62 protein-coding genes (1 of these 62 only partly in view) are annotated in these 56,160 nt (G+C 41.5%); 24 read left to right on the top strand and 38 right to left on the bottom strand.

Annotated features, from left to right (window positions below; translation table 11 throughout):
- The 4 genes from metH to MLE19_RS17710 all read left to right on the top strand — a co-directional run.
- On the top strand, positions 1-1,684 hold the end of the coding sequence (metH, locus tag MLE19_RS17725) for a methionine synthase (RefSeq protein ID WP_240719460.1). The gene continues 2,012 nt to the left of window position 1, outside the view; the window shows 1,684 of its 3,696 coding nt (coding positions 2,013-3,696); the start codon falls outside the window, past its left edge; it ends in the stop codon at positions 1,682-1,684.
- A gap of 3 nt (positions 1,685-1,687) precedes the next feature.
- Entirely contained in the window at positions 1,688-3,013 is a 1,326-nt protein-coding gene (locus MLE19_RS17720) for an MATE family efflux transporter (RefSeq protein ID WP_240719459.1), read from the top strand.
- A gap of 154 nt (positions 3,014-3,167) precedes the next feature.
- Positions 3,168-4,820 carry a nitrite/sulfite reductase gene (locus tag MLE19_RS17715; RefSeq protein WP_240719458.1) on the top strand — a complete coding sequence of 551 codons (1,653 nt, stop codon included), beginning with the start codon at positions 3,168-3,170 and terminating at the stop codon, positions 4,818-4,820.
- Positions 4,813-5,367 carry a DUF934 domain-containing protein gene (locus MLE19_RS17710; RefSeq protein WP_240719457.1) on the top strand — a complete coding sequence of 185 codons (555 nt, stop codon included), beginning with the start codon at positions 4,813-4,815 and terminating at the stop codon, positions 5,365-5,367. The genes MLE19_RS17715 and MLE19_RS17710 overlap by 8 nt, the downstream gene beginning before the upstream one ends.
- 71 nt (positions 5,368-5,438) lie before the next feature.
- On the opposite strand, the gene smrA is transcribed toward MLE19_RS17710, so the two are convergent.
- Positions 5,439-6,029 (bottom strand): DNA endonuclease SmrA, encoded by a 591-nt coding sequence (smrA, locus tag MLE19_RS17705; RefSeq protein ID WP_240719456.1) that lies wholly within the window; start codon positions 6,027-6,029, stop codon positions 5,439-5,441.
- Between the two features lie 190 nt (positions 6,030-6,219).
- On the opposite strand from smrA, the gene MLE19_RS17700 reads away from it, so the two are divergent.
- From MLE19_RS17700 to MLE19_RS17690, 3 genes are read left to right on the top strand one after another with little or no spacing between them, the layout of a single operon-like run.
- A complete protein-coding gene (locus tag MLE19_RS17700; RefSeq protein ID WP_240719455.1) occupies positions 6,220-6,699 on the top strand; it encodes a gamma-glutamylcyclotransferase family protein in 480 nt (159 codons plus the stop codon).
- A gap of 58 nt (positions 6,700-6,757) precedes the next feature.
- Positions 6,758-7,381 (top strand): NAD(P)H:quinone oxidoreductase, encoded by a 624-nt coding sequence (gene wrbA / locus MLE19_RS17695; RefSeq protein WP_240719454.1) that lies wholly within the window; start codon positions 6,758-6,760, stop codon positions 7,379-7,381.
- Positions 7,378-7,779, top strand: a complete 402-nt coding sequence (locus MLE19_RS17690) for a DUF2069 domain-containing protein (protein ID WP_240719453.1) — start codon at positions 7,378-7,380, stop codon at positions 7,777-7,779. The genes wrbA and MLE19_RS17690 overlap by 4 nt, the downstream gene beginning before the upstream one ends.
- Here MLE19_RS17690 and MLE19_RS17685 read toward each other — a convergent pair.
- A complete protein-coding gene (locus MLE19_RS17685) occupies positions 7,776-8,462 on the bottom strand; it encodes a cytochrome b/b6 domain-containing protein (protein WP_240719452.1) in 687 nt (228 codons plus the stop codon). The two genes, MLE19_RS17690 and MLE19_RS17685, sit on opposite strands and share 4 nt — an antisense overlap.
- A gap of 235 nt (positions 8,463-8,697) precedes the next feature.
- Between MLE19_RS17685 and pdxH the strand changes: the two genes are divergently transcribed.
- Positions 8,698-9,342 (top strand): pyridoxamine 5'-phosphate oxidase, encoded by a 645-nt coding sequence (gene pdxH / locus MLE19_RS17680; RefSeq protein ID WP_240719451.1) that lies wholly within the window; start codon positions 8,698-8,700, stop codon positions 9,340-9,342.
- A 54-nt stretch (positions 9,343-9,396) separates the two neighbouring features.
- On the opposite strand, the gene MLE19_RS17675 is transcribed toward pdxH, so the two are convergent.
- Positions 9,397-12,144, bottom strand: a complete 2,748-nt coding sequence (locus MLE19_RS17675) for a GNAT family N-acetyltransferase (RefSeq protein ID WP_240719450.1) — start codon at positions 12,142-12,144, stop codon at positions 9,397-9,399.
- A 104-nt stretch (positions 12,145-12,248) separates the two neighbouring features.
- Between MLE19_RS17675 and MLE19_RS17670 the strand changes: the two genes are divergently transcribed.
- Positions 12,249-13,190 (top strand): histone deacetylase family protein, encoded by a 942-nt coding sequence (locus MLE19_RS17670; RefSeq protein ID WP_240719449.1) that lies wholly within the window; start codon positions 12,249-12,251, stop codon positions 13,188-13,190.
- 99 nt (positions 13,191-13,289) lie between these two features.
- Positions 13,290-13,922, top strand: a complete 633-nt coding sequence (locus MLE19_RS17665; protein WP_240719448.1) for a helix-turn-helix domain-containing protein — start codon at positions 13,290-13,292, stop codon at positions 13,920-13,922.
- A 20-nt stretch (positions 13,923-13,942) separates the two neighbouring features.
- Here the strand turns inward: MLE19_RS17665 and MLE19_RS17660 are convergent, their stop codons facing one another.
- The 5 genes from MLE19_RS17660 to MLE19_RS17640 all read right to left on the bottom strand — a co-directional run bounded on the left by MLE19_RS17660 (position 13,943) and on the right by MLE19_RS17640 (position 16,126).
- A complete protein-coding gene (locus MLE19_RS17660; protein WP_240719447.1) occupies positions 13,943-14,293 on the bottom strand; it encodes a TusE/DsrC/DsvC family sulfur relay protein in 351 nt (116 codons plus the stop codon).
- 2 nt (positions 14,294-14,295) lie between these two features.
- The gene (gene tusB, locus MLE19_RS17655; RefSeq protein WP_240719446.1) at positions 14,296-14,586 is read right to left on the bottom strand and encodes a sulfurtransferase complex subunit TusB; all 291 of its coding nucleotides are present in this window, start codon (positions 14,584-14,586) and stop codon (positions 14,296-14,298) included.
- A 10-nt stretch (positions 14,587-14,596) separates the two neighbouring features.
- Positions 14,597-14,962, bottom strand: a complete 366-nt coding sequence (tusC, locus tag MLE19_RS17650; RefSeq protein ID WP_240719445.1) for a sulfurtransferase complex subunit TusC — start codon at positions 14,960-14,962, stop codon at positions 14,597-14,599.
- 11 nt (positions 14,963-14,973) lie between these two features.
- Positions 14,974-15,363, bottom strand: a complete 390-nt coding sequence (gene tusD, locus MLE19_RS17645; protein WP_240719515.1) for a sulfurtransferase complex subunit TusD — start codon at positions 15,361-15,363, stop codon at positions 14,974-14,976.
- A gap of 82 nt (positions 15,364-15,445) precedes the next feature.
- Positions 15,446-16,126: a Bax inhibitor-1/YccA family protein gene (locus MLE19_RS17640; RefSeq protein ID WP_035579348.1), complete on the bottom strand. Its 681-nt coding sequence runs from the start codon at positions 16,124-16,126 to the stop codon at positions 15,446-15,448.
- Positions 16,127-16,300: 174 nt separating this feature from the next.
- Between MLE19_RS17640 and MLE19_RS17635 the strand changes: the two genes are divergently transcribed.
- Positions 16,301-17,059 carry a dienelactone hydrolase family protein gene (locus MLE19_RS17635; RefSeq protein ID WP_240719444.1) on the top strand — a complete coding sequence of 253 codons (759 nt, stop codon included), beginning with the start codon at positions 16,301-16,303 and terminating at the stop codon, positions 17,057-17,059.
- A 73-nt stretch (positions 17,060-17,132) separates the two neighbouring features.
- Here MLE19_RS17635 and MLE19_RS17630 read toward each other — a convergent pair whose 3' ends face one another.
- Both MLE19_RS17630 and MLE19_RS17625 read right to left on the bottom strand, forming a co-directional pair.
- On the bottom strand, positions 17,133-17,315 hold the full coding sequence (locus tag MLE19_RS17630; protein WP_240719443.1) for a hypothetical protein: 183 nt from the start codon (positions 17,313-17,315) through the stop codon (positions 17,133-17,135).
- Positions 17,316-17,457: 142 nt separating this feature from the next.
- Positions 17,458-17,643 carry a hypothetical protein gene (locus tag MLE19_RS17625; RefSeq protein WP_240719442.1) on the bottom strand — a complete coding sequence of 62 codons (186 nt, stop codon included), beginning with the start codon at positions 17,641-17,643 and terminating at the stop codon, positions 17,458-17,460.
- Positions 17,644-17,739: 96 nt separating this feature from the next.
- On the opposite strand from MLE19_RS17625, the gene MLE19_RS17620 reads away from it, so the two are divergent.
- The 6 genes from MLE19_RS17620 to MLE19_RS17595 all read left to right on the top strand — a co-directional run bounded on the left by MLE19_RS17620 (position 17,740) and on the right by MLE19_RS17595 (position 20,971).
- Positions 17,740-18,222, top strand: coding sequence for a hypothetical protein (locus MLE19_RS17620; RefSeq protein WP_240719441.1), 483 nt, complete (start codon positions 17,740-17,742; stop codon positions 18,220-18,222).
- An 89-nt stretch (positions 18,223-18,311) separates the two neighbouring features.
- Positions 18,312-18,482, top strand: a complete 171-nt coding sequence (locus tag MLE19_RS17615; RefSeq protein ID WP_240719440.1) for a hypothetical protein — start codon at positions 18,312-18,314, stop codon at positions 18,480-18,482.
- A gap of 48 nt (positions 18,483-18,530) precedes the next feature.
- Entirely contained in the window at positions 18,531-18,857 is a 327-nt protein-coding gene (locus MLE19_RS17610; RefSeq protein ID WP_240719439.1) for a hypothetical protein, read from the top strand.
- On the top strand, positions 18,854-18,997 hold the full coding sequence (locus MLE19_RS17605; RefSeq protein ID WP_240719438.1) for a hypothetical protein: 144 nt from the start codon (positions 18,854-18,856) through the stop codon (positions 18,995-18,997). The genes MLE19_RS17610 and MLE19_RS17605 overlap by 4 nt, the downstream gene beginning before the upstream one ends.
- 150 nt (positions 18,998-19,147) lie before the next feature.
- A complete protein-coding gene (locus MLE19_RS17600; RefSeq protein ID WP_240719437.1) occupies positions 19,148-20,209 on the top strand; it encodes a potassium channel family protein in 1,062 nt (353 codons plus the stop codon).
- 18 nt (positions 20,210-20,227) lie between these two features.
- Positions 20,228-20,971, top strand: coding sequence for a Crp/Fnr family transcriptional regulator (locus tag MLE19_RS17595; RefSeq protein WP_240719436.1), 744 nt, complete (start codon positions 20,228-20,230; stop codon positions 20,969-20,971).
- Positions 20,972-21,025: 54 nt separating this feature from the next.
- Here the strand turns inward: MLE19_RS17595 and MLE19_RS17590 are convergent, their stop codons facing one another.
- Positions 21,026-22,162, bottom strand: a complete 1,137-nt coding sequence (locus MLE19_RS17590) for an endonuclease/exonuclease/phosphatase family protein (protein WP_240719435.1) — start codon at positions 22,160-22,162, stop codon at positions 21,026-21,028.
- A gap of 329 nt (positions 22,163-22,491) precedes the next feature.
- On the opposite strand from MLE19_RS17590, the gene MLE19_RS17585 reads away from it, so the two are divergent.
- From MLE19_RS17585 to MLE19_RS17570, 4 genes are all read left to right on the top strand, one after another.
- Positions 22,492-24,009: a tyrosine-type recombinase/integrase gene (locus MLE19_RS17585; RefSeq protein WP_240719434.1), complete on the top strand. Its 1,518-nt coding sequence runs from the start codon at positions 22,492-22,494 to the stop codon at positions 24,007-24,009.
- A 353-nt stretch (positions 24,010-24,362) separates the two neighbouring features.
- A complete protein-coding gene (locus MLE19_RS17580; RefSeq protein ID WP_240719433.1) occupies positions 24,363-26,819 on the top strand; it encodes a DotA/TraY family protein in 2,457 nt (818 codons plus the stop codon).
- A gap of 236 nt (positions 26,820-27,055) precedes the next feature.
- On the top strand, positions 27,056-27,658 hold the full coding sequence (locus MLE19_RS17575; protein ID WP_240719432.1) for a histone-like nucleoid-structuring protein, MvaT/MvaU family: 603 nt from the start codon (positions 27,056-27,058) through the stop codon (positions 27,656-27,658).
- Positions 27,659-27,947: 289 nt separating this feature from the next.
- A complete protein-coding gene (locus tag MLE19_RS17570; protein ID WP_240719431.1) occupies positions 27,948-28,334 on the top strand; it encodes a histone-like nucleoid-structuring protein, MvaT/MvaU family in 387 nt (128 codons plus the stop codon).
- A gap of 185 nt (positions 28,335-28,519) precedes the next feature.
- Here the strand turns inward: MLE19_RS17570 and MLE19_RS17565 are convergent, their stop codons facing one another.
- Together MLE19_RS17565 and MLE19_RS17560 are read right to left on the bottom strand one after the other, a co-directional pair.
- Complete coding sequence (locus MLE19_RS17565) at positions 28,520-30,037, bottom strand: hypothetical protein (protein WP_240719430.1); 1,518 nt, start codon at positions 30,035-30,037, stop codon at positions 28,520-28,522.
- Between the two features lie 1,036 nt (positions 30,038-31,073).
- Positions 31,074-31,973: a replication protein C, IncQ-type gene (locus MLE19_RS17560; RefSeq protein WP_240719429.1), complete on the bottom strand. Its 900-nt coding sequence runs from the start codon at positions 31,971-31,973 to the stop codon at positions 31,074-31,076.
- Between the two features lie 387 nt (positions 31,974-32,360).
- On the opposite strand from MLE19_RS17560, the gene MLE19_RS17555 reads away from it, so the two are divergent.
- Positions 32,361-32,585 (top strand): hypothetical protein, encoded by a 225-nt coding sequence (locus tag MLE19_RS17555; protein ID WP_240719428.1) that lies wholly within the window; start codon positions 32,361-32,363, stop codon positions 32,583-32,585.
- Positions 32,586-32,740: 155 nt separating this feature from the next.
- Here MLE19_RS17555 and MLE19_RS17550 read toward each other — a convergent pair whose 3' ends face one another.
- The 9 genes from MLE19_RS17550 to MLE19_RS17510 form a co-directional block, all read right to left on the bottom strand.
- Positions 32,741-33,679: a hypothetical protein gene (locus MLE19_RS17550; protein ID WP_240719427.1), complete on the bottom strand. Its 939-nt coding sequence runs from the start codon at positions 33,677-33,679 to the stop codon at positions 32,741-32,743.
- Positions 33,680-33,728: 49 nt separating this feature from the next.
- Positions 33,729-34,166, bottom strand: a complete 438-nt coding sequence (locus MLE19_RS17545) for a hypothetical protein (protein ID WP_240719426.1) — start codon at positions 34,164-34,166, stop codon at positions 33,729-33,731.
- Positions 34,166-34,999, bottom strand: a complete 834-nt coding sequence (locus MLE19_RS17540; RefSeq protein ID WP_240719425.1) for a hypothetical protein — start codon at positions 34,997-34,999, stop codon at positions 34,166-34,168. The genes MLE19_RS17545 and MLE19_RS17540 overlap by 1 nt, the downstream gene beginning before the upstream one ends.
- Positions 35,000-35,340: 341 nt before the next feature.
- Positions 35,341-35,964, bottom strand: a complete 624-nt coding sequence (locus MLE19_RS17535) for an ABC transporter ATP-binding protein (protein ID WP_240719424.1) — start codon at positions 35,962-35,964, stop codon at positions 35,341-35,343.
- 76 nt (positions 35,965-36,040) lie between these two features.
- On the bottom strand, positions 36,041-36,685 hold the full coding sequence (locus MLE19_RS17530; RefSeq protein WP_240719423.1) for a hypothetical protein: 645 nt from the start codon (positions 36,683-36,685) through the stop codon (positions 36,041-36,043).
- Positions 36,686-37,161: 476 nt separating this feature from the next.
- Positions 37,162-37,617 carry a hypothetical protein gene (locus MLE19_RS17525; RefSeq protein WP_240719422.1) on the bottom strand — a complete coding sequence of 152 codons (456 nt, stop codon included), beginning with the start codon at positions 37,615-37,617 and terminating at the stop codon, positions 37,162-37,164.
- A gap of 106 nt (positions 37,618-37,723) precedes the next feature.
- Positions 37,724-38,329, bottom strand: coding sequence for a hypothetical protein (locus tag MLE19_RS17520; RefSeq protein ID WP_240719421.1), 606 nt, complete (start codon positions 38,327-38,329; stop codon positions 37,724-37,726).
- Positions 38,330-38,407: 78 nt separating this feature from the next.
- A complete protein-coding gene (locus MLE19_RS17515) occupies positions 38,408-38,950 on the bottom strand; it encodes a hypothetical protein (RefSeq protein WP_240719420.1) in 543 nt (180 codons plus the stop codon).
- 223 nt (positions 38,951-39,173) lie between these two features.
- Positions 39,174-39,479 (bottom strand): hypothetical protein, encoded by a 306-nt coding sequence (locus MLE19_RS17510; RefSeq protein ID WP_240719419.1) that lies wholly within the window; start codon positions 39,477-39,479, stop codon positions 39,174-39,176.
- A gap of 177 nt (positions 39,480-39,656) precedes the next feature.
- Here MLE19_RS17510 and MLE19_RS17505 point away from each other — a divergent pair, with 177 nt between their 5' ends.
- The gene (locus MLE19_RS17505) at positions 39,657-40,064 is read left to right on the top strand and encodes a hypothetical protein (RefSeq protein ID WP_240719418.1); all 408 of its coding nucleotides are present in this window, start codon (positions 39,657-39,659) and stop codon (positions 40,062-40,064) included.
- A gap of 408 nt (positions 40,065-40,472) precedes the next feature.
- Here MLE19_RS17505 and MLE19_RS17500 read toward each other — a convergent pair whose 3' ends face one another.
- Positions 40,473-41,564 (bottom strand): hypothetical protein, encoded by a 1,092-nt coding sequence (locus MLE19_RS17500; protein WP_240719417.1) that lies wholly within the window; start codon positions 41,562-41,564, stop codon positions 40,473-40,475.
- A gap of 215 nt (positions 41,565-41,779) precedes the next feature.
- Between MLE19_RS17500 and MLE19_RS17495 the strand changes: the two genes are divergently transcribed.
- Positions 41,780-42,421 (top strand): hypothetical protein, encoded by a 642-nt coding sequence (locus MLE19_RS17495; protein ID WP_240719416.1) that lies wholly within the window; start codon positions 41,780-41,782, stop codon positions 42,419-42,421.
- A gap of 720 nt (positions 42,422-43,141) precedes the next feature.
- Here the strand turns inward: MLE19_RS17495 and MLE19_RS17490 are convergent.
- From MLE19_RS17490 to MLE19_RS17420, 15 genes are all read right to left on the bottom strand, one after another.
- A complete protein-coding gene (locus tag MLE19_RS17490) occupies positions 43,142-43,537 on the bottom strand; it encodes a hypothetical protein (protein WP_240719415.1) in 396 nt (131 codons plus the stop codon).
- A 64-nt stretch (positions 43,538-43,601) separates the two neighbouring features.
- Positions 43,602-44,363: a hypothetical protein gene (locus tag MLE19_RS17485; protein WP_240719414.1), complete on the bottom strand. Its 762-nt coding sequence runs from the start codon at positions 44,361-44,363 to the stop codon at positions 43,602-43,604.
- A gap of 71 nt (positions 44,364-44,434) precedes the next feature.
- Entirely contained in the window at positions 44,435-45,022 is a 588-nt protein-coding gene (locus MLE19_RS17480; protein ID WP_240719413.1) for a hypothetical protein, read from the bottom strand.
- Between the two features lie 127 nt (positions 45,023-45,149).
- Positions 45,150-46,106: a hypothetical protein gene (locus tag MLE19_RS17475; RefSeq protein ID WP_240719412.1), complete on the bottom strand. Its 957-nt coding sequence runs from the start codon at positions 46,104-46,106 to the stop codon at positions 45,150-45,152.
- A 31-nt stretch (positions 46,107-46,137) separates the two neighbouring features.
- Entirely contained in the window at positions 46,138-46,524 is a 387-nt protein-coding gene (locus tag MLE19_RS17470) for a hypothetical protein (RefSeq protein WP_240719411.1), read from the bottom strand.
- A 52-nt stretch (positions 46,525-46,576) separates the two neighbouring features.
- On the bottom strand, positions 46,577-46,852 hold the full coding sequence (locus MLE19_RS17465) for a hypothetical protein (RefSeq protein WP_240719410.1): 276 nt from the start codon (positions 46,850-46,852) through the stop codon (positions 46,577-46,579).
- A gap of 84 nt (positions 46,853-46,936) precedes the next feature.
- A complete protein-coding gene (locus MLE19_RS17460; RefSeq protein WP_240719409.1) occupies positions 46,937-47,305 on the bottom strand; it encodes a hypothetical protein in 369 nt (122 codons plus the stop codon).
- 84 nt (positions 47,306-47,389) lie between these two features.
- Positions 47,390-47,587, bottom strand: a complete 198-nt coding sequence (locus tag MLE19_RS17455) for a hypothetical protein (RefSeq protein ID WP_240719408.1) — start codon at positions 47,585-47,587, stop codon at positions 47,390-47,392.
- 52 nt (positions 47,588-47,639) lie between these two features.
- The gene (locus tag MLE19_RS17450) at positions 47,640-48,080 is read right to left on the bottom strand and encodes a hypothetical protein (protein ID WP_240719407.1); all 441 of its coding nucleotides are present in this window, start codon (positions 48,078-48,080) and stop codon (positions 47,640-47,642) included.
- Complete coding sequence (locus MLE19_RS17445; RefSeq protein ID WP_240719406.1) at positions 48,077-48,568, bottom strand: hypothetical protein; 492 nt, start codon at positions 48,566-48,568, stop codon at positions 48,077-48,079. Before MLE19_RS17445 ends, MLE19_RS17450 begins: the two co-directional genes overlap by 4 nt.
- A 710-nt stretch (positions 48,569-49,278) precedes the next feature.
- Positions 49,279-50,286 (bottom strand): DUF4238 domain-containing protein, encoded by a 1,008-nt coding sequence (locus tag MLE19_RS17440; RefSeq protein ID WP_240719405.1) that lies wholly within the window; start codon positions 50,284-50,286, stop codon positions 49,279-49,281.
- Positions 50,287-50,432: 146 nt separating this feature from the next.
- Complete coding sequence (locus MLE19_RS17435) at positions 50,433-50,771, bottom strand: hypothetical protein (RefSeq protein ID WP_240719404.1); 339 nt, start codon at positions 50,769-50,771, stop codon at positions 50,433-50,435.
- Between the two features lie 44 nt (positions 50,772-50,815).
- A complete protein-coding gene (locus MLE19_RS17430; RefSeq protein ID WP_240719403.1) occupies positions 50,816-50,983 on the bottom strand; it encodes a hypothetical protein in 168 nt (55 codons plus the stop codon).
- A gap of 446 nt (positions 50,984-51,429) precedes the next feature.
- The gene (locus tag MLE19_RS17425; protein ID WP_240719402.1) at positions 51,430-53,292 is read right to left on the bottom strand and encodes a relaxase/mobilization nuclease domain-containing protein; all 1,863 of its coding nucleotides are present in this window, start codon (positions 53,290-53,292) and stop codon (positions 51,430-51,432) included.
- A complete protein-coding gene (locus tag MLE19_RS17420) occupies positions 53,289-54,047 on the bottom strand; it encodes a plasmid mobilization relaxosome protein MobC (protein WP_240719401.1) in 759 nt (252 codons plus the stop codon). The genes MLE19_RS17425 and MLE19_RS17420 overlap by 4 nt, the downstream gene beginning before the upstream one ends.
- Positions 54,048-56,160: the final 2,113 nt, after the last annotated feature.

Here is a 56,160-nt window from a genome sequence, read left to right as displayed (position 1 = left end):
TACGGTCTATATCGAAGATGATACCGAACAGGCCCGCGCCGAGGCGGAACGCCCCATTGAGGTCATCGAAGGCCCCTTGATGGACGGCATGAACGTGGTCGGCGACTTATTTGGCGACGGCAAAATGTTTCTGCCTCAGGTGGTCAAATCGGCACGCGTAATGAAGCAGGCGGTGGCCTACTTAATTCCTTATATCGAAGCCGAAAAGAGCGAAGAGACCAAGGCCAAAGGCAAGATCGTTATGGCCACGGTGAAAGGCGATGTTCACGATATCGGCAAAAATATCGTTGGTGTCGTGCTGCAGTGTAATAACTACGAAGTGATCGATCTTGGAGTAATGGTGGCCGCCGATAAAATCTTGCAGGCCGCCAAAGATCACAACGCCGATATTATCGGCCTTTCAGGGCTGATTACCCCGTCGCTTGATGAAATGGTGCATGTTGCCAAAGAGATGCAGCGCCGAGGTATGGATCTACCGCTGCTGATTGGCGGTGCGACCACCTCGAAAGCGCACACTGCCGTCAAGATAGAGCCACAATATGAGCATCCAGTGATTTACGTCACTGATGCCTCCCGCGCGGTTGGGGTGGCGGGCAAATTGCTTACGCCTGCTTTAAAAACACCTTACGTCGCTGAGATTCGCGAAGAGTATGAAAAGGTACGCGAGCGTAACGCCAAGCGCCGCCCCAAAGCGGCGGATCTGGACTACACCCAGGCGCGCAAGCGGCGTTTCCGCACCGACTGGAACAACCACACCCCCGCTCAGCCGCATATGCTGGGGCTAAAAAGCTTCGATAACTACGACCTCGAAGAGCTGATTGAGCGCATCGACTGGACGCCGTTCTTTATGAGCTGGCAGCTAGCGGGTAAGTACCCCAAAATCCTTGACGACAAAGTCGTCGGAGAAGCGGCGCGCAACCTGTTTGAAGACGCCAAGGTCATGCTGCGTAAGCTGGTGGAAGAGAAGCGCGTTCAGGCCCGCGGTGTTATCGGCCTGTGGCCCGCCAATAGCGTTGATGACGACGTTATTGAGGTCTATGCCGACGAGTCACGTAGCGAAGTCGTTGAGCGTCTGCATCATATTCGCCAGCAGACTACCAAAGGCCGCGACGGTATCTGCTACAGCCTGGCCGACTTCATCGCCCCCAAAGAGAGTGGCAAAGCCGATTGGATTGGCGGTTTTGCGGTCACCACCGGCCACGGGGTTGATAAGCTCTCCAAAGCCTATGAGGCCGCGGGCGACGACTACAACGCTATTATGGTGCAGGCGCTGACGGATCGTCTTGCAGAAGCCTTTGCCGAACGTATGCACGAGCGGGTGCGCAAAGAATTCTGGGGCTATGTGCCCGATGAAACGCTGGATAACGATGCTTTGATAGCTGAGAAATATCAGGGCATTCGCCCTGCCCCTGGCTACCCTGCCTGCCCGGATCACACCGAAAAAGCCACGCTGTTCCGGCTGCTCGATGCGACTGAAAACACTGGCCTGGCGCTGACGGAAAACTTCGCCATGTGGCCAGCGGCGGCGGTCTCCGGGTGGTACTTTGCGCACCCGCAGTCGAAATACTTCTCTACCGGCAAGATCACTCGCGATCAAGTCGAAGCCATTGCCGCGCGTAAGCAGATGCCCCTTGAGGAAATGGAGCGCTGGCTCTCACCAGTGCTCTCTTACGACCCGAGCTAATACATGCTGTTCGCTGGTGGTCGTCATGGCAAGGTCATGCGCTTAGCCTTTCCCATCATGTTGGGCATGCTGTCACAAAGCATGCTCAACTTGATCGACGCTGCGCTGGTGGGGCATTTAGGTGAAGTGGCGCTGGCAGGTGTTGGCGTAGGTGGCTATGCCATGTTTATGCTCACCGCTATTGTGTTTGGCCTCTCTTCCAGCGTGCAGTCACAAACGGCTCAACGTATGGGTGCCTCTCACGCCAATGTTGCCTACCCGCTGCAGTCAGGCCTGTTTATTGGGCTCGCGTTTGCGCTACCGTTATCCCTTTTGGCGTGGTGGCAAGCACCGCTGCTAATTGGCTTAATCACCCAAATCGATGATGTTCAACGTATTGCGGTGGACTATTTCCGCTGGCGGGTCGTGTCGCTGTTGGCCATCGCTTTAACTCTATGCTTTCGCGGTTACTGGAACGGACGCCAGCAGACGCATCTGTATCTGCGTATAATTGTGGCCGTTCACCTACTTAATGTGGGTGCCAGCGCTGGTTTGATTTATGGCTTGGCTGGCCTGCCGGAAATGGGCCCTAGTGGCGCTGGCGCAGGTACCACTCTATCCCTTTTTGTAGGATTGTTCGTGTGGTGCTGGGTAAGCGCGAAACGTACATCTTCCCAGTTTTTTTTGACACATCTGCCCTGCTTAGCCACTCTGCGTACTACCTTAGCGCTTGCCGCACCTCACTCGCTGCAGCAGCTTTTATTTGCAGCGGGCTACGCGGTACTATTTGGGCTATTAAGCCAGCTCGGCACAGAGAGTGTCGCGGTTGGCCATGTGCTGATTAATTTATCACTTCTTTTGATATTGCCTGGAGTAGGCATCGGTGTGGCAGCCATGAGCCTTGTTGGCGAAGCACTGGGGCGCGATGCCCAGCACGAAGCGCACCGCTGGGGGCTGGACGCACTTCGCGTTGCTTGGCTGCTATTGCTTGTTTTAGCTCTGCCTATGCTATTAATACCCGAATACGTATTGAGCATCTTCTTCAGCAGCAAAGAGCTGTTGGCGCTGGGTACACTCCCCCTTCAGCTAACTGGCGTAATGATTGTGTTCGACGCTGCGGCATTAGTGCTTGCTCAAGCCCTAATGGGCGCGGGTGCTCAACGCACGGTAATGACGCTAACCCTGGGCATGCAGTGGCTACTTTTTTTACCGTTGGCCTGGTGGGTCGGGATCAGCTTAGAGCAGGGCTTATTAGGTATATGGCTGATGCAGCTGTGTTACCGATTGATAAATTCAGTAGGATTTTTATGGGTCTGGCAGCGAAGACGTTGGCTTGCCCACGCTTTTTAAAAGGCTGCGCTGGTTATCGCGCCTTCTAAATAGCTTTTAGAGATAAAAAGATAATTATATATTCTTTTGTAGAATATGATGCCCGCGTTAAGGTGACGATACATTAACGTCCGTCTCAACGTGACCATTTCGCTTTTTAGCAGGATCGTGCCACATGTACCGTTATGATATTCACGACCAAACCCTGGTTGATGAGCGTGTCGCTCAGTTCCGAGACCAAATGGAACGCTACCGCGCCGGGCGTTTGGGAGAAGAAGAGTTTCGCCCCCTAAGGTTGCAGAACGGCCTCTATATTCAACGCCATGCGCCCATGCTGCGCATTGCGATTCCTTACGGCATGCTGGCGGGTAATCAGCTACGTGCTTTGGCCGAGATCACTCGTCGCTACGACCGCGGTTACGGCCACTTCACCACGCGTCAGAATCTCCAGTTGAACTGGCCCGCCCTTGAAGACGTACCGGATATTTTGGCCGATCTCGCCAAGGTGCAGATGCACGCGATTCAAACCAGCGGTAACTGTATCCGCAACACTACCAGTGACCAGTTTGCCGGCATCGCCAACGATGAAGTGGAAGACCCACGCCCCTGGTGCGAGCTAATCCGTCAGTGGTCTACCCTTCACCCGGAATTCGCCTACTTGCCGCGCAAGTTTAAAATTGCGGTTAGCGGTGCAGCCCAAGACCGCGCGGCGATCCAGGTTCACGACATTGGCCTGCGCCTATGGCACAACGCCGACGGTGAGCTGCGTATCAAGGTTCTCGCCGGTGGCGGCCTTGGCCGTACACCGATGATTGCCGATGTGGTGCGCGAAGATCTGCCCTGGCAGCATCTACTCACCTATCTGGAAGCCTGCGTGCGGGTTTACAACCAGTTCGGTCGGCGTGACAACAAATTTAAAGCGCGGATTAAAATCCTCGTTAAGGCCTTGGGTATTGAAGAGTTTCGTCGCCGGGTTGACGAAGAGTGGGCACACCTCAAAGATGGCCCGCAGACACTCAATCAGGCGGCTGTTGATGCAGCCAAACTCCACTTCCCTGAGCCGGACCGTCGCCCGGTTGCCGAGAACGCCAACGAAGCGTTCGACCTACTGCGCGCTGAAAACCGCAGCTTTGCACGCTTTGTGACCAATAACGTCTCGGATCATAAGGTGAGTGGCTATAAGGCCGTAACGCTTTCTCTGAAACGCCGTGAGCACGCCCCTGGTGATGTTACTGCTGACCAGATGGAAGCCGTCGCTGATTTAGCTGACCGCTATAGCTTTGGTGAAGTGCGCGTGACCCACGAGCAGAACCTGGTGCTGTCTGATGTACCAGTAGACGAGCTGGAAGCGCTTTGGAAAGAGCTTGAGGCGCTGGGTATGGCGAACCCCACCGTGGGTACGCTTAACGACATAATTTGCTGCCCTGGCGGCGACTACTGCAGCTTGGCTAATGCGGTCTCTATTCCTATCGCTCAAGCGCTGCAGGAACGTTTTGAAGATCTAGACTTCCTGTATGACCTTGGCCCGCTGGATCTGAATATTTCCGGCTGCATGAATGCCTGTGGGCACCACCATGTGGGTCATATCGGCATCTTAGGCGTAGACAAGAAAGGCGAAGAGTTCTACCAAATCTCGATTGGTGGTAACTCAACCGACGATGCATCGCTGGGTAAGATTCTTGGGCCATCGTTTTTCCGCTCAGATGTACCTGATGTGGTCGAAAAAGTACTGGAAGTCTATGTGTCACAGCGCCATGAGGACGAACGCTTCTTGGATACTTACCGCCGTATTGGTCTAAAACCCTTTAAGGAGCGTGTCTATGCCTAAGCCCAATCAACCTGATGAGGCGCAAGCTGAAGCGGTCGAGCAGACGCCGGTTCATGTCGATCACCTGATTGCCAATGGTGAGCTGGCGGCGGAGAACGCTTGGTGTGTCTCCTACGATGCCGACGCCCTGCCCGAGCAACGCCCGGCGTTTGTCCCGCTGGCGCTATGGCAAGCCAATCAAGACGACGCTGAGCTGGCGCCGCTGTTAAAGAGCGACACGGAGCTTAATGCCGAATTAGGTCAGCAGCTAGCAAGTGCCAGCGCAATTGCGGTTGATTTTCCTGCGTTTACGGATGGCCGTGGCTACAGCATTGCCCGCTTATTACGCGAGCGCTACGGCTATAGCGGTGAAGTGCGTGCCGTGGGTGACGTATTAGTTGATCAGTTGGAGTATATGCGCCGCTGTGGTTTTAATGCCATGGCGCTACGTGATGACCAGCATCCAGAAGACGCCCTGCGTGCGCTCAGTTTTATCAGCGTGCGGTACCAGACCGATGTTGAGGAGCGCCAGGCGCTGTTTGAGCGCCGTTTAGCGGCTAGTGAGTAAACGAAGAACTTCATGCTCATAAACCACAAACGGGCAGCTTCGGCTGCCCGTTTGCTATTATACCCAACCAATTACCCCCGCCGCTTCTGCTGTCTTTCGCGGTTGTTGGCTTTAGCACGATCACTTTTGCGTAGCATCACCCAGGTAGCGCCTAGCCCGCCCTCTGAAGGCTGGGCAGATACGTACGCCTGCACTTCATCAAACTGGCTGAGCCACTTGGCAAGATATGAACGCAGCACGTTCGCAGGGCTATCGATCTCGCGTCCGCGGCCATGAACGATCAGCACGGAGCGCAAATCGTGTGCATAGGCTTCTTGAATAAAGGGGAACAGCATTCGTCGACACTCACTTAACGGTCGTCTTAATAAATGCAGCTGCGATTGAACGCTATAGCCACCATGCCTTAATTTATCGACAACGCCTTGTTGAATCCCTTCACGGCGATACTCCATAGGGTCGAACGGAGGTAATAGATCGACAAAGTCATCAGATAGAAAGTTGCGCGCGCCCCTCTCCTCTTCAGCCCATTCCCGCTGAGCTAATTGGGATTCAGAGGGGCTTTTCCGATGAGCGCCAGGATCGGCACGATTGCTGGGCGGCAGCGGTTTAACATCGCCTATAAGAGCACGGAAATCCATATCATCACGAAGTGGCTGATTCATTGCAGGCTCCTCCGGCTGGGTCTAATAACTTCCTGGCTAACTATCATAGCCTAGCAAACCCAGACACTTTGCTTAAGCAGATTAGATCTGTCGATAACATGAAGCTTGAAATATAGCGCTTGTCATCGCCAATTAGGCGCGCCAAGCTACCTAGCCACTGCCTAACCCTTCATCAAGAGGCACGCTTGTTTTGGTTAAAACGGTTTGGTTTAAACGCCTGGTTATTTTCAGCGGCGCAGGTCTACTCGGTGTAGCCGGTTGGCTCTGGTTAACGATGCTCAGCCCTTGGTTTTACGACCGTCCCGATGGTTTAGCGAAGATCGAACAAGGACCACACCAGGTTTTCGTTTACGGCACGCTACGCTTTGCGCCTGTACGCTTAGTGGTAATGGGGGGCATGGGTGACCCAACGCCAGCCATACTTGAAGGCTATCAGCGCAACGGACTCGATCTTTCACCTGAACCCGATAGTAATGTTGAAGGCCTGCTATTGCGCGTGGATGCTGACGAGCTTGCCCGCCTTGACCGCTATGAACGCTTAGGCATTCGCTACGAACGCGTCGAGGTTACTCTTGGCAATGGCACCTCCGCATGGGTCTATCTGCGCCTGCCTGAAAGACAAAACGCATTGCTAACTTACCCGGGATTACCATTAGCTCTGGTACCATAGGCAACGACGTAATGTCCTATTTCCGTGACAGTTTCCATGATCCTATTCAGGAATGATGATGAGTGAGATGACACCGTACGTTTTGGTTCTCTACTACTCGCGTTCAGGCGCGACCGCCACTATGGCGCAGCAGATTGCGGCCGGCGTAGAAAGCGTATCCGGCATACAGGCGCGTTTACGCACGGTGGCGCCCGTTTCAACCACCTGTGAAGCCGTTGATCCAGAAATTCCTGAACAGGGAGCGGTCTACGCAGATCTAGATGACTTGCGCCACTGCAGCGCTCTGGCACTGGGTAGCCCTACTCGGTTTGGCAACATGGCGGCGCCGCTTAAATACTTTATCGACTCCACGAGCAGTCTGTGGATGAACGGTGCGCTGATAGATAAACCGGCCTGTGCATTCACATCGACTTCAAGTTTGCACGGTGGCCAGGAGAGCACGTTGCTAACCATGCTGGTGCCACTGCTGCATCACGGCATGGTCTACGCAGGTGTGCCCTATAGTGAAACCACGTTGCTGGAAACCCATTCCGGCGGCACGCCCTACGGTGCAAGCCACTTAGCTGGTGCACGCAGCGACCGATCAGTTGATGAGCAAGAACGTGCGCTGTGCGTGGCCCAAGGTAAGCGGATAGCGCGGCTTGCCCTGGCACTGAATAAGATGCGTCAGGAGGCTTTATGAGACAGTGGCTAGAAGACGTAGAGGCCCGCCACGGGATTGATAAGCTCACTCTAAGAAGTCGCCAGCTGGTGCTAGCTAGCTTCGCTATTTTACTGGTGCTGGTTATTTACCGCGGCTTTCTAGTACAAGGCGATGAGTTTAACTGGCGGCCAGTAGTGGCCTTTGTCCTGCCTCTGGTGCTGTTTTTGCCCTCCATTATTGGTCAGCGAGCACGCGGTCATGCATGGCTCGCGTTTGTCAGCCTACTCTATTTTACCCAGGGAATAATGTTGGCCACCCTGCCCGGGCAGAGTGTTCGCGGGCTTTTAGAAGCCGCAGTTGCCATGGCTCTATTCGCTGGTTGCATGAGTTACGCGCGCTTTCGTAGCCGGCAGTTACGTCAACATCAAACGCGTTAAAACCAAAGCCATAGCACGACGCCAGCAGCAATTAACAGGACACCCAGCGCGCGTAAACGCAGCGTGCTGGCATCCAACGTCTCGTTACGAGCATCAATAGGCTGCTGGCGAAAACGCTTGTTACCCGCCAACATGGCCGTCAACAGCGGCTCTCCTAGCAGCCGGTGGACGACTAACCCGACCAAGTGCAGCACTATCAAAATTATTAATAGATCGCTGTTCCACTGGTGCAACGTTCTCAGCTGGCTGCCAACCCCTTCACCCAATAAGCCGTAGAGCGGTGCCTGAAAAAAAATATCGTCACTCAAAAACAGCCCGCTCGCCGCTTGAAAACTGAGCGAGAGCAGCATCACTACCACCATCCAGCCGCCTAACGGATTGTGACTGGCATAAGAGCCGGGTTGGCGCTTGATAAGTGCTTTTGAGTAGGCAGCCGTTTTAGACGGTGGGTATAAAAATGTATTGAATCTCGCATAGATGCTTCCCAGTACGCCCCATAGACAGCGGAAAACAAGCAGCCCGAGGATCAGATAGCCCGCCTGTGCGTGCACCTCGACCGGAAATAGAAAAGGTACGCCACTGGTCTTGGTGGTATAAAATGACATCAACACCGCCGCCACTAACCCCCAGTGAAACAGGCGAATCCAAATATCCCATACATTAATCGCTACCTTGTCACGCATAGCCCTTTCCTCTATCAGCTGTGATGAACTAAGTGTTGGTGAGCCCGCATGGGTGAGACAGCTTCGCATTAATTCACTCTTTCTCATAGAAGGCGGGACAGTTAGCCGCAACACACTTCTCTTTACGGGGCAGTGAAAGCCATGAGTTGGTGCGTTAAACATTCATTGATGGCGATCACTTGAGCTTTAAAGGCAGACCAGCGAACATGGAAGAAATTCAAGGGAGAAGCATTCGATGACACGTAATATAGCCGATATCAGGCGTGATTATGAAGGCGGCAGGCTTGACGAGTCCCAGGCACCTGACGATCCATTCGTGTTATTTGATGAGTGGTTCACTCTAGCACTGGAAAAAGAGGGCAAAGATGGTAATGCCATGACGCTGGCCACCGTTGACAGTCAGGGCAGACCCCACGCCCGGGTAGTATTGCTTAAAGGGTTTGATGAACGCGGCATGGTATTTTTCACCAACTACCATAGCCACAAGGGTAGCGAGTTAAGCAACGTCCCTTACGCTGCAATGACCTTCTGGTGGCCTTCACTCTCCCGTCAGGTACGTATCGAGGGCCCGGTTGAGCAGGTGTCTGCCGATGAGTCTGATGAGTACTTTGCCAGCCGCCCTCGGGGCAGTCAGCTTGGTGCCTGGATTGCCACACAAAGCGTGGTGATTCCTGGTCGCAATTGGATTGAGGAGCGTCAAAAGCGATTTGAACAAGCCTACGATGGTCAGGATATTCCTCGCCCGATTCATTGGGGTGGCTATCGCGTCGATCCGGAAATGATCGAATTCTGGCAGGGACAGCCCAGCCGCCTGCACGACCGGTTGCGCTTTGAGCGCCGCGACGGTGGCGAATGGAGCCGCTTCCGCATGGCGCCATAAGCCACATTGATCAAGGCCTGCCGATGAGCATGCAGGCCTTTGAGGCTAAAGCGCTTAGTCTGGCAGGCTTTCCAGCCGGTGCCGCTGCCATTCACTTTCGGGTTCATTGAGGCGCAGCACGGCATCAATCACCTGCTCCTCCATGTTGTAACGGCATTTAAAGCCCAAGTGTTTCATGAGCGCACGCATCGGATGGTTATCGACCATAATCTTGCCAATCATCTCCAGCGTGCCAATGTTGGTGCAGTAATCGATCATTTTCTTCATCAACAGGCTGCCAATTCCCAGCCCCTGCAAATCATCTCGGATAATTACTGAAAACTCAGTGCGAATATTATCCGGATCGTTCCAAACCCGCACCACTCCCAGCATCTCTTTACTGCCATCATCGCCTAAATATTCAGCAATGAACGCCATCTGACGGTCGTAATTGATATGCGAGAGAATCGATAAATCTCGCTGGGTTAAATTCGATTTGTTGTGGAAGTAGCGGAAACGAATACTCTCTTCCGAGAGCTGGCGGTGAAACGTGGTAATAAGGTGGGCGTCTTCGGCACGAATTGGCCTTACCTCAACCTGCCAACCGTTTTTAAGGGTTACCCATTCACGCAGCTCTTCAGGGTACGGCATGATGGCGAAACGCGACGGCGTGCCAAGATCCATGGCGAAATCAACCGCCACCATGCCATCGCGGTTGAGCAATAGTGGATTCACTTCCAAGCCACGCAGATCGCTCAGGTCGGAGGCCATTTGCGACAGCTTCACAAGCATTTGGCACAAGTGCTGTATATCACGCTCTGGATCAGCGGAGTGCTCCCGGATTAACGAGGCTGCGTGAGTCCTGCCAACAACATCGGCGGCCAGGCTCATGTTGAGCGGCGGCAAGGCGACTTGGCGATCCGCCAGCACGTTAACTTTATACCCGCCAATCCCAAACACGATCAGCGGGCCGAAAACCGGATCGCGAGTAATACCGGCGCATATCTGCATTGAATGCTTGCCACGCTGCATTGGCTGCAAACAGTATTCCCGAATCGCATATTCAGGAAACTTCTCAAACACTTTTTCGCCCAATTGGCGCACCCCTTCTGCTACCTGCTCAGGCGTCTCTAAATCCTGTAACAAGCCCGCCGAAATTTTATGCGGGTGCTTACGGTAGCGGTAAGGGCGGCAGTTGCCTTCATGAACGACTTTGAGCGCTTTGGTACCGGGAATATCGGCTGCCCTGGCCAGTGCATCCTCAGGGGTAGCCAAATACACGCTGGGTGCCGTGGGGATGCCATAAGCCTCAAGTACTTGAGCCGTTTCAGAATGGGTTAACGTCTGCCTGCCCTGCTCTTTTGCCTGCTTGATCAGTGTGCGGCACTGGGCACGTATTTCTGGGCTGGTGGAAAACGGCAGGCTAGGAGGAATCTCCTGCAACAGCGCCTGTACACGCTGATAAATCACCATATGCATAAACGCCTTAACGGCTTTTTCCGGCGAAATATAGGTCGGAATGCCGGCTAAATTACAGGCGTGGCGGGCATTGAGCGCCTCTTTTAGTCCCATCCAACTGGTAAGCAGGTTGCGGCGAAATTTCTTACGGTTATCGATCAAGGCTTGGGCCGTCACTAGCGATGGAGCCATGCGTGTAGGTGCGTGTACGACTAGCACGGCATCGACGTTCGCGTCGGCGGCGACAATCTCCAGCGCTTGGACAAACCGCTCTGGCGAGGCGTTACCGCCCAGGTCCACTGGGTTTTCGCCCGGTTTGCTCATGTCGACTTCACTACGGTGCAACGCGGCCCGAGTTTCGGCGCTGAATTCGGCCAATTTACCGCCCGCACTAATCAGCTTATCAATAGCGAGCATGGCAGGCCCCAAGCCATTAGAGACAATGGCTAAGCGGTCCCCTTTCAAGGGCTTCATCCGCGAGAGGGTTTCCAGTGCATCAAGCAGTTCATCAGAGTCATCAACCCTGACCACACCTGCCCTGGCAAAGGCGGCATCAAACACCACATCACGGTTAGCGATGCCTGGCGTAGGCGCCATGCCGGAAATATCTGACTCCGGCGTACGGCCGCTTTTGATTGCCAAAACCAAACGGTTTCTTGAAGCATCACGTACGGCGGTCATAAAGTGCTGGGCGTCGCTGATTCGCTCCAAGTGCAGCAAGATGGCCTGAGCGGGGGAAAACTGATTAACGTAATCAATCAGGTCCGGTAGCAGTACATCAACGCTATCGCCCACCGTAATCAGGTGGGAAAAACCTACATCACGCCCCGCGGCCCAATCGATCATGGCATTGGCGAGCATGCCTGACTGGCCCAGATAGGCAACGCGCCCCGCTTTTACCGGTTGACTGGCATAAGAGGCGTTGAGCTTTTTACCCGGGACAATCAGCCCCATGCACTCCGGCCCCAGCACACGTATACCCGATATCCGTGCTGCGCTTAGCATCCGCTCTCGTATTGAGCCTTTATTACCCTTGTCGCGATCCAAATAGGCGCCACCGGAAAGCACAAGCGCTGCTTTAACACCGTGCTGGCCTAGTTTTTTGATCAGACTAGGTACGCCTTCAATCGGTGAGCAGACAACGGCTAAATCAGGCACCTCGGGTAACTCACTCACACGGCTAAAACACGGCACGCCAAAGACCTGGGAGTAGCCTTTGAGATTGACCGCCCATAGCGGGCCCTTAAAGCCGCCCTCTTGAATATTTCTCAGCACCAAACCACCCAGCGATGCGGGCTTTTCAGAGGCGCCAAACACCGCTAGTGTACGAGGTTCGAAGAAATGGTGTAAAAAGCGCGTGCTCACGAATGAGTCTCCCCTGACATAAATAGCGGCTGTACGACTTATTGACACTGTCGCGTAGGGCATGGAGGCGATTAAGGTGGCATCAATAATAATGGAGCGTTGGAATGATTACCGCCTACCTTACCCACCCAGACTGTTCATTGCACCACATGGGGCCGGAACATCCTGAAAGCCCTCAGCGTCTGGAGGCTATTCGCGCTCGCCTATCGCTTGCAGGCCTATTACAGCAGACCATGCAGGCAGATGCCAAAGAAGCCTGTGAAGAAGCTCTGGCTAGGGTACACCCCTTGCGCCATCTACGCGCCTTAGAAAAGTGTTTACCTGCTGAAGGCATTGTTACCCTGGATAGCGATACCATGATGAACCCTAATAGCCTGCAAGCTGCGCGAGTAGCTGCCGGGGCGGTCATTCGTGGCGTTGATCAGGTATTTAAACGTCAGGCGGATAACGTATTTTGTGCAGTAAGGCCGCCCGGGCATCATGCTGAAGCAAGCGATGCCATGGGGTTCTGCTTTTATAACAATATTGCCGTGGGTGCCGCTCACGCACGTGCTAAGTATGGCGCCAAACGTATCGCTATTCTGGATTTCGATGTGCATCAGTGTAATGGCACCATCGATATCTTCAAAAACGATCCTGAGGTGTTGATCTGCACCAGTTTCCAATATCCGTTTTATCCCTGGCGCTATTTACGTAGCGAGTGGCAAAACGTGGTCAACACACCGCTGGAAGTAGGTACAGATGGGCCTGAGTTTAGGCGCATTATTGAAAATCACTGGCTTCCTGCCCTACACGCGTTCAAACCCGACTTGGTAATGATATCTGCCGGTTTCGACGCTCATCGTGACGATCCAATGGGTGATATCTGCCTTGAAGATGAGGAGTTCTATTGGATCACGCATATGGCCATGGAGATCGCTACACTGTATGCGGAAAATCGCCTTGTTTCGGTGCTTGAGGGGGGCTATAACCCTAAGTCATTAGCCAGTGGTGTAGAAGCACATATAAAAGCGCTGTTGGGGCTACCTTTTGCGGAAGTACCTTAGTGCATGCTTCCTGCAGACCTGCTCGACGGTAGGTATTTGGGCTGTGGTATCATGCGCGTTTTAAATTGCCCCAAGCGAATGCAGCCACTGTGACAACCTATGACCGCCACTTCTGAAGAGCACGCCGCGCTGCGTATCGCATCGGGCAGCAAACCCTTTGTTGAGCCACTGCGCCTGGGTGAACGCCTCAAGCAAATCCGCCTTGCCAATCAGTGGACATTGGAAGATGTTAGCCAGCGCACAGGACTTGCCCGCTCGACGCTTTCTAAAATAGAGAATGACCAAGTTTCACCCACCTTTAGCGTTGTGCAGAAGCTCACCACCGGGCTCAATATTGACCTTCCTCAGCTTCTTACGCCTCCTAAACGAGAGCGTTACACCATGGGGCGGCGCGATCTAACCCGTAAAGGCAAAGGGCAATTACACCCCACGCCAACCTACGAGCATGAACTGCTGGGTCACCAGTTAGCCCAAAAGCGCATGATCCCTTTTAAAACCATCGTGCGCGCACGCAGTTTTGATGAGTATCACCAGTGGGTACGCCACGATGGCGAAGAGTTTTTGATAGTGCTGCATGGCGATATTATGCTGTATACCGAGTTCTACGCCCCACTTGTACTGGCGGAAGGTGACAGCATCTATTTTGATAGCGATATGGGCCATGCACTTGTTTCCACCAGCCAGGACGACGCGGTGGTACTATCAGTGTGTACCCGTGGCGATGCTGCCTAGCAAACGCAAATAAGTAAGTGTCACAGGCAGTTGGTAGGCTTTGGCAGCCCTGCTAAACGAGCAATTCGCTTTGGCGGGCTACCGGGAAAGAGCTGCATCAGATAAATTGAACGACCCTTCTCTTCCCCTAGCGCATTTTTCGTCGCTTTTACGAGTGGCCTCATCGCCGGTGCCATTTCATAGCGCTGGTAAAAATCCCGGGCGACATGAATTATTTCCCAGTGCTCAGGCGTTAACGTTAACTCTTCCTCTTCGGCCATTAAATTAGCAGCCGTTTCGTCCCATTTGAATTGATCAACAAGATATCCTTCAGGATCTAGAGCCCATTTTTTTTGTGAATCAAGATAACGGTATATTTTTTGATCTGACATCATTAGTACCAGGTAACACTCTTTTCATACTTCTCAGTAAGCGAGATAAAGCCACCCATTTCAAGCGTGGGTAACTGATTGTCCACGGCAATAGTGGCAAGCCCACGGGCGAGCAGGTCTTCAGACAACAGGTAAATACGCGATTGGCACTGTTGCCAAGCCTTCCACGTGGGATCAAGTGCTGCCGTAACGGCCTCTTCTATCAGTACTACCGAGTCCTGTCCTGCTACTGCTTGCTGCATTTGGAGGGCGGCACTACTGCCAGGTGCTTTGGTGAGGATGTGCAGAATCATAATGGCCTCACTAAAAATTAAGTATTTTGGTGTGTTGCTGCAGTAACCCGGCGACTTCCCGCTCTGCTATTAGAGTAACGCCATCTACCAGCGAATCAGTGCTTAAATGCATATTTTGAAGCGCCTCTTTTGTCACCCAAAGTTTGTCGATATCGTACATTTCAAGCATATCGATAGTAGGTAGCGTCGCCTTTTGACCCGGAGCACCACTGCCCTGCTCTTTTAGCAATGCCAGTATACCTTTCCCCATAAACAATAAATGCACAGGCTGCCCAAAAGCTGCAGCGACCAATGCGGCATCAAGCCCTTCTCGTAACCAATTTGAACTATGGGGAGCGTGGCGAATAATCACTAATAATGCATTCGTTGCCGCCATGGGTTCTCCTTTCAAGCAAAAGTAATGAAGCGGGCTGAGCGTTGCTGTAGCTCAAGGAGTTGGCCAAGACCGGTTAGCTCAAAAGGAGATGCAATATTGAATGCCTGTTTACCATGACGTTGCGCTTCCGACTCGCTCATTAGACCGCGACGCAATGCAGCGGCGATACATACGTCTAGTGGAATTGCATGCTGCTGGTGCAGCTCGATCCAGGCGTCATGCAGATTCAGTTCGTCCTGGGGCGGTGCCATTAATGAAGAGGCATTATGAACCCCGTCGTGGTAGAAAAACACGCCTGCAACCTGATGCCCACGGTCTAGAACGGCATGGGCGAAGCGCAATGCAGAGTGTGGTGCAGGGCTGCTATAGGGTGCGCCCATCACCAATAAGCCGTACTGCATCATCTTGATACCTAATGACATTTGCCCTAAAAAAAGACAGACCCTAAAAAGGGTCTGTCATTACCTCTAGCTCTGCTTGAGATCAGTCGTTGCTCATAATACCCAGAATCGACAACAAGCTAACAAACAAGTTGTAGATGGATACGTAGAGCGTCACGGTGGCGAGAATGTAATTGGTCTCGCCAGCACGGTGAATAATCTCACTGGTTTGATACAGGATCGCGGCTGATGCAAACAGTACGAAACCTGCAGACACCATCAGCGATAGCGCAGGAATGTTGAAGAAGATTCCTGCGACCATGGCAAGAATCAGCACGATGGCACCGGCCATCAGGAAATTGCTTAAGAAGCTAAAGTCTTTCTTGGTCGTTAGCGCAACAGCTGACAAACCAACAAACGTCAGACCTGTCATGGCCAATGCATTCATAATCAATGCACCGCCATTAGGTAGCGTTAGGTAAGCTGACAAAATCGGACCTAACGTAAAGCCCATAAAGCCAGTAAACGCAAATGTTGCTAACAAGCCAGCTGCAGAATTAGCCGTTTTGTGTACCAGAAACATCAGGCCATAAGCACCAATAAAGAACACAAAAATGTTCATTTGTTGAATACCTAGAGCCACAGCTGCGCCAGCCGTTACCGCTGAGAACAGCAGTGTCATTGCCAGTAGCGCGTATGTGTTACGTAACACCTTGTTAGTGCTAACGCTGTTAGCAACGCCGCTCGACTGAGGACGTGCCGTACGCAAATCGTTGTAAGCCATGTGTTCATGCTCCCTAATGGTATTTCCAACAACTGACAAGGATGCCGTTACCGAGTTCCAGACGCAAGCCTTTGTCTTTCTCGTACCGTCTTGCCCACAAATGGTTATTCAACGTTGAATCAGTTCTAAAAGCATTGTCTATGCTTCCTGAACACCCAATTGGACACTGAAACAATGAATAAAATCCCTCTTTCTACCAGTGCGTTAACACTTTTCGCAGTGACACTACCTGCTTTCGCCTTTACACCGGCGGGTGACGATATTCCGTATAGTGTGAATGAAGAGGTTTTCCAGGGTTATTTCGTTTCGGGAGGAGACTCCCCCAAGGGCAGCGTACTCATCGTTCACGACTGGGATGGATTAGACGACTACGAGCGCCAACGCGCTGATATGCTCGCCGATGAGGGCTATGACGTATTTGCTGTCGATCTCTACGGTGAAGGTAATCGCCCCCAGGCAGTAGACGATAAGCGAGCCGCGACTAACCGCCTGTACCAAGATCGGGAGCGCATGCGCACCTTAACACTGGGCGGTTTAGCGCAAGCAAGAGAACAAGGCGCGGCTGAACAAACGGTGATAATGGGATACTGTTTTGGTGGTGCGGTGGCGCTTGAGATTGCTCGTTCCGGCGAGGCTGAAAATATTGCGGCTTATAGCAGCTTCCATGGCGGGCTAACGACACCCGATGGTCAAGCTTACACAAGTGAAACACCGCCTATCTTCATCGCCCATGGTGGTGCAGACACTTCAGTGAGCTTGGATGACGTTGCCACTCTGGCAGATGAACTAGAAACTGCGGGTGTTACTTACGAGGTAGGCATTTATTCAGGTGCGCCACACGCGTTTAGCGTGTTTGACAGCGATGCGTACCACGAACGCGCCGATCAACGCTCCTGGGCAGCCTTTAATGAATGGTTGGACGAAATGCTTTAATAACGACGCTCTAGCGGCACTGAGTGCCGCTAGAGGCTTATTATTGATGTCGCTATGTAAAAATAACCTCTGCTTAACTCTGTACTTCTTCTTCTTCTTCTTCTTCGTCTTCTTTCTCATCTTTGTGCGGCGTTACTGTTGTCACCGCTGCTTGACGCGCATCTTGCGGTGAACTGTAAAGTCGAGCATCAATCACATGCAGTACCGCCAATTGCGCAAACAGCACCGCAAAACAGACGATCAAACCTTTTAACATGAGGATATATCCAGAGGAGGTAGATGTTAATCGCATAGTAGCCGAAAACATGCCAAACACAATCTATTTATGTGCCAAGAAAGCGCCTTGGAAGTCTTTATATAACGCTTATAAAAAAGAGTTAAAAGCTCATAGCTACCTGCTACTCATCCTTAACGGAAACATCGCGCAAATCCTCAACCGTTACCCCTTCCGGTAAATCTGACTCCTCCGCAGGTACCCAAACAGGTGATAGATCGCTGTCTTCTCTGCCGTCCTCATGCTTATGCCCAGGAATGCGGTAAACAACCTGACGGTGGTGGTGATCCCATGCGAATATACGATCCATGCTCATTTTCCTAGTGGTAAGGTGTTTTAGTGGGACATATTCATTCGACAGGATGTTCCGCAGGTAAATTCATCCATGGAACCGGAGACATTAGCAATGAACGTTGATAAAGCTATTTTAGCTAGTGTGTTGGCTGCCCTTTCGCTTGCGGCCTGTACGCAGGAAAATGATAGAAACGGTTCAGAAGGACAAAAAGCCTCCACCCCTACCACGCCCGAGCATCGCCTTGCGCCTCTTTCTGAAAATGATATGCGCAACGCCTCACTGCAAGGTGAGCTTGGCTGCTCCTTCACCACTAACAGCGAATCTGTTCTACTAATCGCAATGGGCGTAGTTGCCTCATCTGATCCTGCCAAAGGGCTCATCAAGCTAGACAACGAGCTTCACCCTGTCAGCGCCCCTGGTGGCTTTGATGGCATGTTACGTGGCGCCACGTTTGAAGGAGATGGCAACGCTGTTCAAGTTTCCATAACAGGCGAACCACAAGGGAGCGGTGAATCGCCTCCCTACCCCGCAGAGTTAATGGTCGTTGGATCAGATCAACCAACTATTAATGGTTTATGGACCTGTGGCCCCTAGATTAAAATTGCCAAAAGTCGTTCATCGAACACGTTGATCAACGATGATGTTGCATGGCGTAAGGATTTTTTGCTGAAAAGGAGTTATCAATGAAAACGTTTCTGCCCCTCTGCCTTGTGGCCTTTATGCTTGCAGGCTGTAGCTCAGGCCCTACTTCTTCCAGAACGGCCGACTGCCGCCAACTCGCTGAAGAGGCTGGCGACACGATGGTTTATGGCGACTGCATACGCGGAACCCAAGTAAATAAGGCAGGCTTTTAATAATGTTCTCTTCACAATGATGTTGCTGGCTTAATAACAGGTGGGCGCGTGAAAGAGCCGCATGATGGAAAAGACCCGCAAGAGGCTCTGCGTGCCAGGCTTAATAAGAGCCTACACGAACGCAGGGCTCTGACAGTGCGCAGGAGAATCGGCGCCCGAGCGACCCGCCAGCAGTTTTTAGAAGCTACCCGAAACGTCGGGGTTATCGTGGTCGCCACCTGCTTCACAGCAGGTTGGGTGGTTACCAACCCTAGCCTGAATACCGATAATGTTTGGATGGGGGTAGGCCTGGGTATACTCTTGATCTTTGTAGGGTCGTTCGGCTATGGTTATGTGGAGCGGGATAAAACCTCAGATGAGGAAAGTAAGCCATGAATGAACTTATTCTTGCCGGAATGCTGATGAGCCTAGCGGTTGTTTCTGGCGGTATGATCTGGAGTCAGCATCGCGAACATCACGGTAAAAAATCACTGACCGACAGCGCATTTTCCTGGATCGCTAAGCGTTTCGCATAAATACCTATTTATGATTTAAGTAATTAATAAATTAAAGGGTCGCTAATAGCGACCCTTTTTTGTTCATTCAGCGTACGATGACTGACGCTAGCTCCCAGACTCCCGCATTAAGCGCCATAAACTGTAACACCATCACCGTAAGAGACCGTTATGCCCGTTATTCAGCGACTGCTCCGTGTCCTCAAAGCGTCAACGCTTCAAATTTCGTGGACATTTTTACTGCTTATAGTGCTCGCACATATGGGATCTACCTGGGTGCTTTTTTCAATGGTCGGCGAAGCAATGGCCGATTCATTTACAGACTGGGTTTATTTTTACGTCGTGGTTGCAAGCACCGTCGGTTTTGGGGATTTTAGCCCTGAAACGGTAGCGGGCAAATGGATCACTACGCTTTACCTTATTCCAGGCGGCATTTCATTATTTGCGGCGTTGATTGGTAAAGCCACCGTCACGCTCTCAATTTTTTGGAGGCTACAAATGCAAGGCAAAGGTGACTTTAGCCATCTTACCGGCCATACCTTAGTCATCGGCTGGCATGGCGAAACCACAGAACGCATTTTGGATATACTCAAAGCCGATAAAAGCCTGCCTGATGAAATAGTGCTCTGCGTTACCAAAGAGATGAGCAATCCCCGCCCTGCCGATTTGAAATTTATTAAAGGCGAAAGCTTTTCCAATGCGGATCTTCTCAAACGCGCGGGTGTTGAGAACGCTAGTCGTATTATTATTTACGACACAAGCGATGACCGGGTGGCCACCGTCGCACTGAGTGCCTACAGCCTCAAAGGCAAAGGCGCTCATCTGGTTGCCCACTGCGCAAATCCTGACACAGCGGCGATGCTACGGCGCACCTTGCCAGGTATTGAGTGCACCCAAGCATTGGCGCTAGAAATGCTGGTACGCTCGGCGTCTGATGCAGGCATTTCGCGGGTGGTCAACGAGCTGCTTGCGGTGGATCGCGGGGCTACCCAGTATCAAACCAAACTTAGCAACCCACCCAGTGGTGCAACTTTTGGTTATCTGTTTATGCAAGCGAAAAAGGTTTGCAACGCCACGATGCTTGGGCTTGCCAGTAATCAGGACGATGACGAAGGCAGTATGCTCAACCCAGCTTCAGACCGACCACTCATGGATGGTGACATCATTTACTATATGGCAAATACGCGGCTTTCCGAGCGCCAACTGAGCGAACTGCTCGCCAATGCTGGCTAAAAGGAATGTAAACCGAACATGACGACACTAGCCCCCACACCCCATGAACTCATGATACGGAAGATGGAGAGTATCTTTCCTCTTTCCGTTGAAGAGAAGCAAGCAATTAGTGCTTTACCGATTCAATTGGTAGACATTAAAACGAATCAAGACATAGTCAGAGAGGGTGATGAACCCTCACAGTGTTGTCTGATCCTTGAGGGCTTTACCTGCATGTACAAGGTGACCGCTGAGGGCAAGCGCCAGATACTTTCCCTATACGTACCTGGTGACGTTCCAGATATGCAAAGCCTGCACCTTAAAGTGATAGATATTAATATTGCTTCAATCAGCCCATGCAAGCTCGGCTTTATTCAGCACAAGGATTTGCGCCAACTATGCGAGCGCTACCCTCGACTCACCGCCGCCTTCTGGCGTGAAACGCTAGTACACGCTTCCATCTTTCGCGAATGGCTATTAAACAACGGGCAGCGCCCCGCCTACACGCGAATCGCCCATCTAATCTGTGAATTGAGAATGCGTTTGAAGGTAGTCGGCCTAGCAGAGAATGGAACGTTTGAGATGCCTGCGACCCAAGCTGAGCTAGCCGATGCCACAGGAATCACTCAGGTTCACACAAACCGAGTACTGCAAGTGCTTCGTGCTGATGGCTTGATCAGCACCGTAAAAACGCAAATGCACGTACCAGACTGGAACAAACTAAAGCAGGCGGGCGAATTCGACTCCCTCTATCTTCATCTTATCAAGACCGCTACAGCATGAGATAAAGCGGTGCTGGAACTCGCCAGATAACCGATCTCCAGCTTTTAGTGAAGGTTATTCTTCCACCGATTGGGAGGAACCAGCATCGTGCTCAGCGGCGTCTTCGGCGCCCTCTTCGACCATCTCTTCAGCTTCCTGCTCTTCCTCCTCAGAGGCTTCAGGCGTCGCTTGATCTTTTTGGGCTGCGGTGAGTATCGTTGAAATCCCGAAGTGGTCGGAGCCAGCGACCGCCACCCGGGTAATATCGATTAGGTGGAACCCGTCAGAGACGAACAGGTGATCAATCGGATAACGCCACCAAGGATACTCCGAGTGATAAGTACTCAGCAGTTGCCGGCCGCGGCGCGGGTCTTTAAGGTCGCTCAAATCGGCGAAAAGCTTGGTTGTGCCTGACCATGCGACATCATTAAAATCACCGGTAACGATCCAGCGATTGTCAGGGTCATCCTGAACATGCCGAGCGATCAGCATCAGCTCGGCATCGCGCTCGCTACTGTCCCGACGCTCTTCGCTGTCATTTCTCTCCTGCAGGCCCGGCGGCACCGGGTGAGCACCAATAAATCGTACCGGGCCAATGTCTGGCATATCCAGGGTTGCAAAAACCGAAGGCCGACGTTCTGAGACCAAATGCTGAACACTCTGTTCAAGCAGCGGAATACGTGACCATAGCACTATCCCGAGTCCTTCCTCACGCACCTCCCCAACACGATAAGGATACGTCTCATCGAGCGGTACAAGGCCCTCGTCTAACGCATCGTCCACTTCAATCAGTAGCAGTAGGTCAGGATCCTCACGCTCAACCATGGCCAGTATTTCGGCGTAATGATCGTTGCTATAGGTGACATTGGCGGTCAGGACTTTCACCGTTGGCTGTGGCTTATCTGGTTGAATCTCGGCGGAAGGCACTTCAGTCGACCAGACGGAGGTAAATGGCAAGATATGCCACAAGTGCCAGCTACCAATCGCCAAGATCACCGCTAGCAAAGCGAAGTGCTCTTTACGTGGCCGACTAAGCCACGCATGCATCCCCAGAAGCAACAGAGGTAAAACCAGTAATGCGGTTAACTGCAGCCGTGGAAAATCCCACACCCTGACCCACCACTGACCGCTAGGCACTAATGGCAACAAGGCTACCACCACCATCGCGAACATAATTAACCGGATAAACCAGAGGAAGAGCTTTAAGAACATGGGCATCTCAAAAAAATAGGTATCTCAACAACGTAGAAATCTCAAATCATTGAAATTTCTGCAATATAGTTGCACTCGAAATGGCAACGGCGAACAGTGTAGCCCATTGATTGTTTCAATAAATGTTCGTAGGTGATTTCGCGAAAAATCGCAGGCACAAAAAAGCCTCTGACGAATCAGAGGCTTTTCAGTATTGAGGTGGCGGAGGGACAGGGACCCGAAGATTTAGCAAATAAGTTGTTGAAATGCTTGTGCCATGCGGTTTCTATGCTATTTTGGGACAAATTATTGGGACAAATTAGCATAACGAAAGGCTGAGAGGGGAAAGCATGGCAGATAACCTGATTTTGAAAGGATCGACATGGCATGTACGGCTTGAGCTACCTGAAGACGTTCGGCCAGCTTTTGGCAATCGTAGGAAGCTAACAAAATCGCTCAAAACGGGCAATAAGAACGAAGCTCAAATTCGCAAATTACAGTACATATCTGTTTGGAAGGGACAAATCGAACAGGCTAGGAACGGTAGACCACCTAGCGACTTCGAATTTCATAAATACATGCATCATGAAATGGGCAAAGAAATTAGTGGGTTTGACGAAAAACTCATAATGGATGCTGTAAATGGCATAGCAAATTTCAGCGAAGATGACTTTTACAATGATTATATGAACTGTATTACAATGATTGATACAATGTATGAAAATAGAAAGGATGAAAAAGAAAGTCTGCTAGCAAAACTAGAAGAATATAAAGCGGATCACAAGCAAAAAATATCAGAAATAAATATGGAATTCATTATTGGATTCATAAAGTTTAGAGCCAAAATCTTTAACGATTTTGATAACTTCTCAAACATAACCTATAGCAAATTTAATCAAAAACAGTCAGAAGAACTATTAAGCATTATGAAAGATCCTAATAAATACACACCGAAGACAATATTTACAGATAAAAAGTTAGAATTATTTGCGAAACATCAACTTGAAATAAAAGGTCTTACTCTTAAAACTGTGGATGGTTTTGTATCAAAGTTAAAAGCACTTAGAAAATATCTAGAAGAAAACGAACTTGATATTTCATTTGAGACTTTTCATAGCTTCCTTGAGAGCATTGAAAAAAGTGTCAAAACAAAAAAGAATTATATAAATGCTGCATCAAATTTCCACAAGTGGGCTTCAAAATATGATGCTGATTATAAATCTCGCTACAGCATTAAAGAAAACCCGTTCTTAGGACACGAATTACCTAAAGAAAGAAAGAAAGGACAGAAAGCAGTAGAGAACAGGAAAGCCTATAAACTGAATGAAATAAAACCTATATATGACTTACTAATACAGAAACAAAAACATCAAGTGGCGAATACTATGAAAATAGCTTTCTACACCGGTTTCCGTATTGAAGAGATTTGTAAGCTAAAACCAGAACATATTATTCTTGAGGAAGGCATACCCTCTATAGATGTAGAACAAGGTAAAAGTGATGCGAGTATACGAATAGTCCCTATCCACCCTGCTATTAAACCTCTCATTAAGCAACTAATAAAAGACGTAGATATACACGGTTATTTAATACATAGCTCTGGTGGAAATAAATATAGCATCAGATCAGACAATATTAGTAAAGAATTCGGGCGAGCTAAAACAGCACTAGGCTATGGAATCACACATAATTTTCATAGCATACGAAGAACCGTAATTACAACACTACACCATAACAACGTCCCTCCCCTCACCTTGTCATCAATAGTAGGGCATGAAACGGGAACAGTTACATTTGATGTTTACTCTGAAGGTGCTAGTGCTAAACAGAAATATGATGCCATAAAAACGATACCAAGCTTAATATAGATAACAAAACTATATAATATATAGCCACCTTAATAGGTGGCTTTTTTATGCCCATCATATTAAATAAACAAAACATTAAAGAACAATACTATATATTAAATGTCTTAAACTTAATATAGCAAATTAATCCATTTTGTGATATAATGATAGATGTCAATATTTTAATAGGAGAAATATTTATGGATAAAAATAATAACAATGGTGTGTTTATAAACTTAATAAAACAAGTTATTGATACTATGTAAATATAACATCTACAACTATATAGAATGGTATTTTTTGTTTAATACATAGGATGGAGACTTATATATAGTAGAATAATTTAATAATAATAAAACAAGGAGAATTTATTTATGGATGAAACTAATACACCTGGGATAAGTCCAGGGTTATCAAGTGATATATTCAGCACACCACAAGGTGCTGCTATGGATATGGCACAGTTGATATGGGGGGATTGGATAAAGTTAATATTTGATGATAGTGCTAGTGGCTCTATTACCATGTTGACTCCAATCGCTGGCTATATGAACTTCTTAGCCTATATTCTAATATCAGTTATAATGAGTTATGTTCTGATTGCTGCGGTAATTAAAACAGCATCAGAAGGTAAAATAATGGGTAATGGGTGGTCTTCTGTATGGCTTCCATTAAGAACGTTCTTAGCTTGTTTTTTTATATTTCCTGTAGGGATAGGACAAGCATCCACTATATCAACCGTACAGGTAATTGTTGCTTGGATGGGTATGGTTGGCAGCAATGCTGCAGACAGAGTAGCGAGCTTCGCAGTCGAAAACATGGCTAGAAGGGTTAATACTGTAAATCCTCAAGTTGGTGGTTTTTATGCGATTAAACAATTAACTAATAATGCGACTTGTGCCTTTTCTCTAGAAATTAGTGATCCAACTGGAAACGGTAAAACACTAGATTTATATGGCATTAACCCTTCTAACCCAAGACAAGACCTACCTATAAATTCTGCACTAGCAGGATATGAAAGAGTTGAGATTGGAAGAAGTGGAGCTTGTGGTTCAATATCTGTAAATACAGATAATGAAGAGCTAAGAAGAGAATTGATGGCAAAGATTCTTGAGTATCAGAATCGTGCATTTCATGAAATTGCTGTTCCACTATTAGCTAGTTCTGAAGATAACCCTGCTTCAAGCTATTATTGGAGAGGTGGATATAGTACCTATGCCTCGGCTTTAGAAGGTTATGATAGCCAAACGGGGTCAGATTCATCTAATGAAACTTTAGGTAGATTTTATTCTGTAGTAGATAAACAACTAGAAATGACAGAATCTTATAAAAGTGATATGGCTGAAATCATTGCTAAGCATACAAAATCTGAAAATGATTTGATAACAATTAAATCTGACTCAGGTGGTAATTTATTAGCCAAAATAAACACAAGTGTTTATAACGATGTTGGATGGCCTTATCTAGGTGCTTATTACACAGTTATCTCGATGGCATTGAATGATATTAACGATAACAGTCAATTAGCTAGTAATTCTATTATAAGTAGAGATATAGCTGGTTGTATGATACTTCATCAAAGAAGAGGTAGTGAGATATCATCATTTAGGTCTTATGGAGAACGTGAACTTGATTGTCCTTATAATAATTATGCAGAAGTAAGCGACTTACTTACTGGCAGTACAGATAAAATTATTGCATCAAGAAACACTGGTGAAATTGATAATACAAGAGATGCAATAGATTCACTTTGTACCGGTGCTAAAAACTGTTCTCCTGAAAGATTTGAACCTGTTATAACTCAAGCCCTGTCTAATGCATTTTTCCAAAACAGTGAAGTTATTGCAGACAGCACTACAGCTAATACGGCAATGAATGTAATTAGCCTACTTGGATTTGGTTTGAATGCAAAAGCAAGTATGGGATTTGCAGATATAGAAGATGGTATTGATGCTAATGGTTTCCACGGTGGAACACAGCTTCTTCCAGATGGTTTAAGTTTTACATCTCAGTTAGGTACGAGAATAGTATTGATTAAATGGATATGGGATTCAGCTAAGATATTTATAGATTCTGTAGCAGAAACTATTGCTAAATCTGGAACTGTTATACCTATTTACAGTGGAGTAACCGCTGGACTGGCTTCTTTGGTAACAGGTGCATTAAGTGAAATAGATGAAGCATTGAGTCCGGTCTTCTTTTCTGGAATAGGAATGGCATACTTTTTACCTATGTTGCCTACTTTGATATGGGCAATGGCTTTCCTAAGCTGGTTGTTAATGTATGCGGAAGCTATTTTTAATGCTCCATTAGCTGTTACTTTAATGGCTACACCAGAAGGTGAAGGTATTGCTGGTTCCAGAATGGAAAGAAAAATAGCAATGATGGCTGCCTTGATATTGAAACCAACACTCTTGGTTATTGGTATGCTAATGTCGATGGCAATACTTATGATAGGCTTTGTGTTCTTAAATCAAATGTTCTGGATGGGTGGAGCTTTGACATTTGGAGATAGCTTACTAGCAATAAGAGCTATGATTATCATATGGTTCCTTATCATTACTGTATTCATGCATAACACTTTCAAGATAACAATGACATTCGCGGATGACTCATTGGAGTGGTTCTTAGGTGGTATTGCAAGAAGTTTTGGTAACAATTTTGATGGTAACGTTATGGATAACTTCAAAGGCAACAATGAAGCAATTGCTGGAAACCCTTCAAACGTTACTGGTAAATCTGTTGGTATCTTTGGCAACGAAGCAGGAGCAAAAACAGGTGCAATGATAGGTAACATTAAAGGTAAAAATGCTGAACCAAGTGGTGAGTAAAAAGGTAGGTAAAAGGTAAAATAAGCCCGCTTCTATGCGGGCTTTTCAATGGGTGAAATTTAACCTTCCCTTAAATTTAATAAATAATTTTCAGTTACTTATATGTGCTCGACTAATTACTAACTAAAAAAGTTATATTTTTTTAATTAAGGGGGCTGCGGCGAATTATAACCGGTGCTATTATTTAAACATCGGAAGCAAACACAAACTATATAACTGAAAAAGGTAAACGAAAAATGAACTCACTAACTTCTTACTTCAAAAAAGAGCAACAACTAAAGCAACTTGAAGTTGAATTGAACTCTTTGAAAGAAGATGAAGAGCTTAAAAAAGCCATTGAATTCAAAAAGAAAGTCGAAAAAATGGCGGAAGAATACGGCTTTTCTAATGAGTCGGTCTTGCAAGTCCTCGTTCCTGAGAAATTCGCTGAAGAAGCTGTAGCGGAAGAACCAAAGAAAACCCGCAAGCCTCGCAAGCTGAAAACATACAAAAACCCGCATACTGGCGAAGTGGTAGAGACAAAGGGTATGAACCATCGTGTGCTGAAAGCTTGGAAAAAAGAGCATGGTGATGAAACCGTAGAAAGCTGGTTGGTTGATGACAATGAACCGAAACAGCAACCATTGAAGGAAGAACCAAAGGTAGAGAAGGAAGAACAATCAAAGGAAGAGCCAAAGGATGCTCCCAAGGAAGAAAAGGTAGATCCCGTTGAGGCTACACCTGCTGAAGCTAGCAAGGCACCTGCAAAGCCTGCTAAGCGGGAATTGCCTGTAAAGCCACTAGGCAAGGGTAGCAAGCCAAAGTTCCAGTTCGCTACACCTGCTAAAACCACCCGTTGAGAGCAACAATGAAGCATGAAAGCCCGCCATAGTGCGGGCTTTGTTGTGTTCTCTGCCCTGTCACCGCCTCCCCTCTTAAACTCACCACTGAATGAAAACGTATATATTTTACAAAATTATCTAAGACACCCTGCCTTCAACAACCATGTTTTGATTTAAAATCTCCATGGCGGTAAACGTATATATTTCACAAAATACTTTATTGATTCAATGATATTTGCATCGTTAAAATCTCGGTGCTAATATTCGATTTGCAAAGCATCATATTTTTAAATTCAAGGGAAAAATTATGTCTTCTAGATTGAGAGAGTATCAAGAAAAAGAAAGAATGCTGAGAGAGTTGCAGGAAGAACTTCTTGCATTGGATTCAGATAAAGAACTCAAGCAAGAAAGGGAATTCAAAGATAAGCTTGAAGCTTTGATGGCAGAATTTGGTGTAGCGGAAAAAACGGTTCTTCAAATCATCGCACCTGAGAAATACCTTCAGTCACAAGGTCAAGCCAGCACCAAGACTCGCAAGGTTCGTAAGCTCAAAGTTTACAAGAATCCCCATACTGGCGAAGTGATTGAGACTCGGGGCGGAAATCATAAAGGGCTCAAAGCTCTCAAAGATGAACACGGTGCTGAAGTAGTTGAGGGCTGGCTCATCAATGATGATGCTGATCAGAAGGCATAACCTGCCTTGAAAGCAAAGAAAAGCCCGCTTCTGAGCGGGCTTTATTGTTTCTGGTGCCTAACTACCTAAAACCGCCCTACACCCCTTCTTAGTGGTTTATCGTGCCAGCTTGAGGCAATATTTATGAGAGTTTTGGTTATGCACAAAAAACCCCGCTATCAAGCGGGGCTATTGGTAACTATCTTTTAGTTAACTACATTTAAACTACTACAAATATCAAGTGCATCAATGTTCGTAAATCTGTCCTCATAATAGCCTTGTGCGATTGCATCAGAGTCAGACATATAAGCAAATGATTTCTTTACACCACAAACAGAACCACTTAATTTTCTAAAACCTGCTTCATTAACGATATTAGAATCAAGATTAACAGCCATAGTTAATCCTGTGTCGTTGGTAAAATCAATGTTTTGTAAGAAAGTAATATCACTTAAACTAGTATTCCCTGTTAATACAAAGCTCAAAGGCTGAGAATTTAATTGTCCATATTTCACTGTAGATAAACCAGTTCCAATATCTATATTACTAAGCATTGGATTGTTTCTAATTATAAAGTCAACAGTATTACTAGAAGGACCTATTATTGATAGATTTTTTATTTCGATTGTTTCCAAGTTTGGATTATTTTCAATAGTTAGTCTCTGCAAATCGGTTAGAGAATCCAGTATAATTGTAGTTAAATTTGGATTATCAGTTATTCTAACAGAAGTCGCTTTAACTAAACCAGGATGTTGAGCACTACCGTTATTTGATAAATCAAGTACAGCAAGGCCAGAATTACCGCTAATTTGAAATGAGCCTACCGAAACACTTCTTAATGAATCAACATTATCAATATGGCTAGAATTAAGTAAACTGATATTCGCGGTTGATACAGGGTATGGATCTTGTGCCATGCTTGGCAACTGTGTATCAAAAGAAAAATCCTTTTCAATTAAAGTGCAATCATAATTTGAGTATTGACACATAGCATTAAAAGTAAATTCTTTAGCAGAATTATCATAATATAAATCAGAAACACGACTTACATTATAGCTTGAATAATCTAAACTGAGGTTTTGATAATTTGGAGTTGTGCTATAGCCACCTTTTACAACATGAAGGTAATTATCCCAATTATAGTCAAAAGCTAAACCATCAATTTCACATATTTCAGATTTTGTAGCATTGATAAACTGTGCTTCATTATTCTGCTCACAGAAAACTGAATCGTGTGCCAGTTTATTGCCGGAAATGGAAGGTGATAAACTTATATTTCCATTCACAACTAAATTAGCAATTGGAGTATAAGTAGAAATTGGATTGTTTGACAGATTTAAATCTTCATTGATGATCTCAATATCATCTAAACCTGTGAGGTCAGTAATATTATTATCGCTTAAATCAACACTGCCACTTACATTGGGTGTTGGATAAGGTTCTGTCGGTAAATCTGTTATACCTTTAGAAGGCCAATCGATATCGTTCCAATCGTTATTATCTAAATTATTATCTTCTGCGAATTCATCCCATTGTGATGTGTTTTCTTCAGGTTCCGCATCTTCATTACCACTATCACCTCCCCCGCTACCTCCTGAATTTTGGCTACTTGATATACCATGTATAGGATATCTAAATGCATAATTATCTGCAAAAGCAGGGATACTCATTAGTGTTGATAAAGCAGTAATGCTTATTACACTTGATAAAATAGTTTTTTTCATTATTTTGTCTCCTTGTTATTATAATTTTTAACAGTATCATTATATCACAATATATAAAATATTGCTTAACCTTAATATGAAAATATAAATATCAAAAAAAACCACCTACAGGCGGTTTAAATGATCAGGCTAACCTAACACACTAGATAGCTGAAAAAATCGCTCAGGAAGCTTTTTAGAGCTATTTTAAAGCTAACCATAAGGTATAATCGAGAACGTACTGTTTAGAAGCTTTCAACCGCATTCACTTTAATAACTACCTGTATCAATAACTAGTTTGCGAAGCAAACCAACACAAGCTAGTTAAGAACTAAAAACAATATATTCAACACCAAAGATATTAAATACTCCTTCATTCAATAACTAGTTTGCGAAGCAAACCAAAGCAACTCATTTAAATCACAATTTTTAAAAATAAAAAAGGAGTAATAAAAAACATAGCTCGCTATCGCTCGGGCTATTGAGAATGGGAGTATATTAAATGTCATCAAAGGATGAAAATTAGTAGGTTGAAAAGGTAGTCTCTTTAAAGGTATCAATTTTGTTTTATATATTAAAGGATTATTGATAATAAAATTATGATAATAAAATTATGATAATAAATAGTATTTTATTGTTTATATTTTCTTTTCTGTAAAGGTATATATTTTACGAAAGAAAAAAAAGCTTGAAAGTATTTCCTAAGATAAAACATAAGTAAGAACATAAGAAGACTTTTTAGCAAAAGGTCAAATATTCTATAGAATTACTCTAAATATAACGGTAAAAAGAGCTTTACAGGTTCCACCTTTGGCGGGTCAAGGTTCCCACTTTGGCGGGTCAGGGTTCCTACTTTGGCGGGTCAAAAGGGTAAGTATTTTCTCAAGGTTCCCACTTTGGCGGGTCTTCTTTTAAGAAAAGGTTCCAACTTCGGCGGGTATATATTTAACAAAAAAGAATAATCGAGGTCAGCTTGGCGGGGATATAATCAAAATATAGCTATGGAAGAAAACAAAAAACCATCAGAGTTGATGGTTTTTTTCACTACATAAAAATATCATTGTCTATCTATATTAAAAACTAGCTTATTACCTATTCCATAGGTTCCTATGTTCCAGTCAGGTATTACTTCACTCATTTTCTTTAATGTTTCTTTATATTTATTTCTTGTTTTCTTATCCACCTCTTCATTTTTATGCTCAAGTATTTTAATAACTCTATCCATATTGAAATGCTGTTGTTCTTTATGATTAACTCTAGCTACGATAAAATCATAAAGTGCTAGGGCTCTTTCATTTTTTAAGAATAACTTCTTGATAGTTAAATCAATTAAAGTAAACTGGCTTGTTAGAGCTTGTGAAGAAATTGAATTTAAAACAATTTTCACTTTACCTAAGCTATTGTCATATTTATATTGTAGAAATAACTCATTATAACCTCTATCAGTCTTACCTTTGTTGTAGTCGTCTAGTTGATGAACTTCATGTGTTATTCTACCCAGTCCCATTAAAGCATCTAAAAGAGCTTTTCTGCTATTACCACCATCATTTAAACCAGCCTTTTTTAGTATTTCATGGTAGGACGTATAAATTACAACTTGAGAACCAAATCCAAAAGCTTCTTTAATTTCAATACTTTTATCTGTCATATTTTCAAGAAGATGCTTAACAACATCATCATCATTAAAATTCTCGGCTCTTACTTCATCACCTAGCTCTGCTAATCTGTTGCCAGCAATACTTATGATAGCCTGAAAGTATAGCATTTGCTTAAATGTTGGTTTTCTAGGACCTGAAAAAATATGCATTAGGCCGTTAACTTCTTTTTCAACTAGTAAACCTTCTAAATCATCATTATTTGTAATTTTACATAAATCAGCTAGCATAGTAGCCCTCTCTTGTTTCGCATAATTTCCTGTTAAAAATTTGGTATTCTCTTTTCTTTTAACTGTTGTCATAATTTTCCCCTTCCCTGTCCTTGTTGTTATTACTCAACTTCCTTGTTGAATATGTAATTATTAAATATTTAATTACTTCAATATCATTATTATATCATAAAAAGTTTGAAAAGTCTCGATTTAAGTTATTTATTTTTAATATTTTATTTAACCAATGTCATATCTAAGCACTTTTTCAAGTATCTTTATTACTTTATAGAGCTCATATAAATATATTGAATTCATATTTGAAGGATAAGAACTTATGTATTAACATCGAAAATAATATAAATATATAATTTGCTCGAATAGTGTTAATAAAGACAAATAATTATAAATGACTATAATGAATTGATTGATGACTCTTTTTTTATGATAGTATACCTTTTTAATGATGAAGGATAAATAATGGATAATCAAAAGGAATTGATTAAGGATAAAATTATAAAGGAAATTAAAGCAGGCATTTTGATATTTTTGTTTGGTGTTGCAGTCACGGCATACTACTATTTTGAGTATGGCATATTTAATGCTTTTGTTTTCAACGGCATCACCTTCTTTGCTAGTGTTAGCCTTTACAAGATAGGGTATATATTTTACAAAAATAAATGTGAGAAAAAGAAAACCGCCTAAGATGGCGGTTTATTTATTGGAAGCTGACTTCATTATTATCTCAATTTTAGCCAACACTTCCTTATACCTTAATATCACCTCATTCAATAACTGCCCTTCTACCTTGCCTTCAATATCATTCATAGCTTGCTCCTTGCTCTTATCAGCCTTCTACCTTACATAGATAGAGAGTAGCTTTGGCTCTTTCCCTTCTTCATTTCTTTCTTATGGTCGTTGTTTAAAGCCTCTTTCTTGGTTTCAACGTAGATCTTTCCTAGCTTGTCGTAATTTACTTCTTCCCCTTTCTCCATGAATTTGTCTATCTTTTCTTTCATAGGTATAAGGATATCGTTAAAGAATTTACTTTGTTGTTTATTCATTTTTGAAAAATCGTTGCCTTTGTTATAGAAGCTAAGAATTGAATTCAAATCATTCGCTAGCTCCTGGCTTGGCTTCTTTAATCCTTTCTTCATTTCACCAGCAATTATCTTATAATCTTCTTCTATTTTATTGTTGTGTTTATTCTCTTTCTTTTTGTATAAGGAATCTTTCGCAAGTTCGGTTCTATTGAATTGAAGCTTCTGCCTGTTTTGATCCATTGTTAGGTAATCGTTTATATAACCTCGGTGATCTAGCATTTTAAGAATAGATCTTAATATGTTATCAAAAATCTGTTTACTTGGATCACCTTTGGAAACAGAACTAGAACTTACTAGCCTCTCAACTGCCTTATCATGTTCCTTTAGATATTCGCTTTCTGACAGTTCTAAAACTGGTGATAACTTCACATTATCTTTATTAAATCTTCTATATACCTTATGCTGGTGGTTTTCAGCTAAATCCTTTTCTGTCTCTGAATTGAAGCTTGATACCCCCTGCTCAGACTGTTCCTGCTCCGCTACAGCTTCGCTCTTACGTTTTCTAGGTTTAGATGCAAGCTTGCTTGATACCTGCTTTGGTTCCTGTCCGCTGTCGTAGTGCTTTTCTGCAAATGCATAGACCTTACTATGAGTTTTGAACTCACTGTATTCAGTTAGGGTTAATGCTTCTATGGTTTTGTTGTGGGGAATGCTGATATCTTCATCAAGCCCTCTTGGTTCAAATTTAACTCTCATTGTTATATCTCCTATTTTTATTATTAGTAATTAAGTTGACAAAATATTTTCACTTTAATTCAGTGTAAAGTAATTTTTCTTGTTTGCTTTTTAATCTGTGTAGTTTTAATTCATATAACTTTCTTACTTCTATCTCTTTATCACAATTGACTCCAAACTTGTTTCTTTTCTGAATCTTTTTAATACATTCCTCAATTTTCATCATAGTATTATGTATCTCATTTGATACGTTATAAAAATCAGGTGAAATAAGAGCGAGACAATCCATAACACTATCAAGCTGATTAACCTTCAATTGTGAATACTTGTCTTCTAGCTCTATTAACGTAATAATAATTGCTGTGAGGTCTGACATAGCTTTGGTGTCTTTATAATTATTGTCACCAATTTGATGGGCTATCAGTAACCGTTTTTGGTGTCTAAAGAAATTCTTTAAGTAAGTTGCTTGTTCTTCCTTTGTATTAAACTCATCGAATTGTCCTTTCATTAGTCCTCTCCTTCAGTTCGTAAAATGGAAGATAGCTTTTGAAGCCTATTAACAGTTTTTTCTCGACTTGCGAAAACAGGTATATCAAGAACGTCTACTAGCTCATCTGGTTCCTGAATGGGCTTTTCCTGAATACTTTCTTTTTTAACCTCCTGTGGTTCTTGTTCCTGTGGCTCCTGTAAAGGCTCTACAGGGTCTTTATCAACGTAAGGTAGGTCATCAGCAAGGGTTAAGCCTATCTGCCCTTCTGTGGGCTTCTGGTAGCCTTGATTGCTTTCAAAATGAGTTATTGAAAGGATAGCTTTTGTTTTTTCTTCAGGGGTATCGAGGATATTGATAGATAAAACGTGGTTTTGATATCTATCAGTATAAAACTCGGTAAGGTAATCGGGTAAGCGAAGTTTTTTATCAGTTCTAATTGCTGTGAAGGTTTCAATCGCAAAAATCAAATCAATAATAGGTGCTTCATTATCCCCTTCATCAATAACTATGTTTTTTTGGATGATAGCAGGTAACTCAGAAATATTGTTAAAAGCTAGATTTACCTTTTGTCTGGTTGGATTGTAAGTTGCACCCTTAAAAACAATTGCTTTAGCATTATCTCTAACCAGTAAGGTTATATCCCTTGCTACTACTCTAAGCGAATTATAAATATTCTTGTTCTTCCTGTAATCATACTCTTCAATTTTCAGCTTTTTGTTTAACTCTTTCCAGCATAACTTAACAAGGTCTTGTTTAGTAAGGCCGTATTTTTCCATATCTTCAGCTTGTAGCGATGACAGTTTAATACCATTTTGCTTTATATTCCTTGAGTCTAGTTTATTAAAGTTCATTTTATTTCTCCTTTTGTTTATATCATTATATCACAAATGGCTTTAAAAGTCACTTATTATAATATAAGCATTTTGCTCGAATAGTGTTAACAACGTTAGTTATTTATAAATAAAAGTTGAATATTAAAAATTATATGTTATTATAATTATAACAACTAAATTTCTCCTTGTTGTTGTTTTTGTTATTGCGGTCTAGCATAACCGTCTTTAGAAATAAAGTAATCTCAATCGAGATAATGCTATTAGCAAAAGGATTTGCTTCTCACGGAAGAGAATTAAAAAAGTAAATGGAATTTTTTGTAATGGAATATGCCTTCACCTAAACAGTGAAGGCTTTTTTATTACTTGAAGTAGTGTCTGGATTCTTCAATAACAGCATTTTTTCTATCTAAATACTCTTGTGCAGGAATATTATTGCCACTTGGTATCTCAATAACTCTTTCACCTATTAACTCTGTAATGAGTAACGAATGTGTTGCTATCAAGCATCCAAAATTCTTGTATTTTCTTTTCATATCTATAATAGCTTTGCATAGCTCTATTTGAGACTCTACTGATAATGCTGTCTCTGGCTCGTCAAGCAAGATAAATGTATTGTCACTGCATTTCTTTCTCAACCTGAATAGCTCTACATTCCAAGCCTGCCCATGCGATTGCTGGTTTAACTGGTTTAAATATATCTCTCTTTTGTTATCAATCAAAGCACTGGTAGTCTTCCTAAAGCCTTCAGCCGTGTTCTTAATAGTATCCTGATCCTTCATATTATCAATTGCATAGTATTTATTTTGTTTGTAAATTCTATTCTCTTTATCGAATATATTTATGAAGGTGGTTTTACCTGCACCATTGTCGCCAACGACGATGTTTAATTTACCCTGACTTATTTCTATTTCCTGCCCTTCTTTGAAAGTCATATACTCTTTTAGAAAGGTTATCTTCATAAACTCATTTGAATAGTCATTCATATCATTACTCCTATTGTTGTTATTTTCTATCATTATATCACAAATAACAAATAAATGATATATCAGGAGTATCGGATTAAAATAAATCTGGTTGTGGTTTACCGTAATCTAGTATAAGACTTCGTTTAAACTCGGTTGGGCTCATCTTCTTATCTGTCTTTAATTGCCATGCCCCTAGGTTACGTTCTACAGGCTCATTGTAGAGAGAATGGGGTGTGACCTGCATGATTGCGGGTATAAGCTCCTGAACCTCCCTTTCATCGCTAGATAGAAGCGAAGCGATGCTATGAGCCTCGTTTTCATCCATCCCGTAGTAGGAAATGAACTTACCTAGGCTCATCACCTTCTCTTGCTTGGAATGGTCTTCTAGGTAGCTTTTGTAAGCCTTGTCGGCAATCAAATCAAAGACTACAGGAGTGAACATAGCTGACTTATGCTCGCTTGCCCCCTTCATCTGTATCATCAACAGGATTTTATTGAAAAGCGGTGTGTTCTCTTCCTTGTCTATGCTGTCTTCCCTGAATGGGTTCCTGAAGAACCTGTTGCCATCGTCCAGCAGATCTTGATAGATGAAGTAGTCCATTCCCCCCATGTTGACAGCAACCTTCAGGGTGTAGATATCCCCTGAGCATTCCCCCGTTGGTATCAATTCGGGCTTGGGCTGTCGGTATCCATTGATCACAACTGCTTCAGCTATCTCTATAGCCTGCATGTAGTCCATACGTTTTCATCCCATCCATATCAGGACCAATTTTTATGGCCTGGATCATATCACAGGGGTTTTCATGCAGGCATCACGGTACCAGGCTGTTTCTAGCTTAGCGGTCGCGGTGTGGCCGTTGGCCTTGGTTAGGTGCTAGCCATGCAGGAAGCCAGCTTCTGGAAGGCTTCTATAAGGGTTGGTGGCCGTACCTTCTCTTTATAGGGGAAGCTGGATAATAGAAGCCTGTCGAAGCCTTCTCGATCTTTGTGTGGCCGTTGGCCTTGGTTAGGTGCTAGCCGTGCAGGAAGCCCGCTTCTGGAAGGCTTCTATAAGGGTTGGTGGCCGTACCTTCTCTATGGTGTAGGTGTATAGGGGAAGCTGGGTAGTGGAAGCCTGTTTAAGCCTTTTCGATCTCTGTGTGGCCGTTGGCCTTAATTAGGTGATACCTAAGCAGGAAGCCCGCTTATTGCGGGCTTCTATCGGTGCTGGTGGCCTTAGCTGGCTAGCTCTAGCTGGTATCGGTTCTTTTCGTCAACGAAAGCTTGTATCTGTTCCTGTATCCTAAAAAAAACCTCTTCAACCACTTCATCTGTAACCGTTTTTGAAGGCAAGTCACCGTTATTCAAGTCAAAGCAATTGCTTTTGATTACAACAATGAAATTCCTGTTGTCAGAAGTGAAAGCCTTAGTGTGACTAGATAGCTCGTAAGATGTATCAAGGTCTGCATATAAAACCACTTCTTCTTTACTGATTCTGAAAGCATCTAAAATAAGTGTGTATTCAACATCATTGTAATCAAGTTGGACTTTAATCAGCCTATCGTTTAATAGCTTGTCCTGTCCTTTCCTTATATGGATTTTTGTATCAAGTATGGAAACACCAGACATTATCTGTTCTATTATTGAAACCTTCTTGTTTTTTCGCTCTAACAAATATTCCTCTTGAGTCATAAAATTCTCCTTTTCTTATTTTTGTTATGTCATTATATCACAAATAAATAAAAAATGCTTGATAGCATAAGAACTACCAAGCATATATATTCAATAACTTAAAATATTATTTAATGAGTGATACTAATGTTTTATACTGATTAGCAGTTAAATTAACTACATCGCTATTAAATTCTTTATCTCCTTCTTTAAATTGAACTACTGTTTTTGAAACACTGGTATAAGAACCATCTATATTTTTGATAAAAATAACTGATATATAAATCTTATCTACGTGGTCTTGATAAAATGTTTTTTTGACCTTTGCTTCGACAGGATCTTTTTCATCTAGCATATCAATAATATCTTTATCAATATCATAGGTGTAAAACTTTTTGATTGTGCCTTCACCTATGTAAGGCTCAAACCCTTCTGGTATCTTTCCACTCATAAGAAAGACTTCAGTAAGATTTGATTTACGAATAATACCAACTTGTTGTTTAGCATCGTCAAGTCTTGACCATAATATTTCTTTTTTCGGGTTATTGACACCAATATGGAAACCATCAAAAAATAGGTATAAATCTAAACCATCAACGTAAACATTAGTAATTGCATCATTTAAATCGGCTTGCTTGTATCCACCAGACTTTAATTGCTTAATATTATGCTCTATAACTTCCTCTATTTGATTTCTTTCATAAGTTGAATCCAACTTTACATATTCCTTCATAACACTCTCCTTTTTTTTGTTATTTATTTTTTGCGAGTATCATTATATCACAAATAATTAAATAAATCAATTATACCTTTACATTGATAAACTTAACGATTTTACCTTTTTAGCTTTAGGTGCTTTAACTTCTTCTTTATCCATATTGTTAGCAATCTCGCTACCATATGTTAAAGCATTACTTATCTGGTTTTGAACCTTGATAGCAACAGCTTCCATTTTAGTGAAGTCAAAGCCTTCCAGATCCTTTTTATAATCGGGGTATAATTCAGCTAGCTTTCCACGACTTTTGTTGAAAATATCGTTTGAGGCATCAAGGAAGAAGCTTGTAGATTGGTTGACTGTCTCCATGGGGTTATCAATAGCTTTTGTGCCATCAATTCTAGATTCGATTTGAGTTGTAATAGGGTTATCCAGTGTCTTTGAATTCATTGTGACTTGGAAAGTAGCATAATCGTTGTCTCTTTCTAAAAGCTCTACTTGTAAATCACCCTTCCCTCTCTTAAAAAAGTTATTAACACTTTTTTGTTCTATTTCGGGTTTAATGCTTATACCTAGGCCGTATCTACTATTATTTACAATGTGTGATAAACCGCTTGTTCTTCCGTGTAGTAAGCTCATATTCTTTCTCCTTTTTTATTTATTATTGTTTAATATTATCTATATGACTTTATGGATATTAAAAAGTTCTATAAATATAATATTATTATATCACAATATAAGTATATGATTTAAATGCATATACAATTTGTATGATATATATGAAAGATAAAAATATGACATTAGGAAGAGAATGAATATAAACAGGATATTTTAGTTATATATATTAAAATGGATTAAATAATTACAGAACACTTCTCGCTTCTTTACTTGCTTCAATTGATATCAACTCATAGATTTCGAAAGCCTTGCTTGTATCGCCATAATGATCAATAAGTTTTCTTTCTAGTTCTGTATTAAGGGGCTGAAAGCTATCTCTATCAAAATCAGTTACGGCTACTGGATTGTTATTGTAAGCAAAACAGCTATGTTGAATTGCTACTTCGATGTTATCAACTGAAAATTTTTGTTCTACTTTATAGCTAACAGAATCACCTTCTTCAACTCTGGTAAGAACAACTACGGGGGTTACTCTTTTTATATTTGTCATAAAAACTCCTTCTTTTAATAATGCCAAAATGATCCAAATATTTTAATTGGTTTTAATGATTATATCAATTGAATTTTTTTAATGATCAAACGGCTTAAATAGTTAAATTGATCGTTGCGATCAATGAATATTCGATCTACAATGTTATTATTATATCGCAAACGGCTAGGAATAATCATGAATAACGAAGCTCAACAATATCATCGTGAAATGGCTAACACTATTTTAACTCAGTTAGGCGGTATGATGGCCTTAAAGCTTATCGGGGGTCGCCCTGCTTCAGGTGAAAGTAATGGTAATAAAAATTCTGTAGTGCCTGTCGGTAATGCTGGTGATACGGTTGTTGATGTTAAATTTGAAGGTGAAGCAAAAGAAATTGATGGTGTTCGGCCTAACGTGGTTCGTATTATTTACTGCCTAAGCTCTGATACATACCGCTTCATTCTGTTCCGTGCTACGGGGAATATGGCTAGGGTCTTGTTTGACCTGAGTGATGTTTATTGCGATATGCTACAAGATATGTTTGAAGAAAAAACGGGACTATTTCTCTACCTCAGAAACAAGGATAAAGTGAATTTCTCGTAATTTGATAGAGCCTGCCTAATCGGTGGGCTTTTTTTCGCTCGCAAGCTCGCTAGGTATTGAATAAGGGGATATCTGGTTAAACGGTGGCTTCAGGAAGGCTCTGTAAGCTTCTCAAGCGGTTAGGTAGTGTCATCATCGCCCTTTTGTATTTTCGTCGCTCCTACCTCCCTTCTAGCTCGTTTACCACCATACAAACCAAATACTCCATTGCTCAATAGCTAGCGAGCCTGCGAGCAAAAAAAGCCACCCTCTAAGAAGGTGGCTTTATCTATGCTAAATCTAGAATCCTAATAATAGAATACATTTATTTCTAAATGGCTCCCCAGCCTAGATTTAACTGACTTCTAGCTAGCTGTATATAAGCGAAGTAATATTAACATTCCACTATTTAATGGTCAACAGACGTATTTAAAAATCAATGCTTAAATCAGGACCCTTTTTCTCTCTATTATTTTCAATTTTGAAGCTAATAATCCCTTTCTCAATATTCTCTTTAATCTGATTTTCTATATCTGAATAATTAAAGTTCTCTTGTATAACAGGTGAAGTGATATTTGCTAGAAGCTTATTCTTGAAAGCAACATTGTCTTTACTGTCGTTCTCTAAACTCTTCATATCAACAGTGTAAGAATCACCTTCTTTTTCTGCTTCTAAATTAAGAATGTATTTATCACCCTGATAATTTACTGTGGTAATACAGTTATGTTTATGGTTATCGTTCTTAACGGTTTTAACCTTGTTGACTTCAATATCAGTAGCACCAAAGTATTCAGTCGCCAATTCGTGTTCTTCATTCGTCATTCTTGGGTTAATGAAAAAAAGGCGGTCATTGATAGTATTATTTACTTGAGAAAGTATGTAATCAATCTGCTCTTCATTAAAACTCTCTTTAAGTGTGTCGCCGTGCTGTTTTAAGAAAAACTCTTTTTCAAATTGCTTTTCGTTATCACCAACATTGTATTCTAGCTCTAGATGCTTATCTTCTTGCTGAACTGATACAGTGAAGTGAATAGATGTTGAGTCAACTTCTTTTAAATAAGTTTCACCTGTTTCTTCACAAGAGACTTTAAGTTTATCAGCACGATCTCCCCAAAGCTCAAAAACATCTTCGTCACTCATGGGCTTCCATTTGTCGCTAAAATCGCTTTCTATAAAGTTGTTAAAGCTCCACTCTGCCCTTTCCCTAATAGTATCTAAAATCGCTTCAGGGCTGGTATTTGCTAGCTCTGATACCCTATCAAAGAAGTCTCTATCTTGAAGTATCAAGTCTTCGTCGTATGTTTTGATTTTACCTGTGTCATTAAAAGCAACTTGAAGTGTTGTATGATGTGTTTCATAAGGATCTTCGTGACCTAAAACTTCTGCCGTTTCAGAAAGCTTATTAGATAGGTATACATTTAATTTATTTTCATTAGATAGTCTATCGTCTGTAATAGTCGTTAATATCTGATATCCACTTTCTTCTAAGAATTTCCTCAAGTTTAATAATTGCTTCTCCATTGTTTTCTCCTTTTTGTTTTGGGTTGGCTATATGACTTCATTATATCACGAAAGTTCTTATTGATATCAATAAAAATCTTAAGCTAGTTATTATGAAAACACATAAATAAAGCTATAGTGATATAATAGTTTAATTGTTATCAAAATCACATAGTTTTATTTCAAGTAATTAGTTTGAAAATGATAACACTAATTTAAAAAGCGAGGTAAATAAAATGAAAAGGTCAATAATATCAATTTCTATAACAAGCTTAATTATATTCCCACTTTTAGTTGTAGCTGATAGTTTTACTTATAGGCAACCGATACACGGAACTAAAGCGAGTACCGGTATCAGGTATCCCGATATTACTGAAGATGTTGAAGACAAAAGCGGTTATCTTTGTAATGAAGAAATACCAGAATATGCTTCAAATCAATACAGTCGATCTTTTAGAGACGATCAAGCGATGGAGCTAACTGGTGAATTATCTTATGAAGAATTTGTAGCACAACAAGATAGTATGTATCCTTCCGAACTCACTTCGTTTAATTTAGATGATAGCAGTAACCTATCTAATGGAGAAAATGGATCTTATAGAGCATTTCTTAAAGAATTTAATATAAAACAATATCTAGCAAATCCATCATTTATTAAAACATATCAAGTAATGGTAAATGGAGTTGTTTACTATACTTTTAATACAAATGGAAATGGTGATTCTTATTATTTCGAGCAATATGGTGAAGTAGATTCACAATCTTTTGATTACAATGAATTGTATGGTTTTAATTATATTCTTCACAATAATAGGTGGGATACTAGATTTTGTATTGATCCCGAAAGCCAACTTTATATTGATCTGTTTGGTAGTTAATAAAGCTTTTTCGCTCGCTAGCTCGCTAGATATTGAAGTTGTGATAGTAAAGGTTTTTAATACATCAGGAAGGCTCTGTAAGCCGTTTGAAGCTCTACCCTGTGTCATCGGTCATATTCTGGTTTTCAGGGACTTGTGTGGCGGTTGTAGGCAATAAAAAAGCCACACTGTATTTCTACAAAGTGGCTTTTATAAAAAACTTCACACACATTAAAATATATCTTTGAGAGGATTTGTTTAATGTGTGTAATAAAATATAAAAAAGGAGCTTAAAATGTTTATAAAAACAAAATTTTCACTTATACCTAAAACATAAAAAAATCAACTCCTTTAAATATAATAACATATAATTATTATAAATCAATTGTGTTTAATAAATAACTTAGTTTGTTAACACTATCCGAGCAATATTTTATTGTAGGCAATAAAAAAGCCACCTTCCGATAAGAAGGTGGCTTTTTATTTTAAACATCACACCCTAATCAACTTTCGCCGGTGAAAGGGTGTGATCTCATTTTATCGAAAATGGAGTTACATATGTTAATAAAAATATTATTTTCAGTTATACCCATAACATTAAAAATCAACTCCTTTAAATATAATAACATATAATTATTATAAATCAATTGTATTTAATAAATAACTTATTTTATTAACACTTTTCGAGCAAAAAACTTTATATCAGGCAATAAAAAAACCCGCTATTAAACGGGCTGGTAGCTATATTGAAAGGTTATGCCCTCTCTGCTTTTTTTGGTGCTTTAATAGCTGATTATTAAAGTCATTCTCTATATCACCCTGTACAGCTTCCACAAGCTCTCTAAGCCCTGTTCTAGGCTCTCCATGAAGCTCAATCTCTTTATAGAATCTGTCGTGTATGACTTGTGAAACCGACTCTATGAAAAGATTGGAATCAATAGCCATTTCTCTTTCTAACTCTTCACCTTCCTTAACAGGGTTGATACTGTAGTTAGAAGCTTGTTCTACTGCTTTGAAGTCAAGTTTTCCATCCTTTAGCGGTAGCAATAACTCCAAGTCACTTTTCTCTGTTTTGAATATAGCACTCAATGTATCTCTAGTTGCTTTATTGATTTTGATTTCAAATTCTTTTTCCATTGTGTTCTCCTTTTTTGTTGTTAAAAAAAGCCCGTATAATTACGGGCTTTAACTTCTGCTTGGGTTACATTGACATTCCAAAGCCTTTATCTTTTTTTTGCTTTTTAGCTAACTCTGGTTCTTTTACCCTTTGATTAGATTCTAGCTTGTTATCTATTTTTTGCTCAAGAATATCTAAAACCGCTTCAGTTGCTTTCAAACCATAACCTTCTTCATAAGCCTTTTCACCATAGAGTGCTTTAATATCGTTCTCTACAGCTTCTTTGATTTCTTTGTTTGTACCATCAAAACCACCAGCAATATCATATGAATCACCATCTTTTGATACACTATATTTACCATCTTCGTCTTTGGTAAGATTCAATACAGCTTGGTATTGTTTTCCATCAACATCAATATCTAACTCGTAAATAGCAAAGCTAGTATTAACACTACCTATTTCTTCACCCTCACTGTTAAACTTATCAACCAACTCACCCTCAAACTCATTTATGAAAGCTCTTTCTATTTTCGGTGTGATATTGTTTTCAACAGCATTGAAACGAACGTGACTAGGTAAATCATCACCGATATTCTCTAAAAGTCTTTCTGCTCTATACATAGCACCTTCAGAACCACCGTGAGTAAACACTTCTGAAGCTTGATTAATAACATCAAGGGCTGGTGTTTCAATCTCACCATACTTATTAAAATCAACCTTTATTCTTCCCTCTGCTAGCTTTTCATCTGTTAAGGTATCCACGTAAGCTATATCTGCACCAATCTGGCTACCTGCAAATGAAACGAACTTATCTAACTCATACTGTATTTTGTATCTATCTATCATATTACTTCTCCTTATTATTTTTTGGTTATATATTAAACAACTTTAATACTTAAAAGTTCCTTAATCTTTATTTACATTGACAAACTTTTATATGCTTCTTTATTGATAGCACTCTTTTTACACTTCTTAAATTCTTTATTAAATACATCATTTAAGGCTTTCGTGCTTTCAATATCAATCATAACAGTAGATATTTTGTCACTGCTATTGAAGCTTGTAAGTGCTTTCTCTTTAAACTTCTTTGTTTTTAACGTGCTAACACTCTCCCCTTCACTTCCTTTGAAATACTCACGAACTCCTTGTTTTAAATCTTCCTTTATTTCTTTAAATGTGAAGTCGTTAGGGTTTGCCTTATCTTGAATATATTTCTCTGCTGTTTGGTTAACTTCATTGATATCAATACCGTTGTCAGCAAAATATTCTTCCGGTGATTGTGTATTTTCAGGACCACCTATCGGATTATTTTTATAGTATTCATCTTCTATAAAACCACCATCTAGTTTAGCTTCTTTCACTCCGTATAAACCATCTTCACGTTCGCCAAGGGTTATTTTGTAATCAACGGCTACGGTATCTTTTTTGTGGTCAACGGTTACTCTGGCTTGTAAACCCTCATTACCTCCATAAAAACCAACGTCTCTATTTATTCTATGACTCATATTTTCTCCTATTATTATTGTGATTGCATATTTATTAAACAACTATTGAAAACAAAAGTTCCCCTTTGAAGTCAAATAAATATGCGATAACTATTATATCATAAAAACACTTATAATGTTTACTAATTCAATAACCAAAATCACTCTTATACTCTGTTTTCTTTACATCTTCTTCAAACATTTCTGTTAACTGCTCTAAAATATATGAATCAATAAAAGCATAGTAAGGGCCATTATTTCCCACTTCCCCTTCATAATATTTTAAAAACATATACTCCAACATATCTTCTGCATCACCATATTTATCATCTTCATCTATGAAACTAGCCTGATCCACACAATATACATCATCCACTTCATCGTATTCCAAAGTGTATTTTATAGCTAAATTTAAGCTTATATGTTTTTCGTATTTAAACCTGACCTGCCTTCTATATTCATACTTAGTAATCCTCTCATCCCCCACTTTCTCATCATACACTCTCTTGATATCAAATGGTTTCTTACACTCATCATCAACCTCTAATAAAACATTATCTCTTAAATCATCTTCCATCCAACTTACATCTCTCTCTTTTTTAAAGTATACACCTTGCATATAAAGCATAAGTGAAGACACTAAAATATCTTTAATATGTTTGTTAAATGTATGCTCCGGTTTTTCAACCTTCCACGATTTCACCTTACTCTTTAAATCATCTGACATACTATCAAACAACTTTAATGCTATTTCTTCAAGATGATTTTTTTGTTTAATCATATAGCCTTCAATTTCATCTATATCATATATATCGCCTAATAAATCATATAAAAAAATCGTATCTTTTTCATCTTCCGTATAACAAACACCAAAAGAAAAGAAGTTTTCATATTCATTGAATACAATACGGAACAGTAAATTTTCCAAATAAAGATCTAAATGCTTTGATCTTCCGTTCCATTCAATATTTTCGTATGGAATAACTGAATCACTGTCGCTAATTACACTATTATTGGTAGCAAAATCAATAGCCCTAACAATATCTTCTTCAGTAATGGAACTAAGTTTTACTTCAAAATAACCTTCGTTTTCTTTAATTAACACATTATTCTCCCTTGATTCAGTTTGGTGGCAATCAGGCTACTTCAAGTGGTTTGTAAACAACTACATCTTCACTTTTATCCTGAAGAAATGCCTTGCCTATTGAGTAATTGGCAATTTTAAACAACAATATTCTTACCTTTTCTTCAGACTTAGCTTTTATTAAGTTGTAAAAATGGTTATCGTTATACACTTCCTTTAATGTCATTTCTTTTTTATCAAAATCAAAGGAAGCTACGAAGCTGAGTTTATCTATTTCCGAAACCACTAGACCCCGCCTCCCCTGCCTCTCAAAGCTATTAACGGTTATTTTATTAAACAACTGTTCTTCTACTTCACTTTCAATATCAGCTACCAATGTATCAAAATTTTTAACATTTAAGGATAAACCCACTTTCGTTTTTTTCATCTTAATTTTCATACAGTTCTCCTTTTATTTGTGTTAGATTTACACTTTAATTTTTCTATAATATTTAATTACTGTAGTTAATTATCATTCCAAAAATATAATCTTCTGCTGTGCGAAGTGCTTTATTGATACATTCTTTATCTTCCCCTATAAAACTTTCGGATATGTCGTTTATAAGCTTGTATGGAAGCACTTCTCTGGTGTTAGGACGGTAATATCCACCAGCACCTATCATAAGCTCAATTTCTTTATTTTCCCCTTTATAGGTGATATTTACGGTGTCTTCATCTTTGAAAACAACTTGGGTTTCGTTGATAAATTCATAAACTTCATCTTCCATATTATTCTCCTAATTTTTTGGGCTTCATCGGAATTACTGAAGCCCATTAATTTTGTATCTATTACAAAAATATTTTTCTACAGACTAAATAGCTTCTTGCATTAAAGGAGTAAATTTAATTTTCATTTCAATACTCATAAAATCTTCTAAATAACCGATTTTAGGCATTACTTCATTACTTACTTCTAAATATGCAGCACTCGAAAGGAGTTCTAGAAAATGGCCTACTTCATCATCATCCATCTTCTCTACTCTTTTATAAAGATTACTGTCACTAGCAAATGAAATATCAAAATGCTCTATACTTTGAACAGCAGTCATCTTTTCATTTTTATAATTAAAAATAATCTGCATATTATTTAGTGAACCTTTAGCTTCAATTAACATAATATCATCCTGAAGAAGGCTTACTGCTTTTTTAAATTCACTATGTTTCATAATTTCATTTTTCATATAGTTCCCCTTTTTTGAAGACAAAGCTTCTCTATTGGCTTCAACGGAATTGTTGAAACCATTTTATTACTTTTAATATTTAAATTATGCTGCTTCTATATTTAAGGCGAGTTTAGAACAAACTGCTTTAAATATTTTATTAGATAACTCTCTGTGCTTAACACGACTAGCAATAACAAGTTTCAAGTGATGAATACTAACTTTGTTATAATAAAATTCATCAATAATAAAATCTGAAGTAAAATCTATAAACCATTCCTCTTTTTCTTTATTTTTTGTCATATTTTCTCCTTTTATTTAAAGAAGGTAGCACTATACTACCCTCTTTTCGTTACTATTTTTTTAAGTTATCAAGCTCTTCCCAAGCTCTTTCAAATGAAGCTCTCGCTTCATCTTGATCAATTACTCTATCTTCATCTTCTTCATCATCATCTGGAATACAATGCCTATTGATATGCTCTTCAGCTTCACCCATAACAAATTCCTGAAGTTCTGTTCTTAATACTGCTTTTTCTTCTTGATTAAAGATTTTGTTTTCGATAATAGCAATTTTCTTGATCAGGTAATCAATGAATGCCTCTATATCGCCCTCTACTGCTTCGTCCCGCCGAATCTTTACTGTCATCGACATAAATGAGCCATACCTATCACAAGGGTAAGCGAAGCTAAATACATTGCCTTTCTCACTTATCTCAATAGCTATGTTTTCATTGACTTCAACAGTAGAACCCATCTCATGGAGTAATTCCGGGTATTTTTCTTTAATTAAATTCATGCAGTTCCCCTTTCAGTTATTGAATTAGTATTCTTGCTAAATTTTTCTTCTACCTGTTTCTTCTCAATGTATTTTTCTAAAAATAAGAAACCGACTTCTACTATATTTCTTAATAACTTAAAAAGCTCAAGCTCTTTGTCATCACCTGTATCAATTTTTGACTTCAATTTGTTGAGAGCAATATAGCTATATTTGCTATCAATTAGAGTCAACGTCCTAAAGGTAGAAAAATTGTATGGTTCAAAATCTTCTGGTCTGATTATCAGCTTAAATGGATTTCTATTAAAACCAAAGATTTTATCTGGCTCAATAGTTATATCAATAACTGCATCCAGATCTATAAGCTGATAGCTATCCCAATAATAATCACCACCTAACACGTCTTCTATTCTAATTGTGTGCGGGTTGTCATCAATAACGAATTTAATATTGATATCAAACATGAATTTTCTGGGTTCTGCTATTTCAATTTCATAATCTAATTCCATATATCCTCTGTTTGAATTTGAATGCTGTTGAATTGGTAAGCATTAAAGCCTTTTACAAACTAAAAGTCAATTTTGTGGAACGGTTACTTTTTGATCTGTCAAGCCCTAAATATGACTATTTTCGTAAATCCGTGCGAGTTTAAAAATTAACATGATCATTATCAGTCACTTAACCGAAAATATTTTTACTAAAAAAAATGTTTGATCTATTTTGGCTATTGATATAAGCAATCACGATCAATAATTACAATCAAAATAGGTGAAAATAATGTTGTTTTGGTGCAAATATGGGTGTAAAGAAGCTTTTCTATTCTTCTATTGCTTCTGTCGGTCACTATCAAGCATCGCTCACAATGCTTCTAAAATCGTCTGTAAGCCATTTTAAGACTAGGGAAGGATAAGTGTCGGGGTAGGTAGAGAAAACGGCTTGTGCGAAGCCTAAAATTGATCAAATTTTAACCAGATTTGAAGATAAATAACCTATAGCTATTAGTTTTCGTATTCTTGAAGCTATAGGCTATATGGAAGGTATTGAAAGCGAGGCTCTTTGGATTGCTCTTTGATACGAATGATAATCTTTAACTTAAAGGAGCATTACCTCTTCTCATTATTGGCCGTGAGCTTGGCAATTGTTCCATACCCCTTGTTGTCTTCAATGTGGGGACCTGGCTTTGGATCGTCTTGTTCTGAGCCTACCCTAGCCCACTGGCCTATGCTTTCCCACCTAAGCTGTCTTTCACCTTCTGGTGCCATGTACCTACATACTTTCGATAGGGCTTTAAAGATTCTTCACTGTTTGAAATGATATTGACATTCGCGGACTTCGCTATTCTTATATTCATTTCTTCTACAATGTCTTCCGTTACAACTACCTTGCCTCGGGGAAAGCGATTCGATTTGTTTATCATGTAGGCTACTTTTGGCGATATCGGGAAATAAAGATCGCATTCATGATCTTCAGGAGGTTTAAATTCATCACTCATCTTCTGATAAGCATTGATTACAGGTTGATCGGAGGTAATAAACGGCATATCAGTTTCATTGATTAATAAACAATGAATATCTCTTTTTCTATAATCATATAAAGAATCCGCTACAGTCATTCCGAACATATAACTAAGAAACCACCAGCTTTCTTCTAATGTCTTACTAATTTTTTTTCCTGCAATATCATTGGCTCCTGAGCAAGCCATTTTAACTTTATCTCTAAATGCTTTAGTTCGAGTAAACTGCTGAGCATAGAACTGCATGAAATTTAACATATTCTCGCCATTTTCAAGAATAGATAAATCTCTATTGGCAAGGCTTTCTAATATATGTTGAACTTCGTTTTCATGGGCTGTGTGGTAATTTTCAATACCATTTCCCTTCATAGCTTCAATAATTTGCTCTATTTCTTTATCGTATATATTGCTTTCTCTGTATTTTTTCTCAAGAAACTGTTTTAATATAAATTCACTTAGATTTAGCATATGTTGCTTTTGAAGTTCCTTATCTGCAAGACTAGAAAAGCTTTTTATTAAATCTATATGTTCTTGCTTTAAGTAGCCTACCCTGTAAAAATCACTAACAAAAGCAATATCGCCAACACTATGAGAAATAATTTTCTTTTGTCTCGTCGTTATATAGACATCTTGATCATTTGATGACCACCGCTTCATATATTTACCCCATACATGGTGATGGTGTCTTTTTACCTGAAGGTGTTTACTGGTCATAAGGACTATCTACCTAAGTGAATGTATTACCAGATCATACCAGCTATGAGCATAGCTTGTAGCGAAGACAGCTAGGGACTTATGCCTGCCTCAAGCCGACAAAAAGCCCGCTGGGTGCGGGCTTCGGGTTCTATCTGTGTGAATTATTAAGCTACCTGCTTCTCTCGCTCCCTGTAGGCTTCCTCTAGGGCTTCCACGAATGCCATAGCTACTAGGTCAACCATCTTGATAAAGTCCTGCTGGGGTAGATTCTCGAAGCGGAGTGCATCGCTTGCCTCTGCCGTAATATCTTCGATGAAGCCAACAGCCTTTCGCTTGAAAGCAACAAGGTCTTTACCCTCAATTTCTCGCACCTTCAGGACACGATTGAATACCTTGCCTGAAAAGGTAATCTGGAATTCTACGTAGTTGGCTTCAATGTTGTTGATATCAACGAACCAAGAATTGCTAGCAAGAACTGAGTAAACCTTGTTTTCAATATTCATCGTGTTCCCCTGCTTATAGTCGCCCTTTCGGGCGACCTATTGTTTTATAACTGATATTCGCTAATAAAGGCTTCTACTTCTGTTTCAACTTCTTCAGAATCACAGCGGTTATCTATGATGTGAATCACACCAGACTTTTTAGTAACGAAGAAGGTTGCTCCTTCTACTTCATCCATTTGTAGGTCTTGTTGCTGGCAAACTTTTTCAAGCATAGCTTTTTCTGTTTCAAAAAACTGACAACCATGGAAAGCTTTTTAGTCTATATCAAGATTGGAGTCAACTTCAAAGTAATGGCCGTATTGATTTATTAGGAACATAGTCTTTATCTCTGTTGATTATCTATACTTATAATTATATCACAATCTTTAAATAGATCCAGTTTTGCAGGCAAAAACAATAAAAAAAGCCACCTTATAAAAGGTGGCTTTCCCATAGTGGTGTTGGAAGCAACGGATATTACTGAGGACACCACTACTAAAAAATAAAAATCAACTTGGATTGACTAGATTATTATATCATAATATTTATATAAGTCAATAATTAAATGACTTATTAACAACAAACCGAATAATTTAATCTTCAATAGCCTAGGTGGCGAAGCCACCGCAAAAAAAGCCACTTAGTTAAAGTGGCTTTTAGTTATTGATAATAGAATTTATTAAAACTTTGGTTTAATTCCATTGTCTTTAGACTCTGGCTGATATTTGGCTCTTCTTTCTTGAAGGGCTAGAACTTCTCTCTCAAAGTTTGAGATAGTGTGTTTAAATGCTTCATCAATACTTGCTGATTTTTCTCTACTGCTGACAATCTTTCGTCTAGTTGATCGTAAATTTTCGAAACTTCGTCTATAACTTCTGCTGAAATGTTGGATTGCTCCTTTAATTCCGTCAAAAGTGTCTTTAAAGTATTTTGAAAGAGATTTTTTTGGTTGTCTAGTGACAAGCTCTCTAATAATTCGTTCTGCTCTTTGTCTATCTGCTTTGTTATCTGTGTCATACTCTTTCTCCTTATGATTATTTTTGTTTTCCTTAATTTCGAAATGTGGGTCTTCTGCATAAGCCCTGAATATTGATAAATCAAATTCTGTCATATCACTATTAGCTTCAATCTTTGATTTGACGTTATCAGTATTTTGATTCAACACTATTATATCATTATTTGAACTCAAGTGTTCTTTTAAGTTCTCCATATTATCAATTGATTTTGCAAACTCATTCCAACGTGTGTCTTTTAATCTCACAAAATCCAGTTTTCCAAACTCTCTACTAAAATAATACTCTTCCTCTTCCCTTCTTCTTTCCTCAATCTTTTGGTCACTGTCTGCTTTGTTGCCAAGTAAGGTATTTAGATAGTTATCAATACTGCCTTCCCTCTGGTATGGCTCACCTTCCATCCTGAACGGTCTAGCTCCACCCTCGTAGTAGATGCTGATATGGTGCTTGTGGGTGTCTACAACTTCCACTACCTTATCCTGAGCCTTTAGATGCTCCACTATCTGCTTTCGGCTAGTAAGCTCGCCAGCAAGGATCTTGTCGTCAATAAGGGCATAGAATTCAGCTTTTAAAACCTTGCCTTCATTCGGCTTGAACTTTTCTTTATTCACCTTGGCTTGATACCTATATATTTTCTCTGCCTCGGCTCTTTCCCTCTTAGCTCGGTTTTCTCTGTCGGCATCATAGGCTTCAGCTTCTTTCTCAAGGTTGGTAGAAAAAGATGCTGTTAGGTTTTCAGCTACAAACCCTTCTTCGTAGATTGTTCCTTTTAACCTGATAGGTGCTTTTCTATCTTTAACCTTTACACTGATTGATTTTTTAGTAACACGGCTTACCTCAATAACTCCTTCTATGTTTTCCAACTCAGATAGCAATGTTTCTCTGTCTTGTATAACACCTTTTTTTATACGTCTATAAATTTCTTCATCAATACCTTCTTTGCTTTTAGCTGTTGGCTCTGGAAGCCTAATATCTGCCTCTGAAATTATCTGTCTATTATAGGGGTGCTTTGGGTCACCTAAATTATATTCTGCATTGATAGCATTTTGCCAGTGATCCATTTTAGAATAATCCCAGTTCTTATCTTTGCTACCCATTTTATAATAAACATAAGGGGCAAGTTTCTTACCTGTCGTCAACTCTTCTTTTGAATAAATAAAGTGAAGCTCAATATCATCCTTATCTCTGTGTAGATACCATAGGCTTGCATATTGGTGTGGCTCTAATCCAGGTAAAGACATTCGTTCGTGTTCTTCAATTATTTTATGAAGGAAGTCTTTACTCAAATCTCTTTCAGTAAACCTTAATACACCTGATACATATTCGTTGGCATACTTTCCTTCATCCAAAATATTAACCATCAGGTCTGAATCTCCCTTCATCAATTCAGGAAGAACTTTCCTATCGTGACCTTCATGGTCTTTATTACCTCTAACGTAGTCAACAGCATTAAAACCACCTCTGTTTCCAGTAAGCCTACATTTAAGTGCAAATGTCTTACTACCGTATGGAAAATATCGAAAAATCATTCTGTAACCTCCTTGTTGTGTATTGCCTCTATCATTCCCTGTATAAACTCTAGTTGCACTATCACAGAATGAAGAACCAAACTTACACCTGCCTTTCTTCTCTCATTCACACCTCTTGCAACATCATTTAAATAGGTGCCTGCTTCATTTAGGTCTGCGACCATTTCATATCTTGCTGGTGGAATCGCTTTTTTAACTCTCTCTGCCTGTGAAATAAAATACTCTCTCATAACTCTAGCAACTGGTTTACCATCAAGCTTTTCAGACTTTGATATCAATTGCTCATACTGTTTTTCATTGAAGCATATCTTTATTTCTCTTTTTCTATTTTCATTGATGGGATTAAATTCTCGGATTGTTTCATTAGTTGATATCAACTTTTTAAAATCTCTCTGCCCCTTAACCTTCACAATATTTTTATGAAGGATTTCCTTAACCTGCTCTTCTATCGTTGCTAACAACTCCATTGAAAACAAAGCTTCTTCTTCTCTGGCTCTACCTTTGTTTTCATTTACGGCTCTAGCAATCTGATTCACATTGTTGATTATCATCGCCACCTCTCTTAAAAGGTTTCGATTTATCTTTGGCATATTTTTGAAAGCAAATTCTTGTTCGTCTAAAAACATATCTCTTATCTGTGTTGATACTTTATCATCACCGATAATCTCTTTAATCAATGTATACTCATTTTGATTAACCCTAATTTTTACATTTTGGTATTTTGCTTTCTCTTTAATAACTGTATTCTGTTCCATCAGACACATTCTCCTTTATTGTTTTTATTATTAACTCTTAATAATATGAGCATCATAATCGTGTTAAGTTCTATTTTTTTTGAAAGCAACATAATTTGTTTTCAATAACATTTGACTGCAATTTAAAGTTGCCTCAACTTTATAATATCATTATATCACAAACTGGCTTTTAATGCTGTATTACAATCCACCTTGGATTGTTAGCAAAAACGTATATACCGCTAAACCTTTTGGCGGAAAACATTATTTGAATGTGTTGGGTTTTGGGGGCAAAAATGGGGTTATGTTTTTGGGGGTCAAGGGGGCGGAGCCCCTTTGCAAGGCAACGAAGTTAGGTGAGACACGAAGTGGCGAGACTAACGAAGTGGTTCTTTTTTCAACTATGAGCGAAGCGAATAGGGGAAAAAAGATAGCCTTGCTCTTATTAAAACCAAAGATACCAACAAACTTAGTTAGTAAACACTAACATAATCAAGGAATGCTATTTACAGAAAACATACTTACATCATTTTTAGGAAAACACCACTAGATATAAAAAACCACTATCCCCTATTAGGCTTAAAGTGATTATGTTGGTATTTTTTTTCTGAATACTAAAAGTTCTTATTGTATGTTAATCAACTTGATAAAATAAAAACCTATATCCCCTATTCGGACATTTATAGAAATAATGGCTACTTAGTTTAATTGGTTAACTATGTGAGACTTTACGAATGCTTGTTAACTCAACCAAGTATATAGTGAATATAAAATATATACCTTTTAATAAACCCTTTTTAGTTATTGAGAAATGGATTATCGGAATTGTAGTGTTATTATTTTCGTTAAATATATACCCTACCTCTTTCAGCACCCCTTATTGAAAACAAATATACCACCTTCAAAATATATACCTCAAACGATAAACTGAAGGTTCTTTAAGGATTTTTGAGTATCCTACAGGTTCCGTGAGAATCCTTCGGGTTCCTGTAGGTTCCTTCTGGTTCCTGCGGGTTCCTTCAGGAGCCGAAGATTGAAAAGTCTCGATGCATTTTTTTAATATTTTATAGGTGTTTTTTACCATCCCCTCTTTGCTTTCAACAAAAAACCTTTCAACCGACCTTTAAATTTTAGCTCTTCATTTCTTAAAATGTTTATACATTTTGGAGTCAATATTTAGCTTACTGGTGTGTATATTGTTAACAAAATATATACCTTTGCTAGCAATACAAAATTACTTTCAACAACAGATATTTTGATATCAATAAAAGAATTCCATCCACCTTCCAGAATTGAAAAAGCTGGCAGTGGTTTTATGTCGGTTCTGTTTTTGCTTTCAAATGGTGTTGAAGGTTTTCGTGTTGGTCGTATTTTGAAGGGTCTGTATTGCTTTCAATAATGGGTTTCATTGATAGCAATGGGGTTAGGTGTCTTTGCTACAAGCTTCTGTTTTGACCTGTATGGGGTTTCGATTATTGGGGTATGTGAAGCCTTGCCCTTCTGGTTTTGGAGCTATGTGTAGCTGTGGTGAGCTTGCGAACCTGAGCGAAGCATAGCGGTGTTGTGTCGGGTTCCCTTTGTGAGCTTGCGAGCAAGGGGGAATGGTTTTCCTGCGAGCTTGCGAGCATTGAATTGGAGTCGAGCCTTTTGGAGTTTTCGTTGAGCGGGGGTTGGCGAAACGATAGCGAGAAAAGGCGAGAGCTTGTATGTGGTTCTCTATGGTCTGTGGGTTAGGGTTCCCGTTCTTGCGAGCTTGCGAGTATGAACGGGAGAAAAGTAGCGGTAGCTATGAGGCCGTGGTGAGCTCTTGAGCCTGAGCGGTGTATTGGTGTGGGCTAGGGTTCCCGACCTTGCGAGCTTGCGAGTATGGGCGGGAGAAGCGAGCTACCTTAGCTGTCATCGAGCGGGGTGTATAAGAGATCTCTTCCCTTGGGTTGTCGTGGCCAGGTGTATTTCTCTCCTTCCCTGTGGAGCTCATTGATAAGGGGGATAGCCCTACCGTTCGTTGTTTGCCTCTCTGTTGGCTTCAAGTGGCTAAGGGCTGTGATTACCCTACTTGGTCTGCTGGAAGGTTCTGTGGTGGCTGGTGGCTGGTGGCTGGTGGCTGGTGGCTGGTGGCTGGTGGCTGGTGGCT

The organism is Vreelandella neptunia (assembly GCF_022489065.1).
GTDB classification, from domain to species: Bacteria; Pseudomonadota; Gammaproteobacteria; order Pseudomonadales; family Halomonadaceae; genus Vreelandella; species Vreelandella neptunia_A.
This window is presented reverse-complemented; position numbering and strand designations above follow the sequence as displayed.

What these genes read in the sequence shown, in the direction of transcription:
- MLE19_RS17510 (WP_240719419.1), bottom strand. Translation starts at nt 39,479, where the DNA reads ATGACAAATATAAAAAGAGTAACCCCCGTAGTTGTTCTTACCAGAGTT.
- MLE19_RS17450 (WP_240719407.1), bottom strand. Translation starts at nt 48,080, where the DNA reads ATGAATTTAATTAAAGAAAAATACCCGGAATTACTCCATGAGATGGGT.
- wrbA (WP_240719454.1), top strand. Translation starts at nt 6,758, where the DNA reads ATGAGTGAGATGACACCGTACGTTTTGGTTCTCTACTACTCGCGTTCA.
- smrA (WP_240719456.1), bottom strand. Translation starts at nt 6,029, where the DNA reads ATGAATCAGCCACTTCGTGATGATATGGATTTCCGTGCTCTTATAGGC.
- MLE19_RS17480 (WP_240719413.1), bottom strand. Translation starts at nt 45,022, where the DNA reads ATGAGTCATAGAATAAATAGAGACGTTGGTTTTTATGGAGGTAATGAG.
- MLE19_RS17485 (WP_240719414.1), bottom strand. Translation starts at nt 44,363, where the DNA reads ATGATAGATAGATACAAAATACAGTATGAGTTAGATAAGTTCGTTTCA.
- MLE19_RS17710 (WP_240719457.1), top strand. Translation starts at nt 4,813, where the DNA reads ATGCCTAAGCCCAATCAACCTGATGAGGCGCAAGCTGAAGCGGTCGAG.
- MLE19_RS17640 (WP_035579348.1), bottom strand. Translation starts at nt 16,126, where the DNA reads ATGGCTTACAACGATTTGCGTACGGCACGTCCTCAGTCGAGCGGCGTT.
- MLE19_RS17550 (WP_240719427.1), bottom strand. Translation starts at nt 33,679, where the DNA reads ATGAGAGTTAAATTTGAACCAAGAGGGCTTGATGAAGATATCAGCATT.
- MLE19_RS17435 (WP_240719404.1), bottom strand. Translation starts at nt 50,771, where the DNA reads ATGAATATTGAAAACAAGGTTTACTCAGTTCTTGCTAGCAATTCTTGG.
- MLE19_RS17665 (WP_240719448.1), top strand. Translation starts at nt 13,290, where the DNA reads ATGACCGCCACTTCTGAAGAGCACGCCGCGCTGCGTATCGCATCGGGC.
- MLE19_RS17440 (WP_240719405.1), bottom strand. Translation starts at nt 50,286, where the DNA reads ATGACCAGTAAACACCTTCAGGTAAAAAGACACCATCACCATGTATGG.
- tusB (WP_240719446.1), bottom strand. Translation starts at nt 14,586, where the DNA reads ATGATTCTGCACATCCTCACCAAAGCACCTGGCAGTAGTGCCGCCCTC.
- tusC (WP_240719445.1), bottom strand. Translation starts at nt 14,962, where the DNA reads ATGGCGGCAACGAATGCATTATTAGTGATTATTCGCCACGCTCCCCAT.
- MLE19_RS17420 (WP_240719401.1), bottom strand. Translation starts at nt 54,047, where the DNA reads ATGGAACAGAATACAGTTATTAAAGAGAAAGCAAAATACCAAAATGTA.
- MLE19_RS17600 (WP_240719437.1), top strand. Translation starts at nt 19,148, where the DNA reads ATGCCCGTTATTCAGCGACTGCTCCGTGTCCTCAAAGCGTCAACGCTT.
- MLE19_RS17465 (WP_240719410.1), bottom strand. Translation starts at nt 46,852, where the DNA reads ATGGAAGATGAAGTTTATGAATTTATCAACGAAACCCAAGTTGTTTTC.
- MLE19_RS17625 (WP_240719442.1), bottom strand. Translation starts at nt 17,643, where the DNA reads ATGGATCGTATATTCGCATGGGATCACCACCACCGTCAGGTTGTTTAC.
- MLE19_RS17555 (WP_240719428.1), top strand. Translation starts at nt 32,361, where the DNA reads ATGGATAATCAAAAGGAATTGATTAAGGATAAAATTATAAAGGAAATT.
- MLE19_RS17575 (WP_240719432.1), top strand. Translation starts at nt 27,056, where the DNA reads ATGAACTCACTAACTTCTTACTTCAAAAAAGAGCAACAACTAAAGCAA.
- MLE19_RS17455 (WP_240719408.1), bottom strand. Translation starts at nt 47,587, where the DNA reads ATGACAAAAAATAAAGAAAAAGAGGAATGGTTTATAGATTTTACTTCA.
- MLE19_RS17495 (WP_240719416.1), top strand. Translation starts at nt 41,780, where the DNA reads ATGAAAAGGTCAATAATATCAATTTCTATAACAAGCTTAATTATATTC.
- MLE19_RS17470 (WP_240719411.1), bottom strand. Translation starts at nt 46,524, where the DNA reads ATGAAAATTAAGATGAAAAAAACGAAAGTGGGTTTATCCTTAAATGTT.
- MLE19_RS17620 (WP_240719441.1), top strand. Translation starts at nt 17,740, where the DNA reads ATGAACGTTGATAAAGCTATTTTAGCTAGTGTGTTGGCTGCCCTTTCG.
- MLE19_RS17565 (WP_240719430.1), bottom strand. Translation starts at nt 30,037, where the DNA reads ATGAAAAAAACTATTTTATCAAGTGTAATAAGCATTACTGCTTTATCA.
- MLE19_RS17535 (WP_240719424.1), bottom strand. Translation starts at nt 35,964, where the DNA reads ATGAATGACTATTCAAATGAGTTTATGAAGATAACCTTTCTAAAAGAG.
- MLE19_RS17660 (WP_240719447.1), bottom strand. Translation starts at nt 14,293, where the DNA reads ATGTCAGATCAAAAAATATACCGTTATCTTGATTCACAAAAAAAATGG.
- MLE19_RS17515 (WP_240719420.1), bottom strand. Translation starts at nt 38,950, where the DNA reads ATGAGCTTACTACACGGAAGAACAAGCGGTTTATCACACATTGTAAAT.
- MLE19_RS17690 (WP_240719453.1), top strand. Translation starts at nt 7,378, where the DNA reads ATGAGACAGTGGCTAGAAGACGTAGAGGCCCGCCACGGGATTGATAAG.
- MLE19_RS17530 (WP_240719423.1), bottom strand. Translation starts at nt 36,685, where the DNA reads ATGGACTACATGCAGGCTATAGAGATAGCTGAAGCAGTTGTGATCAAT.
- MLE19_RS17670 (WP_240719449.1), top strand. Translation starts at nt 12,249, where the DNA reads ATGATTACCGCCTACCTTACCCACCCAGACTGTTCATTGCACCACATG.
- MLE19_RS17590 (WP_240719435.1), bottom strand. Translation starts at nt 22,162, where the DNA reads ATGTTCTTAAAGCTCTTCCTCTGGTTTATCCGGTTAATTATGTTCGCG.
- MLE19_RS17635 (WP_240719444.1), top strand. Translation starts at nt 16,301, where the DNA reads ATGAATAAAATCCCTCTTTCTACCAGTGCGTTAACACTTTTCGCAGTG.
- MLE19_RS17540 (WP_240719425.1), bottom strand. Translation starts at nt 34,999, where the DNA reads ATGAACTTTAATAAACTAGACTCAAGGAATATAAAGCAAAATGGTATT.
- MLE19_RS17595 (WP_240719436.1), top strand. Translation starts at nt 20,228, where the DNA reads ATGACGACACTAGCCCCCACACCCCATGAACTCATGATACGGAAGATG.
- MLE19_RS17720 (WP_240719459.1), top strand. Translation starts at nt 1,688, where the DNA reads ATGCTGTTCGCTGGTGGTCGTCATGGCAAGGTCATGCGCTTAGCCTTT.
- MLE19_RS17685 (WP_240719452.1), bottom strand. Translation starts at nt 8,462, where the DNA reads ATGCGTGACAAGGTAGCGATTAATGTATGGGATATTTGGATTCGCCTG.
- MLE19_RS17615 (WP_240719440.1), top strand. Translation starts at nt 18,312, where the DNA reads ATGAAAACGTTTCTGCCCCTCTGCCTTGTGGCCTTTATGCTTGCAGGC.
- MLE19_RS17525 (WP_240719422.1), bottom strand. Translation starts at nt 37,617, where the DNA reads ATGACTCAAGAGGAATATTTGTTAGAGCGAAAAAACAAGAAGGTTTCA.
- MLE19_RS17715 (WP_240719458.1), top strand. Translation starts at nt 3,168, where the DNA reads ATGTACCGTTATGATATTCACGACCAAACCCTGGTTGATGAGCGTGTC.
- MLE19_RS17490 (WP_240719415.1), bottom strand. Translation starts at nt 43,537, where the DNA reads ATGGAAAAAGAATTTGAAATCAAAATCAATAAAGCAACTAGAGATACA.
- tusD (WP_240719515.1), bottom strand. Translation starts at nt 15,363, where the DNA reads ATGCAGTACGGCTTATTGGTGATGGGCGCACCCTATAGCAGCCCTGCA.
- MLE19_RS17425 (WP_240719402.1), bottom strand. Translation starts at nt 53,292, where the DNA reads ATGATTTTTCGATATTTTCCATACGGTAGTAAGACATTTGCACTTAAA.
- MLE19_RS17430 (WP_240719403.1), bottom strand. Translation starts at nt 50,983, where the DNA reads ATGCTTGAAAAAGTTTGCCAGCAACAAGACCTACAAATGGATGAAGTA.
- MLE19_RS17630 (WP_240719443.1), bottom strand. Translation starts at nt 17,315, where the DNA reads ATGTTAAAAGGTTTGATCGTCTGTTTTGCGGTGCTGTTTGCGCAATTG.
- MLE19_RS17570 (WP_240719431.1), top strand. Translation starts at nt 27,948, where the DNA reads ATGTCTTCTAGATTGAGAGAGTATCAAGAAAAAGAAAGAATGCTGAGA.
- MLE19_RS17500 (WP_240719417.1), bottom strand. Translation starts at nt 41,564, where the DNA reads ATGGAGAAGCAATTATTAAACTTGAGGAAATTCTTAGAAGAAAGTGGA.
- MLE19_RS17460 (WP_240719409.1), bottom strand. Translation starts at nt 47,305, where the DNA reads ATGAAAAATGAAATTATGAAACATAGTGAATTTAAAAAAGCAGTAAGC.
- MLE19_RS17605 (WP_240719438.1), top strand. Translation starts at nt 18,854, where the DNA reads ATGAATGAACTTATTCTTGCCGGAATGCTGATGAGCCTAGCGGTTGTT.
- MLE19_RS17445 (WP_240719406.1), bottom strand. Translation starts at nt 48,568, where the DNA reads ATGGAATTAGATTATGAAATTGAAATAGCAGAACCCAGAAAATTCATG.
- MLE19_RS17545 (WP_240719426.1), bottom strand. Translation starts at nt 34,166, where the DNA reads ATGAAAGGACAATTCGATGAGTTTAATACAAAGGAAGAACAAGCAACT.
- MLE19_RS17585 (WP_240719434.1), top strand. Translation starts at nt 22,492, where the DNA reads ATGGCAGATAACCTGATTTTGAAAGGATCGACATGGCATGTACGGCTT.
- MLE19_RS17520 (WP_240719421.1), bottom strand. Translation starts at nt 38,329, where the DNA reads ATGAAGGAATATGTAAAGTTGGATTCAACTTATGAAAGAAATCAAATA.
- MLE19_RS17560 (WP_240719429.1), bottom strand. Translation starts at nt 31,973, where the DNA reads ATGACAACAGTTAAAAGAAAAGAGAATACCAAATTTTTAACAGGAAAT.
- pdxH (WP_240719451.1), top strand. Translation starts at nt 8,698, where the DNA reads ATGACACGTAATATAGCCGATATCAGGCGTGATTATGAAGGCGGCAGG.
- MLE19_RS17580 (WP_240719433.1), top strand. Translation starts at nt 24,363, where the DNA reads ATGGATGAAACTAATACACCTGGGATAAGTCCAGGGTTATCAAGTGAT.
- MLE19_RS17505 (WP_240719418.1), top strand. Translation starts at nt 39,657, where the DNA reads ATGAATAACGAAGCTCAACAATATCATCGTGAAATGGCTAACACTATT.